58 protein-coding genes (2 of these 58 only partly in view) are annotated in these 56034 nt (G+C 71.0%); 23 read left to right on the forward strand and 35 right to left on the reverse strand.

The features are described from left to right. From FY549_RS02885 to FY549_RS02895, 3 genes are all read right to left on the reverse strand, one after another. A protein-coding gene (locus tag FY549_RS02885) for an ABC transporter ATP-binding protein (protein ID WP_259614151.1) crosses the window boundary here: on the reverse strand, positions 1-1845 show its 5' portion. It extends 486 nt beyond the left edge of the window; the window shows 1845 of its 2331 coding nt (coding positions 1-1845); its start codon is at positions 1843-1845; its stop codon lies off the left edge, out of view. Then, positions 1842-3569 (reverse strand): ABC transporter ATP-binding protein, encoded by a 1728-nt coding sequence (locus FY549_RS02890; protein WP_149083749.1) that lies wholly within the window; start codon positions 3567-3569, stop codon positions 1842-1844. The genes FY549_RS02885 and FY549_RS02890 overlap by 4 nt, the downstream gene beginning before the upstream one ends. Before the next feature lie 215 nt (positions 3570-3784). Continuing rightward, positions 3785-4846: an enoyl-CoA hydratase/isomerase family protein gene (locus FY549_RS02895; protein ID WP_149083750.1), complete on the reverse strand. Its 1062-nt coding sequence runs from the start codon at positions 4844-4846 to the stop codon at positions 3785-3787. A gap of 110 nt (positions 4847-4956) precedes the next feature. Here FY549_RS02895 and FY549_RS16610 point away from each other — a divergent pair, with 110 nt between their 5' ends. Beyond that, positions 4957-6798, forward strand: coding sequence for an ATP-binding cassette domain-containing protein (locus FY549_RS16610; protein WP_200838628.1), 1842 nt, complete (start codon positions 4957-4959; stop codon positions 6796-6798). Positions 6799-6850: 52 nt separating this feature from the next. On the opposite strand, the gene FY549_RS02905 is transcribed toward FY549_RS16610, so the two are convergent. The 12 genes from FY549_RS02905 to hemE form a co-directional block, all read right to left on the reverse strand. Continuing rightward, a complete protein-coding gene (locus FY549_RS02905) occupies positions 6851-7300 on the reverse strand; it encodes a hypothetical protein (protein ID WP_149083751.1) in 450 nt (149 codons plus the stop codon). A gap of 196 nt (positions 7301-7496) precedes the next feature. Next, positions 7497-8819, reverse strand: a complete 1323-nt coding sequence (locus tag FY549_RS02910; protein WP_149083752.1) for a glutamate-1-semialdehyde 2,1-aminomutase — start codon at positions 8817-8819, stop codon at positions 7497-7499. Positions 8820-8927: 108 nt separating this feature from the next. Then, on the reverse strand, positions 8928-9905 hold the full coding sequence (hemB, locus tag FY549_RS02915) for a porphobilinogen synthase (RefSeq protein ID WP_149083753.1): 978 nt from the start codon (positions 9903-9905) through the stop codon (positions 8928-8930). Continuing rightward, the gene (locus tag FY549_RS02920; RefSeq protein WP_149083754.1) at positions 9902-10699 is read right to left on the reverse strand and encodes a uroporphyrinogen-III synthase; all 798 of its coding nucleotides are present in this window, start codon (positions 10697-10699) and stop codon (positions 9902-9904) included. Before FY549_RS02920 ends, hemB begins: the two co-directional genes overlap by 4 nt. Beyond that, positions 10696-11697, reverse strand: coding sequence for a hydroxymethylbilane synthase (gene hemC / locus FY549_RS02925; RefSeq protein ID WP_149083755.1), 1002 nt, complete (start codon positions 11695-11697; stop codon positions 10696-10698). The genes FY549_RS02920 and hemC overlap by 4 nt, the downstream gene beginning before the upstream one ends. A 5-nt stretch (positions 11698-11702) precedes the next feature. Further along, the gene (gene hemQ / locus FY549_RS02930; RefSeq protein ID WP_149083756.1) at positions 11703-12383 is read right to left on the reverse strand and encodes a hydrogen peroxide-dependent heme synthase; all 681 of its coding nucleotides are present in this window, start codon (positions 12381-12383) and stop codon (positions 11703-11705) included. Between the two features lie 76 nt (positions 12384-12459). Further along, complete coding sequence (locus tag FY549_RS02935) at positions 12460-12732, reverse strand: hypothetical protein (protein ID WP_149083757.1); 273 nt, start codon at positions 12730-12732, stop codon at positions 12460-12462. After that, positions 12719-13126 (reverse strand): phage holin family protein, encoded by a 408-nt coding sequence (locus tag FY549_RS02940; RefSeq protein ID WP_071329218.1) that lies wholly within the window; start codon positions 13124-13126, stop codon positions 12719-12721. The genes FY549_RS02935 and FY549_RS02940 overlap by 14 nt, the downstream gene beginning before the upstream one ends. Position 13127: 1 nt before the next feature. Then, entirely contained in the window at positions 13128-13541 is a 414-nt protein-coding gene (locus FY549_RS02945) for a hypothetical protein (RefSeq protein WP_149083758.1), read from the reverse strand. Between the two features lie 162 nt (positions 13542-13703). Continuing rightward, entirely contained in the window at positions 13704-15242 is a 1539-nt protein-coding gene (locus FY549_RS02950; protein ID WP_149083759.1) for a protoporphyrinogen/coproporphyrinogen oxidase, read from the reverse strand. Positions 15243-15334: 92 nt separating this feature from the next. Next, positions 15335-15598, reverse strand: a complete 264-nt coding sequence (locus tag FY549_RS02955; RefSeq protein ID WP_149083760.1) for a metalloregulator ArsR/SmtB family transcription factor — start codon at positions 15596-15598, stop codon at positions 15335-15337. Positions 15599-15646: 48 nt separating this feature from the next. Next, positions 15647-16669 carry a uroporphyrinogen decarboxylase gene (gene hemE, locus FY549_RS02960; protein ID WP_149083761.1) on the reverse strand — a complete coding sequence of 341 codons (1023 nt, stop codon included), beginning with the start codon at positions 16667-16669 and terminating at the stop codon, positions 15647-15649. A gap of 72 nt (positions 16670-16741) precedes the next feature. Between hemE and FY549_RS02965 the strand changes: the two genes are divergently transcribed. The 3 genes from FY549_RS02965 (at position 16742) to FY549_RS02975 (ending at position 19295) form a co-directional block, all read left to right on the forward strand. Further along, positions 16742-18043, forward strand: a complete 1302-nt coding sequence (locus FY549_RS02965) for a glutamyl-tRNA reductase (protein ID WP_187614911.1) — start codon at positions 16742-16744, stop codon at positions 18041-18043. 236 nt (positions 18044-18279) lie between these two features. Further along, on the forward strand, positions 18280-18870 hold the full coding sequence (locus FY549_RS02970; RefSeq protein WP_149083762.1) for an HhH-GPD-type base excision DNA repair protein: 591 nt from the start codon (positions 18280-18282) through the stop codon (positions 18868-18870). Continuing rightward, positions 18870-19295 (forward strand): DUF1801 domain-containing protein, encoded by a 426-nt coding sequence (locus FY549_RS02975; RefSeq protein ID WP_149083763.1) that lies wholly within the window; start codon positions 18870-18872, stop codon positions 19293-19295. Before FY549_RS02970 ends, FY549_RS02975 begins: the two co-directional genes overlap by 1 nt. A 97-nt stretch (positions 19296-19392) precedes the next feature. Here FY549_RS02975 and FY549_RS02980 read toward each other — a convergent pair whose 3' ends face one another. Continuing rightward, on the reverse strand, positions 19393-20085 hold the full coding sequence (locus FY549_RS02980; RefSeq protein ID WP_149083764.1) for a hypothetical protein: 693 nt from the start codon (positions 20083-20085) through the stop codon (positions 19393-19395). Between the two features lie 46 nt (positions 20086-20131). After that, positions 20132-21517: a glycine--tRNA ligase gene (locus tag FY549_RS02985; protein ID WP_025104883.1), complete on the reverse strand. Its 1386-nt coding sequence runs from the start codon at positions 21515-21517 to the stop codon at positions 20132-20134. Between the two features lie 115 nt (positions 21518-21632). Between FY549_RS02985 and FY549_RS02990 the strand changes: the two genes are divergently transcribed. Continuing rightward, positions 21633-23102, forward strand: a complete 1470-nt coding sequence (locus FY549_RS02990; protein ID WP_149083765.1) for a peptide MFS transporter — start codon at positions 21633-21635, stop codon at positions 23100-23102. Between the two features lie 12 nt (positions 23103-23114). On the opposite strand, the gene FY549_RS02995 is transcribed toward FY549_RS02990, so the two are convergent. Next, complete coding sequence (locus FY549_RS02995) at positions 23115-23804, reverse strand: GNAT family N-acetyltransferase (protein ID WP_149083766.1); 690 nt, start codon at positions 23802-23804, stop codon at positions 23115-23117. 48 nt (positions 23805-23852) lie between these two features. After that, positions 23853-24473, reverse strand: coding sequence for a hypothetical protein (locus FY549_RS03000; RefSeq protein ID WP_149083767.1), 621 nt, complete (start codon positions 24471-24473; stop codon positions 23853-23855). Between the two features lie 55 nt (positions 24474-24528). Between FY549_RS03000 and FY549_RS03005 the strand changes: the two genes are divergently transcribed. Next, entirely contained in the window at positions 24529-25971 is a 1443-nt protein-coding gene (locus FY549_RS03005) for an MFS transporter (protein ID WP_149083768.1), read from the forward strand. 93 nt (positions 25972-26064) lie between these two features. On the opposite strand, the gene FY549_RS03010 is transcribed toward FY549_RS03005, so the two are convergent. The 5 genes from FY549_RS03010 to FY549_RS03030 form a co-directional block, all read right to left on the reverse strand. Beyond that, positions 26065-26463, reverse strand: coding sequence for a hypothetical protein (locus FY549_RS03010; RefSeq protein ID WP_149083769.1), 399 nt, complete (start codon positions 26461-26463; stop codon positions 26065-26067). Positions 26464-26697: 234 nt separating this feature from the next. Continuing rightward, a complete protein-coding gene (locus FY549_RS03015) occupies positions 26698-27663 on the reverse strand; it encodes a serine hydrolase (RefSeq protein WP_149083770.1) in 966 nt (321 codons plus the stop codon). Positions 27664-27775: 112 nt separating this feature from the next. After that, complete coding sequence (locus tag FY549_RS03020) at positions 27776-29761, reverse strand: M13 family metallopeptidase (RefSeq protein WP_149083771.1); 1986 nt, start codon at positions 29759-29761, stop codon at positions 27776-27778. 45 nt (positions 29762-29806) lie between these two features. Beyond that, positions 29807-30964, reverse strand: a complete 1158-nt coding sequence (locus FY549_RS03025; RefSeq protein ID WP_149083772.1) for a sensor histidine kinase — start codon at positions 30962-30964, stop codon at positions 29807-29809. Next, the gene (locus FY549_RS03030) at positions 30961-31659 is read right to left on the reverse strand and encodes a response regulator transcription factor (protein WP_149083773.1); all 699 of its coding nucleotides are present in this window, start codon (positions 31657-31659) and stop codon (positions 30961-30963) included. Before FY549_RS03030 ends, FY549_RS03025 begins: the two co-directional genes overlap by 4 nt. 158 nt (positions 31660-31817) lie before the next feature. Between FY549_RS03030 and FY549_RS03035 the strand changes: the two genes are divergently transcribed. Continuing rightward, the gene (locus tag FY549_RS03035; protein WP_149083774.1) at positions 31818-32270 is read left to right on the forward strand and encodes a DM13 domain-containing protein; all 453 of its coding nucleotides are present in this window, start codon (positions 31818-31820) and stop codon (positions 32268-32270) included. Continuing rightward, positions 32267-32746 carry a DoxX family membrane protein gene (locus FY549_RS03040; RefSeq protein ID WP_149083775.1) on the forward strand — a complete coding sequence of 160 codons (480 nt, stop codon included), beginning with the start codon at positions 32267-32269 and terminating at the stop codon, positions 32744-32746. Before FY549_RS03035 ends, FY549_RS03040 begins: the two co-directional genes overlap by 4 nt. Position 32747: 1 nt before the next feature. Here FY549_RS03040 and FY549_RS03045 read toward each other — a convergent pair whose 3' ends face one another. After that, positions 32748-33296, reverse strand: coding sequence for a DUF1992 domain-containing protein (locus FY549_RS03045; protein ID WP_149083776.1), 549 nt, complete (start codon positions 33294-33296; stop codon positions 32748-32750). A 94-nt stretch (positions 33297-33390) separates the two neighbouring features. On the opposite strand from FY549_RS03045, the gene FY549_RS03050 reads away from it, so the two are divergent. Next, entirely contained in the window at positions 33391-34710 is a 1320-nt protein-coding gene (locus FY549_RS03050) for an MATE family efflux transporter (RefSeq protein WP_149083777.1), read from the forward strand. Positions 34711-34810: 100 nt separating this feature from the next. On the opposite strand, the gene FY549_RS03055 is transcribed toward FY549_RS03050, so the two are convergent. Next, positions 34811-35476: a TrmH family RNA methyltransferase gene (locus tag FY549_RS03055; RefSeq protein WP_149083778.1), complete on the reverse strand. Its 666-nt coding sequence runs from the start codon at positions 35474-35476 to the stop codon at positions 34811-34813. 81 nt (positions 35477-35557) lie between these two features. On the opposite strand from FY549_RS03055, the gene FY549_RS03060 reads away from it, so the two are divergent. The 6 genes from FY549_RS03060 to FY549_RS16425 all read left to right on the forward strand — a co-directional run bounded on the left by FY549_RS03060 (position 35558) and on the right by FY549_RS16425 (position 39518). Beyond that, positions 35558-36859 (forward strand): Nramp family divalent metal transporter, encoded by a 1302-nt coding sequence (locus FY549_RS03060; protein ID WP_200838632.1) that lies wholly within the window; start codon positions 35558-35560, stop codon positions 36857-36859. A gap of 20 nt (positions 36860-36879) precedes the next feature. Continuing rightward, the gene (locus tag FY549_RS03065; RefSeq protein WP_149083780.1) at positions 36880-37179 is read left to right on the forward strand and encodes a hypothetical protein; all 300 of its coding nucleotides are present in this window, start codon (positions 36880-36882) and stop codon (positions 37177-37179) included. 71 nt (positions 37180-37250) lie between these two features. Continuing rightward, positions 37251-37883 (forward strand): metal-dependent transcriptional regulator, encoded by a 633-nt coding sequence (locus FY549_RS03070; protein WP_149083781.1) that lies wholly within the window; start codon positions 37251-37253, stop codon positions 37881-37883. Positions 37884-37976: 93 nt separating this feature from the next. Further along, entirely contained in the window at positions 37977-38786 is an 810-nt protein-coding gene (locus FY549_RS03075; protein ID WP_025104898.1) for an HAD-IIA family hydrolase, read from the forward strand. Between the two features lies 1 nt (position 38787). After that, complete coding sequence (locus FY549_RS03080; protein ID WP_149083782.1) at positions 38788-39357, forward strand: YdeI/OmpD-associated family protein; 570 nt, start codon at positions 38788-38790, stop codon at positions 39355-39357. Further along, positions 39354-39518, forward strand: coding sequence for a hypothetical protein (locus FY549_RS16425; protein WP_187614912.1), 165 nt, complete (start codon positions 39354-39356; stop codon positions 39516-39518). The genes FY549_RS03080 and FY549_RS16425 overlap by 4 nt, the downstream gene beginning before the upstream one ends. A gap of 22 nt (positions 39519-39540) precedes the next feature. Here FY549_RS16425 and FY549_RS03085 read toward each other — a convergent pair whose 3' ends face one another. From FY549_RS03085 to FY549_RS03115, 7 genes are all read right to left on the reverse strand, one after another. Next, entirely contained in the window at positions 39541-41172 is a 1632-nt protein-coding gene (locus FY549_RS03085) for an ABC transporter ATP-binding protein (RefSeq protein ID WP_149083783.1), read from the reverse strand. Continuing rightward, positions 41169-42248: a serine hydrolase domain-containing protein gene (locus tag FY549_RS03090; RefSeq protein ID WP_159463154.1), complete on the reverse strand. Its 1080-nt coding sequence runs from the start codon at positions 42246-42248 to the stop codon at positions 41169-41171. The genes FY549_RS03085 and FY549_RS03090 overlap by 4 nt, the downstream gene beginning before the upstream one ends. Before the next feature lie 28 nt (positions 42249-42276). Next, positions 42277-43467: an anhydro-N-acetylmuramic acid kinase gene (locus FY549_RS03095; protein WP_149083785.1), complete on the reverse strand. Its 1191-nt coding sequence runs from the start codon at positions 43465-43467 to the stop codon at positions 42277-42279. Then, complete coding sequence (gene murQ, locus FY549_RS03100; RefSeq protein ID WP_149083786.1) at positions 43467-44372, reverse strand: N-acetylmuramic acid 6-phosphate etherase; 906 nt, start codon at positions 44370-44372, stop codon at positions 43467-43469. The genes FY549_RS03095 and murQ overlap by 1 nt, the downstream gene beginning before the upstream one ends. Then, positions 44369-45256: an ABC transporter permease gene (locus FY549_RS03105; protein ID WP_149083787.1), complete on the reverse strand. Its 888-nt coding sequence runs from the start codon at positions 45254-45256 to the stop codon at positions 44369-44371. The genes murQ and FY549_RS03105 overlap by 4 nt, the downstream gene beginning before the upstream one ends. Continuing rightward, positions 45253-46224, reverse strand: a complete 972-nt coding sequence (locus FY549_RS03110; RefSeq protein WP_149083788.1) for an ABC transporter permease — start codon at positions 46222-46224, stop codon at positions 45253-45255. The genes FY549_RS03105 and FY549_RS03110 overlap by 4 nt, the downstream gene beginning before the upstream one ends. Before the next feature lie 67 nt (positions 46225-46291). Then, positions 46292-47842 carry an ABC transporter substrate-binding protein gene (locus FY549_RS03115; RefSeq protein ID WP_149083789.1) on the reverse strand — a complete coding sequence of 517 codons (1551 nt, stop codon included), beginning with the start codon at positions 47840-47842 and terminating at the stop codon, positions 46292-46294. Between the two features lie 165 nt (positions 47843-48007). Between FY549_RS03115 and FY549_RS03120 the strand changes: the two genes are divergently transcribed. The 3 genes from FY549_RS03120 to FY549_RS16430 are packed head-to-tail and all read left to right on the forward strand — an operon-like array spanning position 48008 to position 50611. Beyond that, complete coding sequence (locus FY549_RS03120) at positions 48008-48910, forward strand: MurR/RpiR family transcriptional regulator (RefSeq protein WP_149083790.1); 903 nt, start codon at positions 48008-48010, stop codon at positions 48908-48910. A gap of 1 nt (position 48911) precedes the next feature. Continuing rightward, positions 48912-50054, forward strand: a complete 1143-nt coding sequence (locus FY549_RS03125) for an MFS transporter (protein WP_149083791.1) — start codon at positions 48912-48914, stop codon at positions 50052-50054. Then, positions 50051-50611, forward strand: a complete 561-nt coding sequence (locus FY549_RS16430; RefSeq protein WP_200838633.1) for an apolipoprotein A1/A4/E family protein — start codon at positions 50051-50053, stop codon at positions 50609-50611. The genes FY549_RS03125 and FY549_RS16430 overlap by 4 nt, the downstream gene beginning before the upstream one ends. 8 nt (positions 50612-50619) lie before the next feature. Here FY549_RS16430 and FY549_RS03135 read toward each other — a convergent pair whose 3' ends face one another. Beyond that, positions 50620-51522 carry an ROK family protein gene (locus tag FY549_RS03135; protein WP_149083792.1) on the reverse strand — a complete coding sequence of 301 codons (903 nt, stop codon included), beginning with the start codon at positions 51520-51522 and terminating at the stop codon, positions 50620-50622. Further along, entirely contained in the window at positions 51519-52079 is a 561-nt protein-coding gene (pyrE, locus tag FY549_RS03140; protein WP_149083793.1) for an orotate phosphoribosyltransferase, read from the reverse strand. Before pyrE ends, FY549_RS03135 begins: the two co-directional genes overlap by 4 nt. A 37-nt stretch (positions 52080-52116) precedes the next feature. Here pyrE and FY549_RS03145 point away from each other — a divergent pair, with 37 nt between their 5' ends. The 5 genes from FY549_RS03145 to FY549_RS03165 form a co-directional block, all read left to right on the forward strand. Further along, entirely contained in the window at positions 52117-52962 is an 846-nt protein-coding gene (locus tag FY549_RS03145) for an exodeoxyribonuclease III (RefSeq protein WP_149083794.1), read from the forward strand. Between the two features lie 28 nt (positions 52963-52990). Beyond that, positions 52991-53797: a Cof-type HAD-IIB family hydrolase gene (locus tag FY549_RS03150; RefSeq protein WP_149083795.1), complete on the forward strand. Its 807-nt coding sequence runs from the start codon at positions 52991-52993 to the stop codon at positions 53795-53797. 205 nt (positions 53798-54002) lie between these two features. Beyond that, on the forward strand, positions 54003-55256 hold the full coding sequence (locus FY549_RS03155; RefSeq protein ID WP_149083796.1) for a sensor histidine kinase: 1254 nt from the start codon (positions 54003-54005) through the stop codon (positions 55254-55256). Next, positions 55253-55957 carry a response regulator gene (locus FY549_RS03160; protein WP_149083797.1) on the forward strand — a complete coding sequence of 235 codons (705 nt, stop codon included), beginning with the start codon at positions 55253-55255 and terminating at the stop codon, positions 55955-55957. The genes FY549_RS03155 and FY549_RS03160 overlap by 4 nt, the downstream gene beginning before the upstream one ends. A 38-nt stretch (positions 55958-55995) precedes the next feature. Continuing rightward, positions 55996-56034: the beginning of a benzoate/H(+) symporter BenE family transporter gene (locus FY549_RS03165; protein ID WP_149083798.1), read on the forward strand. The gene runs 1143 nt beyond the window's last position; the window shows 39 of its 1182 coding nt (coding positions 1-39); the start codon lies at positions 55996-55998; its stop codon lies beyond the right edge, outside the window.

The raw sequence follows: 56034 nt of genomic DNA on the forward strand, positions 1-56034 counted from the left end.
GGTGATGAGCTGGCGCTCGCCGGCCGACACGTTCGAGGCGTCCTCGTCGAGCACGGTGTCGTACCCCTCGGGAAGCGCGTGCACGAAGCGGTCGACGTAGGTCGCCTTCGCCGCGGCCAACACCTCCTCGTCCGTCGCGGTCGAGCGGCCGTAGCGGATGTTCTCGCGGATGCTCCCCGCGAACAGCCAGGGGTCCTGCAGCACCATGCCGGTCCGGGACCGCAGCTCGTCCCGCGTGATGGTCGAGATGTCCTGACCGTCGAGCGTGATCCGTCCGCCGCTGAGCTCGTAGAACCGCATGATGAGGTTGACGAGCGTCGTCTTGCCGGCGCCCGTGGGGCCGACGATCGCCACCGTCTGCCCCGGCTCCACCCGGAACGACAGATCCGTGATGAGCGGACGCTCCGGCGAGTACGAGAAGGAGACGTTCTCGAACTCGATCACACCCTCTCCCTCGCGGAGCGCGGGGGCATGCGCGTCGTCGGCTTCCTGCTCGTCGGCGTCGAGCAGGTCGAACACCCGCTCTGCCGACGCCGTACCGGACTGCACGACCGCGGCCATGCCGCCCAGCTCGGAGAGCGGCTGCGTGAACTGCTGCGAGTACTGGATGAACGCCTGCACGTCGCCGAGTCGCAGCTGCCCATTCGCGACCATGAGGCCGCCGAGCACCGCGATGCCCACGTAGGTGAGGCTGCCGACGAAGGTCATCGCGGGCATGATGATGCCGGAGAGGAACTGCGCCTTGAAGCTCGCCTGGAACAGCTCCTCGTTCTCGGCCTTGAACTTCTCCAAGGCGTCCTGCTCGCGTCCGAACACCTTCACGAGCGCGTGGCCCGAGAACGCCTCCTCGACGCGTGCGTTGAGGCGGCCGACCTTGCGCCACTGCGTTCCGAAGGCCTTCTGCGAGCGCGGCCCGATGACGCCGAAGATGACGGCCATGAGCGGCAGCGCGATGAGAGCGACGAGGGCGAGCTGCCAGGAGATCGAGAACATCATGACCAGCACGCCGATCACCGTCAGCACGGCGGTCAGGGCACCCGACAGCGACTGCTGCATGGTCTGCGTGATGTTGTCGATGTCGTTCGTCACGCGAGAGATCAGCTCGCCGCGCTGCACCTTGTCGAAGTAGGACAGCGGCAGCCGGTTGATCTTCGCCTCGACGGCCTCACGGAGGCGCCACATCGTGCGGACCATGATGACGTTGATGACGTAGCCCTGCAGCCAACTCAGGAACGCGGCCAGCACATAGATCGCGAGGACCGCGGCGATCACCCAGCGCAGGGCGTCGAAGTCGATGCCGTCGCCGACCCGGAAGTCGCCGAGAGCTCCGACCTGGTTGGCGAAGTCGGTCTGCCCGGCGTCGCGCAGCGCGTCGACGACGACATCCTGCGGCGTTCCCGCCGGGAAGCCGGGGAAGTCGCCGTTGGGCTGACCCAGCTGGATCGAGATGAAGCCGCGGTAGACGATGTTCGTCGCCTCGGCGAGCACCTTCGGTGCGGCCACGGTCAGCACGACACCGATGGCCCCCAGGATCGACACGAAGACGAACCAGACCGCGGACGGCTTGAGCAGCCCGATCATGCGGGCGAAACTCTTGCCGAAGTTGTCGGCCTTGCCCGGTGCGACGCTGTCCCAGTCGCCGGAGTTCTGCCGAGCCTGCTCGGCGAGCTCCGCCTCGTACTGCTCTTCCGCGGTGAGCTCGCGCTCGACCGTGGGAGCGGCGGCCGTGCCCCGTCCGTGTCGCCGCGGGCTCTTCGGCCCCTGGGCCCCCAGCCCCGGGGCGCTTGCGCCCTGGTTCTCTGAGCCCTGGTTCCCTGAGCTTGTCGAAGGGTTCTGCTCGCTCATGCGTCCACCCCCAGCTGCGACTCGACGATCTCTCGGTAGGTGGCGCTGGTCTCCAACAGTTCCTCGTGCGTGCCGACACCCACCATCGTGCCGCCCTCGAGCACCACGATGCGGTCGGCATCGGTGATCGTGGAGACGCGCTGCGCGACCACGATCTTCGTCACGTGCGGGAGTTCCCGCCAGAGCGCCTGACGCAGACGCGCGTCCGTCGTGAGGTCGAGCGCCGAGAAGGAGTCGTCGAACACGAGCACCTGCGGCCGATGCACGATGGCCCTCGCGATGGCGAGGCGCTGTCGTTGACCACCCGACACGTTGGTGCCGCCCTGCGCGATGCGGGAGTCGAGTCCGTCCGGCATCTCCTCCACGAAGTCGCGGCCCTGGGCGATCTCCAGCGCGTGCCAGAGCTCCTCATCAGTGGCATCCTCACGGCCGTAGCGCAGGTTGGACGCGACGGTACCGGTGAAGAGGAACGGACGCTGCGGCACGAGTCCGATGCTGTCCCACAGCGCCTCGACATCGGCCTCGCGCACGTCCGTGCCGCCGACGTGCACCGAGCCGCCTGACACGTCGAACAGACGAGGGATGAGCGAGACGAGAGTGGTTTTGCCCGACCCGGTGGAGCCGACGATCGCGACGGTCTCGCCCGGTTCCGCGGCGAAGCTGATGCCGGTGAGGACGGGGGCGTCGGCGCCGGGATAGGTGAACGCCACGTCATCGAACGCGACCGCGCCGGGCGTCGGGAAGACGGTGACGCCGTCCGCCGGGCGGGTCATCGTCGACTCCGTGTTCAGCACCTCGCCGATGCGCTCGGCCGAGACCGCGGCGCGCGGGATCATCATCGCCATGAAGCTCGCCATGATGACGCCGCCCATGATCTGACCGATGTACTGCATGAAGGCGAAGAGCGTGCCCACCTGCACGGTGCCGTTGTTGACCTCGATGCCGCCGAACCAGATGACGGCCACCACGGTCACGTTGAGGATGAGCATGAAGAGCGGGAAGAGCAGCACGAACAGGGAGCCGACCTTACGGCCGACGACCATGATGTCCGTGTTCGCGCCACGGAACCGCTCCTCTTCGATGCGCTCGCGGACGAAGGCGCGGACCACGCGCACGCCCGTGAGCTGCTCGCGCATCACGCGGTTCACGGCGTCGAGTTTCCCCTGGTAGCTGCGGAACAGCGGCACCATGCGACCGATCACGAGCGCCGCGAGGAGGAGGAGCACCGGTACGGAGACGGCGATCAGCCAGCTCAGCCCGGCATTGGTCTGCACGGCGAAGATGATGCCGCCGATCGCGAGCAGCGGTGCGGTGACGAGCATCGTCGCGCCCATCATCGCAAGCATCTGCACCTGCTGCACGTCGTTGGTGTTGCGGGTGATGAGGGATCCCGCACCGAATTGCGAGACCTCGCGCTCGGAGAAGCCGCTGACCTTGCCGAACACGTCGGCACGGATGTCGCGCCCTGCACCCATCGCGGCGCGGGCGGCGAAGAAGGTCGCGATGACCGAGGCGACGATCTGGCCGAGCGACACGGCCAGCATGAACAGGCCGGTGCGCCAGATGTAGGCGGTGTCGCCCTGCGCGACGCCCTTGTCGATGATGTCGGCGTTCAGGCGGGGCAGGTAGAGGGTGGCTGCCGCGCTGGCGAACTGGAAGACCAGCACGGCGACGAGGAGCCACTTGTAGCGAGACAGATATCGGAGGAGGAGTTTTCCCAGCACAGGCGGACTTTCTAGGAAGGAGGAGGCGGCGGGTCTCCCGGCAGACGGATGCCGACCGAGGACCGGCCATACGACAGGGTGCCACGAAGCGGCGACATTCGGATCCCCCTCCGGGAGGACCTTCGCTCACAGCGAACCACTCACCTCACGACCGGCGGTTTTCTGCACGCGGGCGAAGAACGCGCTCCGTGCCCGGGGAGAGCTGAGCGCCCCCGTCAGAACAGTGCCGGCCGCGGCACGTACACGCGGGCCGGCGCCCCCGCATCCGCCTCGAGCTCGGCGAGAGAGGCGGGCTGCCACTTCGGATTGCGGTCCTTGTCGACGAGCTGTGCACGGATCCCCTCCACGAGATCGGGATGCTCGTTCACGAACCACATCACCCGGCGGTACTCGCCCTCGAGCGCGGCGCGCAGGCCAGCCATCCCGCGAGCCTCCCGTACCGCGTCGAGTGTGACGACGAGGCCGGTCGGTGCCAGCCCGTCGAGGAGCTCGGCGACGGCAGCCGCTTCGTCGGTACCGACACCGCGCAGCCGCTCCAGGATCTCGGGCACGGTCGGGGCCGCGAACGCCTCGTCGATCCAGGCCCGCGCGACGGGGAGGGCCGACGGTTCCGGCGTCTCGTCGAACAGCAGCACGATCTCGCTGGGACTCGTCGGATCGGCGCGGTACGCCAGGGCCTCCCGCAGTGCATCGAGGCGATCGGACGGGACGAAGTGGTCGGCGAAGCCGGTGTAGACCGCGTCCGCGCCGTTCATCGTCGCACCCGTGAGGCCGAAGTACTCGCCGAGCCGTCCCGGCGCCCGCCCCAGCAGCCAGGTACCGCCGACGTCGGGGGTGAAGCCGATCCGGGTTTCCGGCATGGCGAGTTTCGAGCGCTCGGTGACGACGCGGATCGCGGCATGCCCGGCGAGACCGATGCCGCCACCCATGGTGATGCCGTCGGCGAGCGCGACGACAGGCTTCGGATGCTCCGCGATCATGGCGTTCATCGCGTACTCCGCACGGAAGAACTCAGCGGACTGCTCCGGGTGGCCGGACGTGATCTGGGCGTGCAGGCGGCGGACGTCTCCTCCCGCGCACAGACCGCGTTCCCCTTCGCCGTCGATCAGGACGATCTGCACGTCGGAGTCGTCACGCCAGGCGGTGAGCGCCTGCGTGATCTCCGCGATCATGTCCTCGTCGAGGGCGTTGATCGCCTCCGGACGGTTGAGCGTGAGCCGCCCGAGCGCTCCTTCGGTGCGGATGAGGACACGGGACGCGGCGGGGGTATCGGTCACGGGTGCCAGGCTACCCCGTCGCGCGAGGCCCGATTCCGCACGAAATGCGGGTTCTGGGGCGGTTTTCCGGCAGGATAGGGGGAACTGTTCACCGCAACGAGAGGTCCCGGATGCCCGAAGGACAGGTGCTCGAGTTCACGAATGTGACGAAGCGCTTCAACGAGGTGACGGCCGTCTCGGACTTCTCCGCACGCGTCGAGCCCGGTGCGGTCACCGCTTTCCTCGGACCCAACGGCGCGGGCAAGACGACGACCCTGCGCATCCTGCTCGGTCAGGTGCGCGCCACGTCCGGCACCGCCACCATCGGCGGGGTCGCCTATCCCGAACTGCGTCAGCCGCTGCGCACGATCGGCTCGGTGTTGGAGGAGACGGCCTACCGCCCGCGCCGCACCGCGAGCCGGCAGCTCACCATCGCCGCCAAGGCCAACGGCATCCGTCTGGCGCGGGTCGACGAAGTGATCTCCCTGGTCGGCCTGGAAGGGCAGGCGGACTCGCGTATCGGCGGATTCTCGCTCGGCATGCGCCAGCGGCTCAGCGTCGCCCACGCTCTTCTCGGTGACCCGGGGGCCCTGGTGTTCGACGAGCCGGCGAACGGTCTCGACCCCGAAGGCATCCGCTGGATGCGCCTGCTGATGCGTCGTCTCGCCGACGAAGGCCGCACCGTGCTGGTGTCGTCGCACGTGCTCAGCGAGATCGAGCAGGTCGCCGACCACGTCCTCGTGCTCTCCAAGGGACGCCTCGTACTGTCAAGCGGCATCGAGACCCTGGCCGATCCGTCCGGCGGCTCGGTGGTGGTCGACTCCGTCGACCGGCCGGGACTCACGACGGCCCTCGTCGCCGCCGGGTTCGATATCGAGGTGCTCCGTTCCGGTCTGACCGTCCGCGGGACGGATGCGAGCAAGGTGGGCGCCGTCGCAGCGGACGCCGGAATCGCCCTGAGCACCCTCGTGCAGCGAGGCCCGACGCTGGAGGACGTCTTCATCGATCTGATGCGCGGCGGCCGGTTCGACACGGCCCCCGCACTCGAGGAGGCCGAGGGCGTCTCGACCGAGACCGACACGACGACGGACGACGCGGCCGCCGGCGCTGCCGTCTCCGTTCTCGCAGCCGGCGGTGCGGCGGCCCTCGCCGACGACCTGAGCGCAGAGACCGCGGGCGACGCGGCGGCCGGGGAGGCGCGGAGCGATGCGGAGACGGCGGCGGACGACTCGGCGACAGAAGACGACGCGACGCGGGTCGTGCCCGTGATCGACGACACCGTCGCGCCGGCATCGCCGGATGCCCAGGGGTCTGCGAGCGTGGAGGCCGACGCTCAGGGCGATCCCGACACGGACGCTGCGCAGTCGTTCGACGACATCCTCTCGGGCGCGTCCATGCCCGCGACCGAGTCCCCGCGACGGTCCTTCGCCGCTCTGTTCGCGGCGTCGTCCGCCGACGCGCCGGCCCCGGAGGCGAGCGCCTCCCCCGAGCAGTCGGCCATCGACGACGGCGACGCTGCGGCCGCAACGGACTCGGCCGACGGCGAAGACACCGAGCCGGCCGGCGTGGAGTTCTTCTCCGAGATCGATGCGCCCGGCGAGGACACGGCCGGGCCGGTCGCGGAGCCGGCGGAGACGACCGACCGGACGGCGGACGACGAGGACCCGCGATCAGCGGCCGTGAGCTCCATGCTCGCCGCCGCGGCGCGCGCCTACTACGAGGACGAGCCCCGCGACTACCCGCTCTCCTCCGCCGAGTCGCAGACTCCGGCCGAGGAGAGCGCCGCCTGGAGCGTCGCCTCGACCGGCGTCATCGACACCGTTCCCCTCGGGAGTGATGCGTCCCCCGGCACGGACGGGTCGTCCGACCCCATCGACGCGGCCTCCGCCGAGGATGTGGCGGAGCGGAAGACGGACGATGAGCAGTCCGCCGACGAGCCGCACGAGCACCGCGAGGACACGCAGCACGACTGAGCCGCCCGGACGGACGCCCTGCCGGATGCGCGGGGCGTCCCCGCCGGAACGGTCAGGCCGGGCGTGGCCGGATGACGGGACGGCGGCTGCCCTTCGAGACGGGAGTCGGCGCCGTGGCGACGATCTCCTCGACCGTCGCGGGCTCGTCCGAGACGGGGAGGCGGAGGGCCTGCGTCAGCGCGAGGCCGTGGCGCGTCGTGAGGATCAGCCGGTTGTACTGGGGGTCGCCCTCGAGGTCGACGACCACGCTCGGGCGACGGCGGCGGATCAGCACGAAGTCGAGGCTGCCCGCCGCCTTCCAGCTCCCTGCCGCCAGCACCCCGGGGATGTGCGTACCCGGGTTCGGAACGCCGCGCAGCCAGGTCCAGGCGTCGTCGGTGAGTTGCACCTTGGTGATCGTCTCGCGGACGATGCGGACGTTCTCGCGGTGGAAGGTGGCGGCCCGCTCGATGGGCGAGAGCACGACTTCGAGTTGCGTCTGGTCCAGCAGCAACGTCACCATGTCCCCAGTCTGCCAGCGCTGCCCTCCCGGTTGGCTGGAAGTTGCTCACAGGAACGCAACGATCGCCGGGCGGCTCCCGACACCGCGCGCCTGTTCAGGCACCCGCGCGCCGTCAGGCACTCACGTACCCCCGCGCCTGAACCCGCGCGGTCGCCTGATCCTGAGACAGGAAGTCGTGCGGCGCTACGCGCTCCGGTCAGGCGGCTGCCTGCGCGGCGGCCGCCGCCGCGTGCGGCAGGGCGGCCTCGATGCGCTGCAGCTCCTCCTCGCCGTGCGCGGCCGTGAGGAACCAGGCCTCGAACACGCTCGGCGGCAGCGCGACGCCGTGCTCGCGCATCGTGTGGAAGAAGGCCGCGTAGCGGAACGACTCCTGCGCCTGGGCCTCCGCGTAGTCGCGGGGGGCGCTCGCCCGGAACGACGCACTGAAGAGGTTGCCGGCGGACGCGAGAGCGTGAACGACCCCGGCCTCGGACAGCGCGGTGTCGAGCGCCGACGCCACTCGGGCGGCAGCGGCGTCGACCGTGGCGTAGACCTCCGGCGTCGCGAGACGGAGCGTGGCGAGGCCCGCGGCGACGGAGAGCGGGTTCCCGGAGAGTGTGCCCGCCTGATAGACCGGTCCGAGCGGCGCAAGGAGATCCATGACCTCAGCGCGGCCTCCGAGCGCCGCGAGCGGCATACCGCCGCCGACGACCTTGCCGAACGTGAGGATGTCGGGCACGTAGTCCTCGCCGGCCTCCGCCTGCAGTCCCCAGAAACCGGCCGGATGCACCCGGAACCCCGTGAGCACCTCGTCGAGGATCATGAGGGCGCCGTGGGCGTGAGCGGTCTCCGCGATGAGTCGGTTGAAGCCGGGCAGCGGCGGGACGACCCCCATGTTCGCCGCCGAGGCCTCAACGATCACGGCGGCGATGCGCGGGCCGTGCTCGGCGAACACCGCGGCGAGAGCCTCCGGGTCGTTGTAACGGATCACGAGGGTCTGGGCCGCGATCGGTGCGGGCACGCCGGCCGAGCCGGGCAGCGCGAGGGTGGCGACCCCCGAGCCGGCCTCGGCGAGCAGACCGTCGGAATGGCCGTGGTAGTGACCGGCGAACTTCACGAGCAGATCACGGCCGGTCGCACCCCGGGCGAGACGGATGGCCGTCATGGTGGCCTCGGTGCCGGTCGACACCAGACGGACGCGCTCGACGGGACGAACCTCCCCCACGCGGACGCGGTCGGCGATGAGAGCCGCGAGTTCGACCTCGCCCTCGGTCGGGGCGCCGAAGGACAGGCCGCGGGTGGCGGCCTCCTGCACCGCCGCGACGACCTCGGGCTGCGCGTGCCCGAGGAGGGCGGGGCCCCACGACGCCACCAGGTCGACATACTCGCGGCCGGCGGCGTCGGTCACGGTCGCTCCGCGGGCCGAAGCCAGGAACCGCGGCGTCCCGCCGACCGATCCGTAGGCGCGCACCGGGGAGTTCACCCCACCGGGGATCACCGCACGGGCGGCAGAGAACAGGTCGTCATTACGGTCGGTCATCGAGGCTCCTCCGAGCTGCACGGAACTCTCCCGGGCATCCCTTCCAGGCTAACCCGCGGTTCGCCCCGGAAATGCCGGGCACCGGTATGCAGGCCGGCCGCGCGCGGATCAGCCGCGCAGCCAGCGGGCCGCTTCGGTGGCCCAGTACGTCAGCACCGCATCGGCCCCCGCCCGCCGGATGGAGAGCAGCGACTCCAGAACGGCGGCACGCCGATCGATCCACCCGTTCGCGGCGGCGGCTTCGATCATCGCGTACTCGCCGGACACCTGGTACGCCCACACGGGGACGGTCACCGCATCGCGCACCTCGCGGAGCACGTCGAGGAAGGCCATCGCCGGCTTCACCATCACGATGTCCGCACCCTCGTCCTCGTCGACCAGCGCTTCCCGCACGCCTTCGCGACGATTGCCGGGGTCGAGCTGATAGGTGCGGCGGTCGCCCTGGAGTTGTGAGTCCACGGCCTCGCGGAACGGTCCGTAGAACGCGCTCGCGTACTTCGCGGCGTACGCCAGGATCAGGGTGTCGGTGAAGCCTTCGGCGTCGAGTGCCTGTCGGATCACCGCGACCTGACCGTCCATCATCCCGGACAGCCCGAGCAGCTGCGACCCGGCACGCGCCTGGCCCAGCGCCATCGACGCGTACCGCTCGAGGGTCGCGTCATTGTCGACCGAGCCGTCGGCGGCGAGCACACCGCAATGGCCGTGGTCGGTGAACTCATCCAGGCACAGGTCGGTCTGGACGACGAGCGCATCGCCGACCTCGGCGGCCAGCGCCTCGGTGGCCACGTTGAGGATGCCGCGGGGATCGTCGGCACCGGAGCCGCGGGCGTCGCGAACCGCCGGAACGCCGAACAGCATGACCCCGCCGACCCCGGCCTCCGCGGCCTCCACCGCCGCACCACGCAGCGAGTCGATCGAGTGCTGGGCGACCCCGGGCATCGATCCGATGGCGACCGGCTCGCTCAGACCCTCGCGGACGAAGAGCGGAAGGACGAGCTGACGCGGCTCGAGGGATGTCTCGCGCACGAGGTCGCGGACGGCACGGGATCGGCGCAGCCGGCGCAGGCGGATGTCGGGGAAGCTCACGGTGCGAACTCGTCGGCCGCGTGCGGAAGGGTGAACTGCGAGACGGCGTCGATCAGCGCATCGATCGTCTGCCGATCCGCGACCACCGACACCGGGAGCCCGGCGCGCTCGGCGTCCTTGGCTGTGCGTGGGCCGATGGCCGCGAGCAGCGTCTCATCCGGGATCTCCGGGAACTGCTCCCTGACCTGCTCGGCGACCGAGCCGCTGGTGATGAGGATGGCGTTGATGCGTCCGTTCTCGACGTCGCGGCGGATGCGCTCCGTCACCGGCACGCCGACCGTGCGGTAGGCGACCACGCCGTGGACATCGTGTCCCGCCTCGGACAGCAGGATGCTGAGGACGGGCTTGGCGATCTCGCTGCGCAGCGCCAGGATGCGGCGGGGCTCGTGCTCCAGGGCGATGAGCTGCTGCGCCATGCCCTGCGCGGAGTTGTCCTGCGCCGGAACGAGAGCGACCTCGTAGCCCACGGCCTGCAGCGCCGCGGCGGTGGTCTCGCCGACCGCCGCGATCTTCGTGGTCTTCGGCACGACCGCGCGATGGGCGAACAGCACGTCGACCGTCGTGGCGCTCGTGACGGTCAGCCAGTCGAACTCGCCGGCCGCCAGCTGCTCCAGAGCGCGGTCGAGCGTCGCCTGATCGGTCGTCGGGGCGAAGTTGATCAGCGGGGCGACCACCGGCACCGCGCCGAGAGCACGGAGGCTCGCGGCGACGCTGTCACCCCAGGGGCCGCCGCGGGGCACGAGGATGCGCCAGCCGTCCAGCGGTCGGTCCTGCTTGCTTTCGGAAGTGGTCATGACAATTCGGATTGCTCTTGAGGGACGAGATCAGCCGCCCCTTGATCGAGCAGCCGACGGGCAACAGCGAGCCCGAGCTCACGCGCTGCGTGCATCGGGTCTGCACCATCGGCAGCATCCGCACCATTGCCACTGCCGTTCCGATGAATATACTCCCCGTTCAGGGCTTCCGTGACGTCGAGACCGATTCGTCGAGTGCCGTCCGGGGCGTACACCACCGTCCTGACGCGGATCTCGGAGCCCTGGACGACGGCGTGCGCCGCCATGGGGGCTTGACAACCGGCGTCCAACCCCTCCAAGATGGCCCGCTCGACGGTGATGGCCAGCCGCGTCTCCGCGTGATCCAACGCCGACAGTGCCGTCCGCAGTTCCTGCGGCGCATCCGCACGGGTCTCGACCGCGAGCGAGCCCTGGCCCGGAGCGGTCGGCCACTCCGCGAGACCGAGTTCCTCCCGGTGCAGGGGAGAATCCGTGCCGAGGCGCGACAGCCCGGCGGCGGCGAGGATCACGGCGTCCAGCTGTCCGGACGCGACCCGCGCGAGGCGGGAGTCGACGTTGCCGCGGATGTCCACGACGTGTGCGCGGGGTGCCCGCCGATGGACCTGGGCGATGCGCCGCGGGGAACCGGTGCCCACGGAAGCCCCCGCCGGCAGCTCGTGCAACGGGACACCGTGCCGGGTGAGCACGACGTCGCGTGCGTCCTCGCGTCGGGGAGTGGCGGCGATCACGAGCGAGTCGGGGACCGCGGTCGGCAGATCCTTGAGGGAGTGCACGAGAAAGTCGCACTCGCCGGCGAGGAGCGCCTCGCGGAGCCGGGTGGCGAAGATGCCGAGTCCGCCGATCTCGGACAGGGAAGCGCGGTTGGTGTCGCCCTCGCTCGTGATGGGCACGAGCTCGACGCGACGACCGGTGACCTTCTCGAGAGCGGCGGCGACGTGGCCGGACTGCGCCTGGGCGAGGGCGCTGCGGCGGGTGCCGAGACGGATGGGGGTGCTCATGGCGTCTACTGCAGCACGTCCGCGATCTCGTCGAACCGCAGGCGGCGCCCGGTGTAGAAAGGCACCTCCTCCTTCACGAACATGCGGGCGTCGGTGTAGCGGAGATCGCGCATCATGTCGACGAGATCGGTGAGCTCATCTGCCTCCATCGGCAGCAGCCACTCGTAGTCGCCCAGCGCGAAGGCGGCGACGGTGTTCGCGATGACGCCCGTGAAGGCGGCACCCTTGCGGCCGTGGTCGGCGAGCATCGCGCGGCGCTCGCCCTCCGGGGCGAGGTACCACTCCGGCGTGCGGACGAACGGATAGAGCACCAGCCAGTCCTTCGGCTCGACGCCGCGGAGGAAGCCGGGGACGTGCGCACGGTTGAACTCCGCGTCGCGGTGGACGCCCATGGCGTTCCATACGGGGAGGAGCGAGCGCAGCATCTCGGTACGGCGCAGCCGGCGGAGCGCCTTCTGCAGTTCCTCGGCGGTGTCGCCGTGCAGCCACACCATGAGGTCGGCGTCTGCCTTGAGTCCCGAGACGTCGTAGAAGCCACGGACGGTGACGCCCGAATCCTCGATGTGCGAGACGATCGACTCGAGCTCGGTCGCGTCGTTCTCGGTGACAGGGACGTCGGGATTGCGTCGCCAGACGGCCCAGAGGGTGTAACCGGACGGGTTCTCTTCGCGCAGGTCGGACATGATCCCAGTCTGCCCCCTTTGCGGAGGAGCCGCTAATCAGGGGAATACTGCCCCCGCCCGAGGGCGGCGCGGTGGCGGATCAGCGGGCGATCGCGCGGGCGATGGCCCACACGGTGCCGCCCACGGCGGCCGCGATTCCGATGGTCGCGGCGATCGCGGCCACGGGGTTGCGGTCCGCGAACGCGCGCGCCTTCACGGCGGCGCGCGCCGACGCCTTCTCCACGCGTCGCGGGATGTTCCCCTTGACCTCGATGGCGGCGAGCGCCGCTTTCAGCTCCGCCCGCGCCGAAGCGACGGGGTCGACGATGCCCGCGGGGACCGCGGTGCGCGGCAGCGACTCAGGGGTGCTCATCGCCGGCCTCCTTCACGATTCGGATGTCCTCGGCCACGGCCTGTGCCGGATTCTGGCGCCGGAGCACCTTGCGGAACTTCAGGATGCCGAGCAGGGCGAACAGCAGCACGGCGACGATGAGGATGCCGAACACCGCCAGCGCAGACAGCCACACCGGCCACCACGACGACAGTCCGGCGATCGCGAACACGAGGATCACCGGCACGGCCCAGAACAGGAAGAACAGCGCGACGAGGAACCAGACCGAGCCGACTCCGGCGTCCTTCGCCGTACGGGAGACCCACGCCTTGGCCGCGTCGATCTCGGCCTTGACGAGGTTGGTCACCAACTCGGGCAGATCGCCGAGCAGGGTGAGCAGGCTGTCGTCGGCGCGGTCCCGGTATCCGCGGGGCATCTCAGTCCCCGGACTTCTGCGCCGTCGGCTTCGGTGCGGCGGTCTTCGCCGCCCCCGGCTTCTGCGCCGCGGCCGCGCGCTCCTTCACCTCGTCGACCGCGTCCTCCGCGGCGTCCGAGATCTCTTCCGCCGCGTCCTTGCCGGAGGCGATGACCGCGTCGAGCTTCTGCCCGGGGGTCCCGTCGCCCTTGACCGACTTGACGATCTTGACGGCGCCGGTCCAGACCGCACCGGGGACCGCGGCGGCCTTGTCGCCGACGAAGTCCTTGACCTTGCCCACCTGCTCCTGCACCGGGTCCGTGTTCCAGACCTTCAGCCACTGCGTCTTGATCTGCTCGTAACGCTCGCGTCCTGCGCGGGTGCCGAGCACATAGCCGACGCCGAGTCCGACGACGAGTCCGATCTTCCCCTTCATGGGGTCTCCTCACGTTGTTCCGGCCGTGGTCCGTCCGCGTGGGACGCCGATCGTCGCGTCTCCGCCGCGATCAGGTACCCAGCGTATCGCCGTATGCCGATTTCGGCATCAATCGATGAGAGGGTTGACACGGAGCCTCCCAGCGCACTCGCCGGGCGCCGATCAGTCCCAAAGCAGCGCGCGCCGCAGCCGATCCGCTTCCTCCACGGCATCCGGGACGACCTGGGCGAGGCCCGTCCCGGCGAGCCAGGCGCCCACCGCCGCCAGGCCGGGGACGGCACGCACGGCCGCGCGGGCCGCCGCGCGCCGCTCACCGGAACCGATGAGGGATGCCGGCTGCGCCTGCACGAAGCGTCCACGGTGTCCGGCCAGCACCTGCTCCGGCGTCAAGGGGACGCCGAGGAGCGTCGCGGCCTCCCGGCGGGCGAGATCGATCGCTGCCTCATCGTCCATTGCTGCGGTCGCGGCCGGTTCACCCTGGGCACCGAAGGAGACGCGGACGACCTCCCGGTCTGCGGCGGCTTCCCGCACCCACGACCACTTCGCCGTGGAGTGCGTCAGCGCCTTCGCCGTGTGGCTGTGCGGCACCGTGAGCACGCCGGTGCCGCGGGGCGGAGTCCGCAGTGCGGGGGCGTCGAGCAGCAGGGTCACGATCTCGATCTCGGGAGAGGGGGCCGGCTCCGCGGATGCGAGAGCGGGCGCAGCATCCGCCAGCAGCGCCCGAGCCACGTGCTCGGACGTCGCGATGATCACCGCGTCGGCGTCGATCATCGCTTCCTGTCGCGCGGCCTCGATCGCGGCACCGTCGTCCGGACGCAGCGGGTCCTGCTCCGCGGGCTCCTCGACGCAGACGCGCCAGGTGGTGCCGTCGGTCGTGAGGCTCCGAACCTCGACGTTGGTGCGCACGGTCGCGCTGAGCTCACCGAGGTCGGCGGCGAGCGCGTCGACGAGCGCGCTCATCCCGCCGACGAGTCCCTCGACGGCCGCGCCCGGCGTCTTCGCGCCGCGCGACGCGGTGTCGCCACGGAGGGCCAGGACCGCCCCGGACAGGGAGCCGACGCGGGTGAGGGCGGCGTTGAGCCCGGGGGCGGCGACGTCGATGTCCACGTCGTCGGGCGAGGCCGAGTAGACGCCCGTCGTCACCGGGGCGACGAGCCGGTCGCGCACCTTCTCCCCCATGCGGGAGGCGACGAGCCGGCCGAGGCTGAGCTGATGCCCGATCGTGAGCGGTGGACGGACGCGGTCGAGGTACGCCCGCCAGGCGCCGGACCAGCCGATGATCCGGCGGACGTCGTCCTGGAAGGGGTTACCGGGGATGCCCAGAATGCCTCCGGCGGGGAGCGGCGCCGCGCCGCCGCCCGGGAGCCCGGCGAGCCAGGCCCCTCCGGCCTGCGGCGTCACGACGCGCTCCGTGAGTCCGAGGTCGTCCACGAGCGCACGGACGTGTCCGCCCTTCGTCGCGTAGCTCTCTGCCCCGGCATCCAGGGCGACACCGTCCAGGTCGACCCGCCGGATCACGCCGCCCAGGTCGTCCGCCGCCTCGAGCAGAGTCACCTGCATGCCGACCTTCGCGCACTCGCGCGCCGCGACGAGCCCGCCGACGCCGCCGCCGACCACGACCACATGCGTCCGGGCGGCGCGCGCGGCCAGGTCCGCCGGTTCGGCGGAGGACGATGCAGGACCGGGGCGCTCGGAGCTCATGCCCCCATCCTTCCACCGCCACCTGTGCACGGATCGCGCGAACGGCCGGGTAATCGCCGCGGATGGGACACAGGCCACACCTCGAACGGAGGTCAGGCCCGACCGCGCCTGCGCACCTCGCGGAGGACGATCTGCTCCGGGCAGACCGTGGAGAGGAAGTCGCCGACGGAGAGGGCGAGACGTTCGCCGACGAGCGAGTAGTAGATGCGGTTGGCGTCGCGGCGCTCGGTGACGAGGCCCGCCTGCCGCAGCACACTCAGGTGCCGGGAGATGGTGGGCCCGCTCGAAGAGAAGCGGGACGCGATCTCCCCTGCCGCGAGCTCCCCCTCCTTGAGGTCCTGCAGGATCTGTCTCAACGGCTGCCTTCGGTCCGCGGCTGGGGCGAGGTAGCGCTCGAACGGAGGTCAGCCGGCGTGCACCAGCTCGACGATGCGGGTGAGCTGGTCGGGGTCGGTCTCCGGGGGCACCCCGTGACCGAGGTTGAGGATGTGGCCGCGCGCCGCCCGGCCGCGCTCGAGCACGTCCCGGACATGCGCCTCCAGCACCGGCCACGGCGCCCCGAGGAACGCAGGGTCGATGTTGCCCTGCACCGACACCTCCGGGCCGAGGATCGCGGCGGCCTCATCGAGCGGCAGCCTCCAGTCGACGCCCACGCCGTCGGCGATGCCGTCCAGCCGCATGTCGCCGAGGAAGGGACCGGTGCCGACGCCGAAGTGGATCGTCGGGACGCCGATACCCTCCAGCGCCGTGCGGGAGTGCGGCGCCACGAAGGTGCGGTAGTCGGCGGGGCTGAGCGAACCAGCCCAGCTGTCGAAGAGCTGCACGACCGAAGCTCCGGCGTCGCGCTGCGTCTCGAGGAACCGTCGCGAGATCTGCGCCAGCCAGCCCGCGAGACGGTGCCACGCCTCAGGCTCCGCGTGCATCATGCCGCGGGCGCGCAGGTGCTCCTTGGACGGGCCGCCCTCGACGAGATACGCCGCGAGGGTGAAGGGCGCCCCCGCGAAGCCGATCACCGGAGTGTCGCCGAGCTCGGCGGCGACGATGCCGACCGCCTCCGCGATGGCGGCGCCGTCCAGGCTCTCCGGGGCGATCGCGGTGATGCGGTCGACGTCGGCCACCGTCCGCACGGGGTTGGCGAAGACCGGGCCGCGGCCGGGCTCGATCTCCACGTCGACGCCGGCGAGACGCAGCGGGATGACGATGTCGCTGAAGAACACCGCTGCGTCGACGCCGTGCCGTCGCACCGGCTGCAGGGTGATCTCGGCGGCGAGGTCGGGGGTGAGGCAGGCGTCGAGCATCCGCGTGCCGACCCGCAGCTCCCGGTACTCGGGCAGGGACCGGCCCGCCTGGCGCATGAACCAGACGGGGGCGGTGGCGGGGCGGTCGCCGGTGAGGGCGCGCAGCAGCGGGGCGTCGGAGAGTGCCATGCCCCCATCCTCCCATCCGGCGCATATGCGGCCGCCGAGTCCCGGCTTCGGACGCTCGGGTACAATCGAAGGGTGCTGCTGTGTGTGACGGCGAGTCACAAGACCGCCTCCTTCGAACTGCTCGAACGCCTGAGCCGCACCCCCGACGACGTCGCTCCCACCATCGTGGGCATGGCGCCGTGCGTGCAGGGTGCCGTGGTCCTGGCGACGTGCAACCGCTTCGAGGCGTACGTCGAGATGGACGAGCCCGTGACCGCAGCCGGCGCCATCGGCGTCGAGGCCGTGATCGAGGCCGTCGAGTCCGCCACCGGCATCCCCGCTGCCGACCTCGACGGCGCATACGCCGTCCACTCCGGCCGCCGCGTCGCGGAGCACCTCTTCTCCGTCGCCTCCGGCCTCGAGTCGGTCGTCTCCGGTGAGGGCGAGATCGCCGGCCAGGTGCGCCGCGCCCTCAAGTCCGCCCGCAAGGACGGCACCACCTCCCCCGAGCTCGAGCGCCTGTTCCAGCGCGCGAGCCAGGCGCAGCGCAAGGTCAAGAACGTCACCGCCCTCGGCCGCGCCGGCCGCTCACTCGTGCGCCTCGCACTGGAGCTCGCCGACAGCCGCATCGCCGACTGGTCCGCCGAGCGCGTGCTTCTGGTGGGCACCGGCGCGTACGCCGCCGTCACCCTCGCCACCCTGCGTGAGCGCGGCGCCGTCGACATCTCCGTCTACTCCCCCTCCGGCCGCGCCGAGATCTTCGCCGCGAAGCACGACATCCGCCCGGTGCCTGCCGAGGAGTACGTGCGCACGGCGGCGCACTCCACGCTGCTGATCACCTGCACCTCGGCGACCGAGCCCGTGCTGGGCCCCGAGCACCTGCAGCTGCCGGTCGGCCTCGCCGCCGCGGGCTGCCCTGTCACCACCGGTGCGCCGAGCCGACTGGTGGTCGACCTCGGAATGCCGCGGAACGTCGACCCGGCTGTGGCCGCCCTGGAGGGCGTCGCGCTGCTCGACCTGGAGACCATCCGCCTGCACGCCCCACTCGAGGAGCTGCAGGCGACGGACGCCGCCCGCAGCGTCGTGCGCGAAGCCGCGGAGACCTTCCACGTCGTCGGCGCCCGCCAGAGCGTGACCCCCTCGGTCGTGGCCTTCCGGTCGCACATCTTCGAGCTGCTGGAGCGCGAGATCGCCCGGGCACGCGCCCGCGGCGACGAAGACGGCAAGGTCGAGCAGGCGCTGCGGCACCTTTCGGGTGTGCTGTTGCACACGCCGACCGTGCGGGCTCATGAGCTCGCCGCCGCCGGCCGTGCGGACGAGTTCGCCGCCGCGCTGTCGACGCTGTACGGGATCACCCCCGCGGCGGACGCCGTCGAGGACGCCGCCACAGCCTGACGCGCTCAGGTGCATCGACGCCACCGCCGACAGGCGAGAGCCGGGTGAGGACCGCCGTGTGACGCCAGAGTGCCCTCCTCCGTCCGCACACGGTCACGTCATGAGCGCGCAGTCTGAGGCCGAAGCCGCATCGAATTCGCGGAAAGCCCGCAGTGCTTGCTCATCGGTCATCTGCCGACTGCATTACTCATGCAATGCGGGGGAGGCGAGAACCGCGCCGGTGCGAGACTGGAGGCATGGCCCTTCACATCACCGGAGACACCGCCGCCGACGCCCTGCTGACCGAGAACCCGCTGGCGTTGCTGGTGGGCATGCTCCTCGATCAGCAGATCCCCATGGAGACCGCATTCACCGGTCCCCTCAAGATCGAGCAGCGGACGGGAGCCGCGGATGCCGCGGCGATCGCCAGCATGGATCCCGAGGAGTTCCTGGAGGCCTTCCGCCAGACGCCCGCGGTTCATCGGTTCCCCGGGTCGATGGCCACGCGCGTGCAGACGCTGTGCCGGGCGATCGTGGACGAGTGGGACGGTGACGCCGCCGCCCTGTGGACGCGTCCTTCGACAGACTCAGGGACCGGGCCGACCGGGCCCGAGGTACTCAAGAGACTCACGGCGCTGCCCGGCTTCGGTGAGCAGAAGGCGAAGATCTTCCTCGCCCTCCTCGGCAAGCAGTACGGCTTCACCGGCGAGGGCTGGCGTGAGGCTTCGGCGCCCTACGGCGAGGACGGTTCGTACCGGAGCGTCGCCGACATCGTCTCGCCGGAGTCGCTGACGAAGGTGCGCGAGCACAAGAAGGCGATGAAGGCCGCGGCGAAGGCGGCGAAGTAGTGCAGCCGACCGGGGACGACGTCGCGGGACTGATCGCCCGCTCGTCTCCGGCCGTGCGCCGTCGGGATGCCGAGACGCTGACCGCCCTCCTGCAGGACCTCACCGGGCGCGAACCGCGGACGTGGGGTTCGATCATCGGGTTCGGCTCCTGCCACTACCGCTACCCCACCGGAACGGAGGGCGACAGTGGCATCCTGAGCTTCGCGCCCCGGAAGTCCGCGACCACGATCTACCTCCTGGACGGCATCCACGCCCACGCCGACGCTTTGGACGCCCTCGGCCCCCACACGACCGGCGCAGGCTGCCTGTACCTCAAGGACCTCGACCAGGTCGACCTCGACGTCCTGCGCAGCATCCTCGCGCGTTCGCTCGCCTGGGTGGAGTCCGGCGGCGACGAGGGAATGCGGCTGACCGTCACGTCGTAACCCCATCAGCTGTCGCCGAGACCCCGTCTTGCCGTCGAGACCCCGGCTTGCACACGTCGACGAGACGGGGGCTCGGCAGGAAGACGGGGTCTCGGCGTCAAGAAGGGGAAGAAGGACGGCGCGCGCGGAGGCGGGACTGGGCGGCGGGGACGGCGAAGAGGAGGACGATCGCGAGGACGATGCCCCGGACGATCCAGAGGCCGGGCTCCCAGATCACCTCGTAGTTCCCGGGGAGACCGAGGAACGCGGCGATGATCGACCCCCACGACGCGCGACCGCTGCTGTCCGTGTCGATCGAGAGTCCGCCGACGATGGAGAGCACCCCGAGGCTCAGCAGCACGAGCGGCATGATCAGCGCGCCGCCCTTCGCCTCTCCCCGCGCGATCAGGCGGATCACCGTCACGAGCGAGACGAGCGGGAACACGAAGAAGAACCACACGAGGGCTCCCAGCAGCAAGCCCACGACGATGAAGATCGGCACCCAGATCAGCATCCAGGGGCCTTCGTCCGCGATGAAGTAGTCCGGGTCGCGGAGGATCGCGACGACGAAGCCCGCCAGGGTCCCCAGCGGGAGCACCGCGAGCACCCACCAGAACACGGCCTTCGGCACGCGTTTCCGGTCCCCCAGCCGCGTCATCACGATCTGGATGATGACCGCGGCGGCGAGCGCCGGGAGGCCGAACATCGCGATGATGGGCCCGGCACCGTCGTTCTCCCTCAGGTCGAGCACCGTGAGGATCATCCACGACACGGCGAGCGCCCCGAGCACGATGGCCGCGACCGGACGCACGGGCGAGGCTTCTCCCCGTGCGCCGGCTCCCCCCGGTACCGTCACGTCAAGCGCCGCGGAGACGCTCCGCCAGGTAGGCGTGCAGCTCGTCGATCGGGACGCGCTCCTGCGCCATCGTGTCGCGGTCGCGCACGGTCACGGCACGGTCGTCGAGCGAGTCGAAGTCGACGGTGACGCAGAACGGCGTGCCGATCTCGTCCTGACGGCGGTAACGACGACCGATCGCACCGGCGTCGTCGAAGTCGACAGCCCACGAGCCGCGGAGCGTGTCGGCCACCTCGCGGGCGAGCGGCGACAGGTTCTCGTTGCGCGACAGCGGGAGCACCGCCGCCTTCACCGGAGCCAGGCGCGGGTCGAGCTTGAGCACGGTGCGGGTGTCGGTGCCGCCCTTGGCGTTGGGCACCTGCTCCTCGACGTACGCGTCGACGAGGAAGGCCATCATGGCGCGGGTCAGGCCGAACGACGGCTCGATCACGTACGGCGTGTAGCGCTCGCCCGTGGCCTGGTCGAAGTACGTCAGGCTCTGGCCGGAGGCCTCGCTGTGGCTGGAGAGGTCGTAGTCGGTGCGGTTGGCGACGCCCATGAGCTCGCCCCACTCCTTGCCCGCGAAGCCGAAGCGGTACTCGACGTCGATGGTGCCGGCGGAGTAGTGCGCGCGGTCCTCCTCCGGCACGTCGAACTGCCGCATGTTCTCCGGGTCGATGCCGAGGTCGATGAACCAGTTCCAGCACGCCTCGACCCAGTGGTCGAACCACTGCGGCGCCTCGGCGGGCGGCGTGAAGAACTCGATCTCCATCTGCTCGAACTCGCGGGTGCGGAAGATGAAGTTGCCGGGAGTGATCTCGTTGCGGAACGCCTTGCCGACCTGGCCGATGCCGAAGGGCGGCTTCTTCCGGCTCGCGGTGAGCACGTTGGAGAAGTTCACGAAGATGCCCTGCGCGGTCTCGGGGCGCAGATAGTAGAGGCCGGATTCGTCGTCGACGACGCCGAGGTACGTCTTCACGAGACCGGAGAAGGCCTTGGGTTCGGTGTACTGACCCTTGGTGCCGCAGTTCGGGCAGGGGATGTCGGCGAGGCCGTTCTCGGCCTTCCGGCCCTTGCGCGCCTCGAAGTCTTCGATGAGGTTGTCCGCGCGGAAGCGCTTGTGGCACTGCAGGCACTCCACCAGCGGGTCGGTGAAGGTCGCCACGTGGCCCGAAGCCTCCCACACCCGCTTCGGCAGGATGATGCTGGAGTCGAGCCCGACCATGTCGCCGCGGCCGCGCACGAACGTCTGCCACCACTGACGCCGGATGTTCTCCTTCAGCTCCGTGCCGAGGGGTCCGTAGTCCCAGGCCGACCGGGAGCCGCCGTAGATCTCACCCGCCTGGAACACGAACCCGCGGTGGCGGGCGAGGGCGATGACCTTGTCAAGACGGGACTGTTCGGCCACGGTGGCTCCAATGGTCGGATGCGGAGAACGCCCGTGAGCACGGGCACCGCCATTCTATCGGTGGTCGCAGCGCGCCCCCTGGCCGGAAGGAGCGCCGGAGAGTACCGTCCCACGCATGAGTACCACCGCGCAGCCGCCCGCCTCCCGCGACGAGGACACCCGCTTCTTCGGGCAGCCGTGGTCGCTCGTGCACATCTTCGGCGTGGAGATGTGGGAGCGCTTCAGCTTCTACGGCATGCAGGGGATCCTCCTCATCTACCTGTACTTCTCGGTGACCCAGGGCGGCCTGGGCATCCCCGAGGCGGTGGCGGGCGGGATCGTCGGCGCATACGGGGGATCGGTGTACCTGTCCACCATCCTCGGCGCCTGGATCGCAGACCGCCTGTTCGGCGCCGAACGAGTCCTCTTCGTCAGCGCCATGGTGATCGTCGCGGGGCATCTCGCGCTCGCCCTGCTCCCCGGTGCGGTCGGAGTCGGCGTGGGCCTCGTCCTCGTCGCGCTCGGGTCGGGCGGTCTCAAGGCGAACGCCACCTCGGTGGTGGGCAGCCTGTACCGCGCCGACGACCCCCGGCGCGACGCCGGCTTCTCGCTCTTCTACCTGGGCATCAACCTGGGGGCGTTCCTCGGCCCGCTCCTCACCGGCCTGCTGCAGTCGACGCTCGGCTTCCACTGGGGCTTCGGGCTCGCGGCGCTCGGCATGACGCTGGGCCTCATCCAGTACGCGTTCGGGCGCAAGGCCCTGCCCGCCACGGCGCGCGAGGTGCCGAATCCGCTCCCGCGGGCCCGCTATGCACTGGTCGGTCTCCTCGCCGGTGCCGCGGTCGTGCTCATCGCCGTACTGGTGCTCACCGGCGTCATCCGTGCCGACAACCTGGCAGCGCTGGTGATCGGGGTCACGGTCGTCGCCACGGTCGTCTACTTCTCGGTGATCCTCAGCAGCCGCCGGATCGACAGCACCGAGCGATCCCGCGTCTGGGGCTTCGTTCCGCTCTTCATCACCAGCGTCGCGTTCTGGTCGCTCTACCAGCAGCAGTTCACCGTGCTGACGATCTACTCCGACCAGCGCCTGGATCGCAGCCTGTTCGGCTGGGAGATGCCGGTGTCCTGGGTGCAGTCGATCAACCCGGTCTTCATCATCATCCTCTCCGGCGTCTTCGCGGCGATCTGGACCCGCCTCGGGACGCGTCAGCCCTCCACGCCGGTGAAATTCGCCCTGGCGGCGATCATCATGGGATCCGCGTTCCTGCTCTTCCTGCCCTTCGCCGGCGGCGGGGCGAACTCCACGCCGCTGCTCGCGATCGTCGGCATCCTCTTCGTATTCACCGTCGCGGAGCTGCTGATCTCGCCGGTGGGTCTGTCGGCGGCGACCAAGCTGGCGCCGTCCGTCTTCCGGACCCAGATGGTCGCCCTGTTCTTCCTCTCGATCGCGCTCGGAACCGCGATCTCGGGAGAGCTGGTGCGGTTCTACGACCCGGAGAACGAGGTGCCCTTCTTCTCGATCCTCGGCGGCATCGCGATCGTCGTCGGCATCGGCCTGCTGCTGAGCGTGAAGCCGGTGCTGCGACTCATGCGCGGGGTGCGGTGACCGCGCGGATGCTCACGCCGTGAAGAGGTAGCCCCGACCGGTCTCGAAACCCGCGATCGTGAGACCGCTGCCGAGCAGCCCCTCCATCTGCGCGCGCAGGCGCAGTCGCCACTCGTGCGCGGCCGCCGGGTCGGACTCCCGCATCGACTCGATGTCGTCCGGGATCTCCAGCGTCTCCACGACGGCGTCCACCGCCGGGGGCTTGGCGATGTCGGCGAGCGCCCATTCGACGTCGAGGCGGTCGCTCTCGTCTCCCGCGTCGCCGCCGCCGAAGATGCCGTAGCGGTTGACGGAGTAGCCCGTGGCGCGCGCACCGAGCACGGTCAGGAAGAAGTGCGCGTTGCGGGCGACCAGCGGATCGAAGGTCCACGTGATGCGGCCGACGTCGCGGGAGAACGCCCACTGCCGCTGGTGCTCCTTGAGCTCACGGCCCCACCCGCGGCCCCGGTACTCCGGCAGCAGCGCGGTGATGTGCGAGTGCATGGCGCGGCGAGCCGGTTCGCCGAAGAAGGCGATCGAGGCGCCCACCATGCGCTCCTCGTCGCCCTCGCCATCGAAGAAGCCGACGACGTAGTTGCCCGACTGCTGCAGCGCGCGGAGGGTCCCGGCGTCCACCACACGCTGGGGACCCCGGATGGAGTCCAGCAGGCTCTGGGCGTCGAGGATGAGTTCAACGGTGTCGAGATCGCGGATGGTTCGCACGGACCCAGTCTGCCCCTCCTCCGCCCTTTCGCGGAAACCGACTCCGGCTCAGCGGTGTGGGAAGGCCTCGCCTCCACCCGCGGCCAGCGCCTCCGCGACGATGCGGAGGTGGTCCTCGGCCATGTCCGCCGGCAGCGGCGGCAGGATCCCATCCCAGAGCGCGAGCACCGCGCCGCGGCCCTGCATCATGCCGGCAGGGCGGGCCAGCGCCCACAGGTGCATGTGCGCGGAGCCGTCGTTCCAGCGCCCGAAATGACAGCGGGCGACGCCCGGGATGCTCTTGACCGCCTCCGACACGCGCTGCATCAGTGGTCCGAGAGCGGCGAGCACGTCCTGTGGGGCATTCTCGAGGAGCCAGTGCTCGCGTGGCGCGACGCCGCCGATGAACGGCAGGCCGCCGATATCCCACCCCGCACGCACCTGCCAGAGGTCGTCGTGCCAGATGGTGTGCGCGCTCGGGGCGCAGTGACCGCACGCCTCGGGGTCCTCCTCACCGGCGCGAGGCCTCTCCGGCACGAGCATCGGCTCGAGCGGCCGCATCGTGACGCTCTCGAACGCCCACGGCAGGCCCTCACCGAGCACCGAGGCGTCGAGCACCTCGCCGATCGGGAGCCGGCGGTGGTAGGCGGAGTCAGCGGGGTGCTGCGCGGGCGCGATGTCGTCGGTCATCCGGCCATGCAACCACATCGGCCCCGGGCCCCGGGAACGCCGATAGCCTGAGCCGGTGGGTGCGAACGACGACAGAGCCAGGAAACGCCTCTCCCGTACCCCTCCGCGGTGGGCGATCATCGCGGTGCTGGCGTTCGCGGGTCTGTGTTCGTCGTTCATGTTCACTCTCGTCGTGCCGCTGCAGGCCGAGCTGCCCCAGCTGCTGAACGCCGCCCGCGAGGACACCACCTGGGTGGTCACGATCACGCTGCTCGTGGCCGCCGTCGCGACGCCGATCTCCGGCCGCCTCGGCGACATGTACGGCAAGCGCCGGGTCGTCATCGCGCTCCTCGCCATCCTCATCGTGGGGTCGGTCATCGCCGCGGTGTCCGGCTCGATCGTCGGGGTCATCATCGGCCGCGCGCTCCAGGGGGCCGTGACCGGCGTCGTCCCCCTCGGCATCGCGATCATGCGCGACGTGCTGCCGCCCGAGCGTCTCGGCACCGCGGTCGCCCTGATGAGCGCGACCATGGGGGTCGGCGGAGCGATCGGCATGCCGGTGGCCGCGCTGCTCGCCGAGAACGCCGACTGGCACATGCTGTTCTGGCTCGCCGCCGCCCTCGGGGTGCTCGGGCTGCTCCTGGTGCTCGCCGTGGTGCCCGAGGACGTGCTCCGCTCCCCCGGACGCCTCGACGTGCCCGGCGCGATCGGACTCGCGATCGGACTCACGGGTCTCCTGCTGTTCGTGTCCCGTGGCGCCGAGTGGGGGTGGACGGCGCCCCTCACCCTCGTGTGCGTGATCGGTGGTGTCGCGGTGCTCCTGGTGTGGGGCTGGTATCAACTGCGCACGAAGGACCCGCTGCTCGACCTGCGGGTCGCTGCCCGGCCCGCGGTCCTCTTCACGAACATCGCCGCCATCGGCATGGGCTTCGCCCTGTTCGCCTCGAACGTCACGTTCCCGCAGATGCTGGAGATGCCGACGGTGGGCGGCGCCGGCTTCGGACTCGACATGGTGGCGGCCTCGCTCGTCATCATGCCGGCGGGGCTGGTGATGATGGTGATCTCGCCGCTGTCCGGGTGGCTGGAGCGCACCGTGGGGCCGCGCCCGCTGTTCACGGTCGGCGCCATCGCGATCGTGCTCGCCTATGTCTTCGTGCTGCTGTGGTCGACCGAGGTATGGCACATCTTCGTCGCCAACATCTTCATCGGCGTCGGCATCGGGTTCACCTTCGCCGCGATGCCCATGATCATCATGCGCTCCGTCCCGGCGAACGAGACCGGGGCCTCGAACGGGCTCAACGCGCTGTTCCGCTCCGTCGGCACCTCGACGGCCTCGGCCGTGATGGGCGGCGTGCTCGCGGCGATGAGCGTCGACGTCGGCGGCGTGGCCGTACCGACGAGGGCCGCGTTCGAGGTGTGCTTCTGGCTCGCGATCGCCGCCGGCATCGTGGCCGTGGTGCTGTCGCTGTTCATCCCCCGGCGCCGCGCCACCGAACAGCATCCCTCGCTGCCGGGCTGACTCCTGTCGCGTGTTGCAGATTCGCGTCGCGGTCGCAGGGATTCCAGGACAGCGTGCGCCACGCGGCGAGTCTGCGACATCCGGCGGCCGGTCTCACCGGGAGATCGTGCGCGGATCCGGGTCGTCGGCACGCGGCGGCCGCAGCTGGTCCGGAAGCGGCCACGGCAGAGTGAACTGTGCGGTCGCGGGTCGGGTCATGTCCCCGAAGTCGTCGATCTTCACGACGATGCGCCCCGGAGCTCCGTCTTCGTCCGGTGTGACTTCGACGATGCGCACCCGGAGCGGGAGGTCATCCACTCCCTCGAGCATCCACGGATCGGCGAGCCACGCGATACCGTGCTCCTCCAGCGCGGCCTCCGCGTCCAGCCACTCGCCCGGACCGGAGACCCTGCGCCCGAGCACGTCGACGGCGACCCAGTCCGCGCCCTCCGGATGGATCCAGCCGAGCAGCTCGCCGTCATCCCGGCGGTGCGGCGTCCCCGTATGAAGCATCCCCCGATGCTAGCCTCCCGCGGGGTCCGGTGCTCGCGCGAGAACAGGCGAGCGCGGGGCATCAGGCTCATGGCCATCCTGGACGCCTTATGCCACGCGGATGCCTGTGTTCCCGCGCGGGGTCCAGGGGACGCGCGAACAGCGGAACGCGCGAGTACAGGCGAGCGCGGGACATCAGGCTCCTGGCCACCCTGGACGCCTGGTGCCGCGCGGATGCCTGTGTTCCCGCGCGGGTCAGTGCGTGTATTCCATGAGCTCCACGCCGAGCACGCGGAAGGCGTCGTGGGCGCGGAGGCGGTGACTGATCGACAGGTCGTCGAAGCACACGATCAGGGAGTAGGCGACACCGGCCCGCGGTCCCGCGAGCACACCGGCCTCGGCGCGCACGCCCCGGTCCCGGCCGGTCTTGTTCACGAAGAGCAGGCCGTGAGCGTCGTGCTCATGGGCGAAGGGGTCGAGTCCGGTCGAGGCGGCCACGAGACTGAGGTCCTGGTTCAGGCTGAGCCACTCCGACACCTGCGCGCTGACGGCGGCGTCCACGACCTGGGAGTTGACGAGGGCGGAGAACAGACCCGCGAGCTCGCGCGCCGACCCCACCGCGACCTGCGGGGCGTCGTCGGGACCGCGGCGATCACGGAACCGGTCGAGCAGGGCGGTGCGCCGCAACCCCAGTCCCTCGATGCGCTCGCGCACCCGGTCGTGCCCCACCTTCTGCAGCAGGATGTTCACGGCGATCGGGTCGCCGGCGGTCGCGGCCAGCACGGCGAGGTCTTCCAAGGGCAGCGCCGGGGCCCGCAGATGCCGCCACAGGCCGGAGCTCTCGACGGCCTCGACGCTCGAGCGCTCGACGATCTCCAGCGGGTCGAGGGCGCCCGACTCGAACGCCGCCGCGACCTCGATCAGCAGCGGGACAACGCCGAGCCCCGCGACGGGCATCGTGACGTGGTCGTCCCCCGCCAGGACATGCACGTGGGAGTCGAGGTCGACCACGTGCACCGACACTTGCGCCCCCGCGTTCGCGAGCCCTTCGAGAGCCTTCAGCGTCGACGTGAACGACCGGCGTCCCACCGCGACGCGACGGGGCAGACGGCGGGCTCCGGGACGGTGCGATCGGCGTCCGCTCGACGACTCGGGCGCACCCCCGGACGCTCCGGGAGCCGCAGGGTTCCGGAACGCGTCACCAGGGTCGATCGCACCCACGCGTGGTCCTTCAGGAGGGGGAGGGAGGCAGCACATCCGGGGAGGAGCTCCCCGGCGGCAGGGCTATCGTAACCCCACCGCCGGGATGCACCTCACAGAGTCCGAAGGATGGTCACCAGATGGTCACCCGGGAGGACTCCGGGAGCCACAGCGCGTCCTTCTCCGTCACGCCGAAGGCCTCGTAGAACGCGTCGATGTTGCGGACGATCTGGTTGCAACGGAACTCGTTGGGCGAGTGCGGGTCGATCGTCAGGAGGCGCAGGGTCTCTGCCTCCCGGCTCTTCTGTTGCCAGACCTGCGCCCAGGAGAGGAGCAGCCGCTGCACGCCCGTATACCCGTCGATGACCGGCGCTTCGACAGGTTCCGGGACCGACGGATCCGTGCGCAGCGACAGCTCGTACGCCTTCAGAGCGATGCCGAGTCCGCCCAGGTCGCCGATGTTCTCGCCGATGGTGAGGGCGCCGTTCACATGATGCTCGGCGTCGAGACCCTCCGGCACGAGGGCGTCGTACTGCGCGATCAGCTCCTTGGTGCGCTCCTCGAAGGCGGCGCGGTCGGCGTCGGTCCACCAGTCCTGCAGGCGGCCCTCACCGTCGTACCGGCTGCCCTGGTCGTCGAAGCCGTGCCCGATCTCATGTCCGATCACCGCCCCGATCCCGCCGTAGTTCGCTGCGGCGTCGCGCCCGGCGTCGAAGAACGGGTACTGGAGGATGGCCGCGGGGAACACGATCTCGTTCATCGAGGGGTTGTAGTAGGCGTTCACCATCTGCGGCGGCATGTGCCACTCGGTGCGGTCGATCGGTTTCCCGACCTTGTCGATGTTGCGGTCGTGCTCGAAGATCGCCGCGCGGCGGACGTTGCCGAGAAGGTCGGCGCGGTCGATCTCGAGCGCCGAGTAGTCGCGCCACACCTCGGGGTGCCCGATCTTCGGGGTGAAGGCGTCGAGCTTCGCGAGCGCCCGCTCCCGGGTCTCGGCGGTCATCCACTCCAGCGTCTCGATGCTCTGCCGGTAGGCCTCGACGAGGTTGGCGACGAGTTCGTCCATCGCGGCCTTGGCCGTCGGCGGATAGTGCCGCTCGACGTAGACCTTGCCGATCGCCTCGCCCAGTGCACCCTCGGTGACCGAGACGCCCCGCTTCCAGCGCTCGCGGATCGTGGGCACCCCGGTGAGCTGGGTGCCGTAGAACGAGAAGTTCTCCTGGACGAGGTCGTCGGTGAGGTACGGCGCCGCCGCGTGCACGACCTTCGCGCGCAGCCAGGCCTTCCAGTCGTCCAGGCGCTCGGCGGTGAGAAGACCGCCGAGTCCTTCGAAGAAGCTCGGCTGCGAGACGACGACCTCGTCGAACGCCCGCGGATTGCTCGGTGTCACGGCCTCGCGCCACGGGGTGAGGTCGACGCCGGCGAGGGTCTGGAGCTCGTCCCAGGTCTTGAGGTTGTAGGTGGCGACCGCGTCGCGGCTGCGCACGTTGTCCCAGTGATGCCCCGCGAGCTCGGTCTCCAGCGCGATGGCACGCTCGGCCTGCGCCGCGGCGTCGGCGACTCCGGCCAGCCGGAGCAGGCGCTCGAGGTGCTCCCGGTACGCCGCTCGCGTCTCCGCGAACGTGTCGAGGCGGAAGTAGCTCTCGTCCGGCAGGGAGAGCCCGGCCTGCACGAGCACCGGGAGGTAGCGCTCCGGGTCGCCCGGGTCGCCGTCGACATAGAGACCGATCACGGCCGCGCGGCCTTCCCGGTCGTACGCGCCTACGGTGCGCAGGAACGCCGGGATGCCGTCGATCGCGTCGATCTCGGCGAAGGTCTCGGCCAGCGGGGTCACACCGGCGGCGGCGATGCGCTCGGTGTCCATGAAACTCGCGAACAGGTCGCCGATCTTGCGGGCGAGGGTCCCCTCCGCTGCCTCCTGCGACTCCTCGACGATCGCGCGCACGTCCTTCTCCGCCTGCTCGGCCAGCAGGTGGAAGGAGCCCCAACGGGCCTTGTCGCCGGGGATCTCGGTGCGAGCGATCCACGCGCCGTTCACGTGACGATACAGATCGTCCTGCGGGCGGATGTCGGGGCTGAGGTCGTCGAGCGCGAGGCCCGCGGGAAGCACGTCGGTCATGCGCTCCAGCCTATGGCCGGGGTCCCCCACGGTGTCCAGAAGACCTCACTCCGCGCGTCCGGGAACGCCCACCGGGAGGGACACGTTCATGCGGAAGCCTGCGGCGGTGTGCTCGGCGAAGACATCACCGCCGTGCGCGCGCGCCAGTCCCCTGGCGATGGACAGCCCGAGTCCCGCCCCCGAGGCGACCCCGTCGTCGCCTGCCGTCGCGCGCGCCGTGTCCTCACGCCAGCCGACGTCGAACATCCGGTCCAGGTCTTCGACCGCCACGCCGGCCCCCTGATCCAGCACGCCCAGCACGAGACGATCCCGGTCGATCATCGAGGCGGACAGGACGATCTCCGTCCCCGGCGGCGCGTGCCGGACGGCGTTCGTGAGCAGGTTCACCACGATCCTGCCGAGCTGGTGAGGATCGGCCCACAGCACCGGTCCCGCGATCCCCCGCTCCACGATCCGGACGTCGCGCTTCGCCGCGGCGGCAGCGACATCCGCGACCGCGTCGGACACGACGTCCCGCAGGATCACCTGTTCCGTCTGGAGTTGCACTGCGCCGGACGTGAGGCGCGAGAGCTCGAAGAGGTCGTCGACCATCCGGCTCATCGTCTCCACCTGCCCCCGCACCTGGCCGGCGAAGCGCTCTGGCGCGACCGCGGCCCCCTCCTCCATGCCCTCGGCGAGCACGCGCAGGGCCGTGAGCGGGGTGCGCAGATCGTGGGAGATCCAGGCGAAGAATCGCCGGCGGGCGGAGTCCAGCCGCACGAGCTCTGCCCTGGCCGCGTCCACCTCGGCCGAGACGGCTGTCAGCTGCGCCGAGAGATCGGCGAGTTCGCGGGAGGCAGCGGCTCCGCCCACGGGGGCGTCCGTCCGGCCGATCCTCCCGAGCGACGCCGAGAAGTGCGCGATCCAGGCTCGCACCGTTCGTGCCATGCACCAGGCCATCCCCAGGCCGAGCACCAGCGACACCACGATCACGGTGAGCAGGATCGTCAGGTCATGCGACGAAAGGTACATCTGGAGCGCGATGGCGACCACGGCGCCCGCCATGGCGACCGTGCCCGCGCTCGCCACGACCATCAACTGTGCGCGCAGCCCGCGGCCGCGCAGGGCTCTCAGCAGCAACAGGGCGACGGCGGCGACGCCGATCGCGACCAGCAGACTCGTCCCGACGATCTGCAGGATGACCGCACCGGACAGCACCGTCATCGGCTCTCCCCCGTCGCTCGGAAACGGTAGCCGACGCCCCACTCGGTGAGCAGGTGGCGAGGATCCTGCGGGTCCTCCTCGATCTTCTCGCGGAGACGCCGCACGTGCACGGTCACGGTCGAGCGCTCCCCGACGCTCCACCCCCAGACCTCGCGCAGGATCTCCTCGCGGCCCAGCGCCCGGTCGTCATTGCGCACGAGGAAGAGGAGCAGGTCGTACTCCCTTCCCGTCAGCGCGATCTCCTGTCCGCGCACCCACGCACGCCGACGCAGCAGGTCGATCACGAACGCGCCGCTCCGGAGCTCCCCAGACGACGCCTGCGCGGCCCTCGATCGACGGACGAGCGCCGCGACCCGCATCGACAGCTCCCGCATCGAGAACGGCTTGGCGAGATAGTCGTCGAGGCCGAACGCGAAGCCATCGATGCGGTCCTCCACCTCGCCGAGTGCCGTGAGCATCATGATCGGAACGGCGGACGCGGCGCGCAGCTCGCGGCAGAGCTCGTCACCGCTGATCCCGGGGAGCATGCGGTCCACGATCACGACGTCGGGCACGGCGTCTCGCAGGGCTCTGCGCGCCGAGACGCCGTCGCCGAAGCTCGACACCGCATAGCCCTGCGCCCGCAGGTACTCTCCGACGGCCTCGCGGACCGTGGGGTCGTCCTCCACGACCGCGACGCTGACCTCGCTCTCCATGCGGACGAGAGTAGCCCGCACGGCGGGAGGTCTTCCGCGATTCTTACGGTTCTGAAAGGACCCCCCCGCCGTGCTCGACCGCTTCGTAGCGTGCTCTGCAGCACGCCCGACCGGCACCTGCCGCTGCGGGCTCGTCTCTCACCGAACAGGAGATCCTCATGCGCAAGATCCTTCTCACCACGACCGCTGCGGTCGGGCTCGCCCTCTCCCTCGCCGCCTGCAGCCCGCAGGACTCGGGTACCTCGTCCGCGCCGTCCTCCTCCGCATCGCAGAGCACGGCGGACAACAAGGCGGCTACCGAAGACACGACCGCCAAGACCGGGGAGTTCGCCGGGCTCAACGGCAAGAAAGTGGCCGGGACGGTCTCGGTGTCCGATGCCGAGGTCATGCTCTCGGAGTTCTCCTCGGACGAGGGACCCGACCTGCACGTGTACCTCACCACCGGGACGGACGAGGCCGCGATCGCCGACGGGATGCTCGTCGACGCGGTCTCCTACGACACCGCCACGCAGTCCTTCGCACTGGACGGGGTGAAGACCGGGGAGTACTCGCACGTCGTGATCTACTGCGACAAGGCGAAGGCGGTCTTCGGAGCAGCCGAGCTGTCATGACCGCGCCACGATCCGCCCGCCTCCTGGTCGGCTCGCTGCTGGGAGCAGCCGCCCGGGTGGCGGTCGGCGTCCTGTGGCTCGTCGAGGGGACGCTGAAGTACCGCGCGGGGTTCGGCGCGGCCGACATCGAGCTCGTGGCGCAGAGCGCGCAGGGGAACACGAGGGTGCCGGACTTCTTCGCCCCGATCGGGACGGCGATGTCCTCGGCGTCGGCATTCTTCGGGGCCGCGGTCCCGGCACTGGAGGTCGGGTTGGGCGTCCTCCTCGTGTCGGGGCTGCTCACCCGGATGGCCGCGTTCGTGTCGGTCGGAACCCTGGCGCTCTACTGGAGCGCGGATCAGCTGATCACGCAGTACCCCGTGATGGTGGTGCTGTCCGCGATGGTGCTGCTGGTCGCCGCCTCCGGGCGGTTCGGGGTGGACGGCGCGATACGGGCGCGTCGGGCGAGGCGTCCGGTGGAGGGACCGGGCGTCTGAGTCACCCCCGGTGCCGGCGCCCGAACCGTCGGCGCCGGGGAGGGCTCTCGGGAGGAGACGGCCGCACCGCCCGGCGCTCCCGCCACGCGGCGACCTCCGCCTCGACATCGCGCAGGGGCGTCACGACGGGAGGCCCGCCCTGCAGCTGCCGCCGCGCCTCCCGCACGCGGCGGTTGAAGTCGTCGAGCACGTCGCGCACGTCGGACTCCCGGCCCAGGAGGTCGAGCTGGCCGTCCAGCTCGCGGTCCTCGGTCCGCAGCAGGATGGCCGGCGGCCCGAGCCCGGTCAAACCCTCGGTCTCGATCTTGCGGCGGATCCACCAGTCCGGGTCGTGGTGGTCCCCGAGCCCTTCGAGCGGCTTCCCCGCCCCGGGCAGATCGTCGAAGTCGCCGCGACGAATGGCGACCTGGATGGCGGACTCGACGAACGCGGCCCGATCCACCGCCGCCGCGGCGCCCGGAGGCGCGCCCGCTTCGGCGTCGTCCGCGTCGCTGCCGCCCTGTTGCTGTCGCGCCCGATAGCGCGCAGCGGCTTCGCGGGGATCGGTCATGATGCGCCTCCGTCCGCTCGGAGCTCCTCCTCCACTGTACGTCCGGTGGGGGGCAGCGGCCTCGAAGGCCGGCAGCACGTCCTAGGCTCGGAGGATGGCCGCCCGCTCCCTGAACCGCGAGATCCTGCGTCTGGCGGTCCCCGCTCTCGGCGCGCTCATCGCGGAACCGGCCTTCCTCATCGTCGACGCGGCCCTCGTCGGACACCTCGGCACCGTGCCGCTCGCCGGCCTCGGCATCGCCGGTGCGGTGCTGCAGACGATCGTCGGGCTCATGGTGTTCCTCGCGTACTCCACCACCCCCGCTGTGGCGCGGCGGTTCGGGGCCGGCCGGCCGGGAGAGGCGGTCTCGGTGGGGATCAACGGCATGTGGCTCGCACTCGGCCTCGGCGCCGTGCTCGCGGTCGTCGGGGCCGTGTCCTCCCCCTGGCTCGTCTCCCTGTTCGGGGCGAGCGCCGAGGTCGCCGCACAGGCCAACGAGTACCTCGTGATCTCGATGTGGGGTCTGCCGGCGATGCTGATCGTGTTCGCCGCCACCGGACTCCTGCGCGGAATGCAGGACACCATGACGCCCCTGTGGATCGCGGGCCTCGGCTTCGGCGCGAACGCGGTGCTGAACGGGCTCTTCATCTATGGCCTCGGCTGGGGCATCGCAGGCTCTGCGGCGGGGACGGTGACGGCCCAATGGGGCATGGTCGCCGCGTACGCGTTGGTCGTCCGGCGCCTCGCGTCTCGGCATAGCGCGTCACTGCGCGCCCGGCGTGACGGTCTGCGCCAGACGGCGACGTCGGGCGGGTGGCTGCTCCTGCGTACGGTGAGCCTCCGCGTCGCGCTGCTCGCCACCGTGGGCGTCGCGACCGGGATCGGCACGGAGGAGCTCGCCGGGTGGCAGATCGTGTTCACCATCTTCTCGGCGGCGGCCTTCGCGCTGGACGCGCTCGCGATCGCCGCGCAGGCGCTCATCGGCAAGGAGCTGGGCGCCGGAGACGAGCAGCAGGTGCGGCGCGTCCTGGCGCGGACGGTCGCATGGGGGGCCTGGTTCGGCGTGCTGGTCGGGGCGCTCATCGCGGCATCGTCCGGGGTGCTCGGCATCGTCTTCACGGGCGACCGGGCTGTGGCGGAGGTGGTGCAGCCCGCTCTCCTCGTCCTCGCGGTGGCGCAGCCGATCGCCGGCGTGGTGTTCGTTCTCGACGGGGTGCTCATGGGGGCGAACGACGCCCGCTACCTGGCGATCGCTGGCGGTCTGAACCTCGTGCCCTTCCTGCCTGCGCTCGGCATCATCGCCGCGACAGGCGTCGACGGCACCGCGGGGCTCGTGTGGCTGGCCGTCGCCTTCTTCGGCGTGTACCTGCTCGCGCGGCTGGCGACGCTCGGTTGGCGGGTGCGGTCGGGACGGTGGCTCGCCGTCTCGGCGTGACTCCTCCACGGCCGACGGAAGAGACGACCTCTTCTCGGTCGGCAGCGGGCAGCCGCGACCTGCTCGGCATCGATCCCGTCTGAGCGAGCACGCCTCCCGGTCACGACGCGTGGCGGCGGCACCACTCGTACATGATGACCGCGGCGGCGGCGCTCGCGTTGATCGAGCGGGTCGAGCCGTACTGCGTGATCTCGATGTGACCGGAGGCCGCGGCCAGGGCCTCCGGCGACAGCCCCGGCCCTTCCTGACCGAAGAGGAGGACGCAGGAGCGCGGCAGGTCGGCGCGGTCGACCGGCAGGGCACCGTCGACGTTGTCGATCGCGATGATCGGCAGGCCCTTCGCGCCGGCCCAGGCGGCGAAAGCGGCGATGTCCTCGTGATGCACGACGTGCTGGTACCGGTCGGTCACCATCGCCCCCCGCTTGTTCCAGCGGCGGCGACCGATGATGTGGACCGTGTCCGCGAGGAACGCGTTGGCGCTGCGCACGATCGATCCGATGTTCATGTCGTGCTGCCAGTTCTCGATCGCGACGTGGAAGGGGTGCCGGCGGGTGTCCAGGTCGGCGATGATCGCCTCCATGCGCCAGTACCGGTATCGGTCGATCACGTTGCGGGTGTCGCCCTGCGCGAGGAGCTCGGGATCGTATTGGTCCCCTTCGGGCCAGGACGCGGGGCCGCCCGGCCACGGACCGACTCCGTATCCGGGCTGCGCCAGCGACCCGCCGGGTGCGGTCAGATCCGTGCTCTCGGGGTGCTGCGCATCCATCCCGCCAGGCTATCGCCGTCGCGGAGGGCTCCCGGTGCGACCCCGCCGAGAGCTCTCCGATTTCTTTAGGCACACCGAAAAATGCGCTACGGTTTCGGTGTGCCTAAAAGTTCTCTCGTGACGGCGGCTCCGGCCCGGACCGCTCCGCCGCGCCTGCTGTGGCTGCTCGGGCCGGCACTGGTGGCCGGCGTGGCCTATCTCGACCCGGGCAACGTCGCGAGCAACATGACGGCCGGAGCGCAGTACGGCTATCTGCTCGTCTGGGTGGTCGTCGCCGGCAACGTCATGGCCTGGTTGATCCAGTACCTCTCCGCGAAACTCGGGGTCGTCACCGGTCAGAGCCTCCCCGAAGTCCTGGGCCAGCGGCTGCGGCGGCCGTGGGCGCGCCGCGCGTACTGGATGCAGGCGGAACTGGTGGCGATGGCGACGGACCTCGCCGAGGTCATCGGCGGCGCCGTCGCTCTGAACCTGCTCTTCGGCATCCCGCTGTTGTGGGGCGGCCTCCTCACCGGGGCGGTGTCGATGGCCCTGCTCGCGGTGCAGAGCCGTCGCGGCGCCCGACCGTTCGAGTTCGTCATCATCGGGCTCATGCTCGTCATCACGGTCGGCTTCCTGGCCGGCCTGTTCTTCGCGCCGCCGGATCCGGCCGGCATCGTGAGCGGCCTCGTCCCGCGCTTCCAGGACACGGGCTCCGTGCTGCTGGCCGCCTCGATCCTCGGGGCGACGATCATGCCCCATGCGATCTACGCGCACTCGTCACTCGCCCGCGACCGGTTCGGCGCAGCCACCGCGGCGACCACGCAGGAGGCTGCCCGCACGAAGACCTCCCGGATCCGGCGGCTGCTCACGGCGACGCGCTGGGATGTGACGATCGCGATGGTCATCGCGGGCTCCGTGAACCTCGGTATCCTCCTGCTCGCGGCCGCGAACCTCGCGGGCGTCCCGGGCACCGACTCACTGGAGGGCGCGCACGCCGCCCTCGCCACCGGCCTCGGTCCGGCCGTGGCCACGTTCTTCGCCGTCGGGCTGCTCGCCTCCGGCCTCGCTTCGACCTCCGTAGGCGCCTACGCGGGCGCGGAGATCATGCACGGACTACTGCACGTGCGCATCCCGCTCCTGGCCCGCCGACTGGTGACCCTGATCCCCGCGCTCGTGATCCTCGGCATCGGGGTGGACCCTACGCTCGCGCTCGTCCTCAGCCAGGTCGTGCTGTCGTTCGGGATTCCGTTCGCGCTCATCCCCCTGGTCGTCCTCACGGCGCAGCGCCGCACGCTCGGAGTCTGGGTCAACCGGGTGTGGACGACGGTCGCCGGTGTCGTCGCCTCGGTGCTCCTCATCGCCCTGAACGCGGCCCTGCTGTGGCTGGTGCTGACGGGGGCGTGACGGCGGATAGGCTCGACAGCATGTCTGCCGAATCCGCCCGCCGTACCGTCCGTCTCCTCACCTGGAGCGGCTTCGCGACCGGCGTGATCGGTGGCCTGCTCATCGCCTTCCCGAAGGTGATCGGCCCCGGCAGCCCCTGGGTGCAGCTCGCCCTCGGCGTCGCCACACTGATCCTCGCCTTCCGCGCCCGCAAGGTCGGCATCGCCGAGGTGGAGGGCTTCGACGGGCGCCTGTCGCTCGCCGCCGCCCTCCTCGGATTCCTCGTCCTGTTCTTCGCGGGGCAGGCGACGGTGATCCTGCTCGGCTCCTCGGGCGCCTGACTCGGGCCGCGAGCCCCCGGCGCGACGCGGTCCGCGAAGGCCGAGACCGGACCGCGCCGTAAAGTGGTGGGGTGGCATCCCCGGCAGCTGACGACTACCTGAAGACCGTCTACGCGCACACCGAGTGGCAGGATGCGCCGATCACCCCCTCGGTCCTGGCGGCCAAGCTCGGCATCGCCCCGTCGTCGGTCACGGAGATGGTGAAGAAGCTCGCCGCAGCGGGGCTCGTGTCGCACGTGCCCTACGGCGCAGTGCGGTTGACGGAGGCCGGGACGGCCCGCGCCCTCGCGATGGTGCGCCGCCACCGCCTCATCGAGACCTGGCTCGTGCAGGAGTTCGGGTACGGGTGGGACGAGGTGCACGACGAGGCCGAGGTCCTGGAACACACCATCAGCGATCGCCTGCTCGAGGGCATCGACGAGCGCCTGGGACGACCGCGCTTCGACCCGCACGGGGACGCCATCCCGGACGCGGAGGGCCGCATCGAACGGGAGCCCTTCGTGCTGCTCGCGGATGCCCCGGACGGGCACACCGGACGCGTGCTCCGGGTCGACGACCGCGACCCGGAGCTGCTGCGGATCCTCGAGGCCCAGGGCCTCGCCGTCGGCACGACCGTGACGGTGACGCTCTCCGGCATCTCCGTCGACGGCGCTGCGTCCCCGCTGCCCCCCGCCGCCCGCGACGTGGTGTGGTTGTCGGCCTGACCCCGGTTCGAATCGCGCACTCTGCGGCAGATCGTCCCGGGAGGGGGTCGATCAGGCGATTCGAAAGGAAACGCAGGCCTCTAGGCTGAGCACATGGCACACCGCGACGACATCGAATGCTGGCTCACCGACATGGACGGCGTGCTCGTCCACGAGAACGATGCCATCCCCGGGGCATCCGAACTCCTCGCCGGGTGGGAGCGCAATGAGATCCCCTACCTCGTTCTCACCAACAACTCGATCTTCACCGCGCGCGACCTCTCGGCCCGCCTCCGCGCGAGCGGCCTGATCGTGCCGGAGGAGCGCATCTGGACCTCGGCACTCGCGACCGCCGACTTCCTCGCCCAGCAGCTCCCGGGAGGCTCTGCGTTCGTCATCGGCGAGGCCGGCATCCTCACCGCGCTGCACGAGGCCGGCTTCATCATGACGGAGACGAATCCCGACTTCGTCGTCGTCGGCGAGACCCGCAACTACTCGTTCGAAGCCATCACGAAGGCCATCCGCCACATCATCAACGGCTCGCGCTTCATCGTGACGAACCCGGATGCCACCGGACCGAGCGCCGACGGGGTGCTGCCTGCCACGGGTGCGATCGCCGCCCTCATCACGAAGGCCACGGGCAAGGAGCCGTACGTGGTCGGCAAGCCCAACCCGATGATGTTCCGCTCCGCCCTGAACAAGATCGGCGCACACTCGAAGAAGACCGGCATGATCGGCGACCGGATGGACACGGACATCGTCGCCGGCATCGAGGCGGGCCTGCACACGGTGCTCGTCCTCACCGGTATCAGCGACCAGCGGATCATCGAGCAGTATCCCTTCCGCCCGGACGAGATCGTCGACTCGGTCGCCGATCTCCTGCCGACGATCACCGACTCGATCCCGACCCTCGACGAGGACTGACGTGGGCGCCCTCGACGACGGCGAGCGCGTCACCGCTGCGGATGCCGCGGAATGGCGCGCCTGGCTCGAGGCGAACCACGAACGCACGGCGGGCGTCTGGCTGCTGAGCGTGCGAGGGCGCTCCGCCACCGGCGTCGGCTACGAGGACGCCGTGCGGCAAGCGCTGTGCTTCGGGTGGATCGACGGCCCCGTACGCACATTCGACGAGGACACGAACGGGCAGTGGTTCTCGCCGCGACGGCCGGGGAGCGGCTGGGCGGCGACGAACAAGGCGCGCATCGCGGAGCTCGAGGCGGCGGGGCTCCTCGCTCCCGCCGGCATCAGGGCACTGGAGAGGGCGAAGGCGAACGGCTCGTGGACCGTGCTCGACGGCCCGGAAGCGGGCATCGAACCCCCCGAGCTGACGGCCGCCCTCGACGCCGTGCCCGTAGCGAGGGCGAACTGGGACGCGTTCCCGAAGTCGGTCAAGAAGTTCGGACTCACGCACATCGCGATGGCGAAGCGCCCGGAAACGAAGGCCGCCCGCATCGCGAAACTCGTGGCGGATGCCGCGGAGGGGAGACGCCCGTGAACCAGAGCGACCTGCTGTTCCTCGTCCTGATCCTCATCACGCTCACGTCACTGACGGTCTTCGTCGTGCAGTTCGTGCGCTCCCGCCGCCGCGGCGGCGAGGAGGACGGCCGGGCCGGCTGGTGGGAGGGCCCCTGGGACGACGACGACCGCCGACGCTGAGGCCGGCAGTCGTCCGGAGTCGTCAGGAAGCCAGCGAGGCCCCGGGGATCGCCGCGAGCAGCTCCCGCGTGTAGGGGTGCTGCGGGGCGTCGAAGATGCTCTCCGGCGTGCCGCTCTCGACGACGACACCGCGCTGCATGACGTGCACCTCGTCGGAGATCATCCGCACCACTGCGAGGTCGTGGCTGATGAAGAGATAGCTGAGTCCGAGGCGCTTCTGCAGGTCGGCGAGGAGGTCGAGGATCTGCGCCTGCACCAGCACGTCGAGCGCGGAGACCGCCTCGTCCAGCACCACGAGCTCCGGCTCCAGCGCCAGAGCGCGCGCGATCGCCACGCGCTGCCGCTGCCCGCCGGAGAGTTCATGCGGCAGCCGCTCGGCCATCGCCCCCGGGAGTGCGACCTGCTCCAGAAGCTCCTGGACACGGGCGTGCCGGGAGGACGCGGTGCCGATCCGGTGCACGCGCAGCGGCTCGGCGATCGACTGCTCCACCGTGTAACGCGGGTCGAGCGACGCGTAGGGGTTCTGGAAGACGGGCTGTACGCGGCGGCGCAGGGCGAAGAGCTCCTTGCGACGGAGGGTCGTGAGGTCGGTGCCGTCGAAGAGGATCGACCCCGCGGTCGCGTCCTCCAGGCCGAGCACCATGTTCGCCGTGGTGGACTTTCCCGAGCCGGACTCGCCGACGATGGACACGGTCGTGCCGCGGCGGATCGTGAAGCTGACCCCGTCGACGGCCGTGAAGCTCTGCGGCTCACCCGCCTTCGCGTTGCGGAGCGGGAACTCCTTGCGCAGGTCGCGGATCTCGACGAAGGGCACCGCATCGGAGGCGACCCCGCGCGACGGCACCAGGTCACGGCGGGACGCGAGACTCGGCGCGGCGGCGAGCAGCTGACGGGTGTACTCGTGCTGCGGGTTCCCGAGGACCTCCGACGAGGTGCCCTCCTCCACGACACGGCCGCGGAACATCACGACGATCCGGTCGGCACGCTCGGCCGCGAGGGCGAGGTCGTGCGTGATGAGGAACACCGCGGTGCCGAGCTCGTCGGTCAGCCGGTCGAGCTGATCGAGGATCCGGCGCTGCACCGTGACGTCGAGCGCGGAGGTGGGCTCGTCGGCGATGAGCAGCCGCGGCTTGCACGCGAGCCCCATCGCGATGAGCACCCGCTGGCGCATCCCGCCGGAGAACTCGTGCGGATACTGCGTGGCCCGTCGGGCGGCGTCGGCGATCCCCACCATCTCCAGCAGCTCGACCACCCGGGCTTTCGTCGCGTCTCCGCTGGTGTGGCCGTGCACCTCGAGCGCCTCCCCGATCTGCTCCCCGACGCGCATGAGCGGGTTGAGGTTCGACATCGGATCCTGCGGGACGAGGCCGATGCCGGCCCCGCGGAGGGAGACCATCGCGTTCTCGGGGAGGTCACTGAGCTCGCGGCCGTCGAAGCGGATGCTGCCCGCCGTGATGACGCCGTTCTCGGGCAGCAGGCGGTTGACCGCGGCCGCCGTGGTGGACTTCCCCGAGCCGGATTCGACGACCACGGCGACCGTCTCGCCGGCTGCGATCTCGATCGAGACGTCGCTGATCGCGGTGACCAGTTCCGAGCCGGTCCGGAAGGCGACCGCGAGGCCGTCGATGCTCAGCACGGGCGGGGTGGTGCTCATGGGGTACTCGTTCCTTCATGGTCCAGGAGTGCGGGCAGCGCTGCGCGCCAGAGGGTCTCGGTCGGGGCGATCTCGGCGGCCAGCAGGCGGGTGCTCAGCAGCACGGCTGCGGTGCCGGTGCCGGGGAACAGGCCGAGCGCGCAGCCGGTGTAGCCGGGGTGCCACAGCATCCGGGTGGGCTGCCCGGCGAGCGCGACCGTGTCGCTACGCCAGCCGAGGGCCTGCCCGGGGTCGGGGCCGTCGCGGAACACGTCGGCGACCGCGTCCGGGTGCCACAGGTCGGTGTGCTGCTCGGCGTCGGCCAGGGCGGAGCCGAGCGTGAGCAGGTCGTCGACCGTGCCGAACAGCCCCGCGTGACCGGAGACGCCGCCCAGCGCGTGGAAGCAGTTGCCGTCGTTCACGGCGCCGGCGATCTCGTGCTCGCGCCACGGGAAGTGCCGCCGCGACGTGAGGATCGGGTAGGGCTCGCCGGTCGCGACCATGCGCCGCTCCGCCGCGTCCCCGATGCCGGACGAGGCCACGGGCGCGCCGACCGGACCGTAGCCCGTGTGGTCGAGACCGAGCGGTGCGGTCACGAGCTCGCGCACGGCGGCGTCGAGCGGCACCCCGGTCACCTGGGCGATGAGGCGTCCGAGCAGGATGAAGCCGAGGTCGGAGTAGTGCCGACCCTCGTCGAGGCCGTAGCGCAGCGGCAGCGCGTCGACGGTCGCCGCGGCATCCGCGTGGGTCGGGTCGAGGTACAGCGGCTGCCACTCCCACAGCCCGGCGCGGTGTTGCAGCAGGTGGCGCACGGTGGTGCCCGGCGGGCACGCGGTGCCCGGGAGGAAGCGGTCGACCGGGTCGTCGACGCGGAGGTCGCCCCTGCTCACCAGGCGCAACAGGGCCGTGGTGGTCGCGGCGACCTTCGACACCGACGCCAGGTCGAACGCGGTGTCGCGCCTGACCGGGGTGCCGGCGAGGTCCGCGAATCCGCCCACCGCGACGTCGCGGCCGTCCCGGGTCGTGACACCCGCGGCGACGGCGCGCGGCGCGGTCGCTCCGGAGAGGACCGCGGCGACGGCCTGCGCGGCGCTCACACCCCGGCCCTCCGTGCTCCGTGACCGCTCACGATCCCGCCGCCTCCGTGAGCGTGAGGGTATCGATGGCCGCGACCGGCTCCGGCATCTGCAGCGGGCCGACGCCGGGGGTGATCGTGCCGAGGATCCGCGGTTCGCGCGCGCCCGTCCCGCCGGGGACGATGGCGGGGACCCCGTGCAGGGTCGACCAGCCGATGAGGGCGAGGAGGATGGCCTCCTTGCTGTCGGCGGGGGCGCCGAGCTCGTCGGCCAGGACGACCTCGGTCTGCGGCAGTGCTGCGCGGAGACCGTCCAGGAGCAGCGGGTTGCGGCAACCGCCGCCGGACACCGCGAGGAAGCCGATCCCGGCGGCCTCGACGTCGCGGGCGACCGTGCGGACGGTGAGTTCCGTGAGCGTGCGCACGACGTCGGCGACCGGGATCTCGCGCCCCTGCGCCGCCAGGTGCTCTTGCACGTAGGCGAGGTGGAAGTGCTCCTTGCCCGTGCTCTTCGGTGGGGTGAGCGCGTAGTAGGGGTCGGCGAGCATGGCGTCGAGCAGCTCCTCGTCGACCCGTCCGGTACGGGCGATCGCCGCATCCTCGTCATAGCCCAGGGGGTTGAGGCCATGCTCGACGATGACCGCGTCGACCAGGGCGTTCGCGGGGCCGATGTCGTACGCGACGAGGCCGTCCGGGCGCACGACGGTCATGTTCGAGATGCCGCCGAGGTTCAGGGCCGCCGAGACACCGGCGCGACCCCGGAGCAGCAGCTCGTCGAGGAACGACACGAGCGGCGCGCCGTGTCCGCCCGCGGTGATGTCGCGGATGCGGATGTCCGAGACGACGGGGACACCGACCTTCTCTGCGATCCACGCCGGCTGCCCGATCTGCAGGGTTCCGAGCGCGTGGGCGCCGTCGACCCAGTGGTAGACGGTCTGGCCGTGCGAGCACACGGCGTCGACGCCGCCCACCTCCGCCGCGATGCCCGCCGCGACGTCCGCGAACGCCTGACCGATGAGGGTGTCGAGCTCGGCCACCTCGGCCAGGGTGGTCTGCGCCGGCGGGAGCGCGGCGATGAGGCGCGCCCGCAGCTCGGGGGCGTACGGGACGCTCGTGGACGCGAGCACCGTGCCACGGAGATCGACGCCGTGAGCCGTGAAGCCGCCGTTCGTGGCGAAGTCGACGACGGCCGCGTCGATGCCGTCGTGCGAGGTGCCGGAGATCAGTCCCAGGACGCGCATCAGTTCTCCTCCAGTGCGGTACGCAGACGGCCGTCGGCCGCCGCGAGTCGGTCGGTGGCCGCGGCGAAGTCCTCCCCGCGGCGGATCATGATCGTGGCGAGCTTCACGTCCCACCCGGCGCTCTCCAGCGCGGCGGCCGCCGTGTCGCGATCGACGTCGGCGATCGTCCGCACCATGCGGATCGCGCGCTCGCGGAGCTTGTGGTTCGTGGCCTTCACGTCGACCATCAGGTTGCCGTAGGCCTTGCCGTTCCTCACCATCGCGATGGTCGAGAACATGTTCAGGACGAGCTTCTGCGCCGTGCCGGACTTGAGGCGCGTGGAGCCGGCGAGCACCTCGGGGCCGACCTCGACCTCGATGCCGTGCTCCGCGGTCTCGCTGAGCACGGTGCCCGTGTTGCAGGACAGGCCGATGCTGAGCGCCCCGCGCTCGCGCGCCCTGCGCACCGCCGCCACCACATACGGCGTACGGCCGCTGGACGCGATGCCGATCACGGTGTCGAGCGGACCGATGCCGGCCTCGTCGATCGCGGCGGCTCCGGCCGCAGCGTCGTCCTCCGCACCCTCGACCGGGTTCACGATCGCGCCGGGCCCCCCGGCCATGATCGCGAACACGAGCTCCGGCGGAGTGCTGAAGGTCGGCGGGCACTCGGAGGCGTCGAGCACGCCGATGCGACCAGGGGTGCCGGCGCCCACGTAGACGAGGCGGCCGCCCTGAGCCATGCGTTCCGCGGTCTGCTCGATCGCCGGGACGATCTGCGGCAGCGCGCGCTGCACGGCCGCGGGCACGGTGGCGTCTGCCTCGTTCATGGTCTGCGCGAGTTCCGCCACACTCATCCGGTCGAGCCGGGCGTACCGGGGGTCGCTCGCCTCGGTGGCGAGGGAGCCCAGGTCCTCCGCGATCATCGCTTGCCCCGGTTTCGCGGGTCGAGGCTGTCACGCAGTCCGTCGCCGAGGAGGTTGAGCCCGACGACGAGCAGCACGACGATCACCCCGGGCGCGATCATCGTCCACGGGGCGATGGTCACGAGGGTGCGCGCCTCGAAGATCATCGACCCGAGCGACGGCGCGGGCGGCGGGGTGCCGAGTCCGAGGAAGCTCAGCGAGGCCTCCGTGAGCACCGCCCACGAGAGCGACAGGGTGACCTGCACGATGATGATCGACGTGATGTTCGGCAGCACATGGCGGAACATGGTCGCCATCCGCGCCTGACCGGTGCTCTTGGCCGCCTTGACGTACTCCACCTCCCGGAGCGAGAGCACGGGGCCACGGGTCACGCGGATGAAGATCGGCACGTAGACGATCGCGATGGCCACCGCGATGGTGAACCAGTTGCGGTCGAACACCGACGCGAGCGACAGGGCGAGCAGCAGCGGCGGGAACGCGAAGAGCACGTTCGTCACGGCCGTGATCGCTCCGTCGGAGATGCCGCGGTAGAACCCCGCGATCAGTCCGCACACGGTGCCGACCACGGTCGCGAACGCCACGGCGACGACGGAGATGAGGGCCGAGTTGGCGACACCGGCGGCCACACGGGAGAACACGTCACGACCGAACTGGTCGGTCCCGAACCAGTGCATCGCGGACGGCGGCTGCAGGCGCGAGGGCGGATCCTGGGCGAGCGGGTCGAACGGGAGGAGGCCGAACGCCGAGACGAGGCTGAGCACCGCGAGCAGCGCGACGATGACGATGCCCGCGAGTCCGCTGCGGCTGCGCAGCAGAAGCCGCACGCGCTCCATGGTGCGCCCACTGCCGGGGGCGAGGGCCGGGGTCTGAGAGATGTCGGTCATGCGGCACGCACCCGGGGGTCGATGACCCGGTAGAGCAGGTCGGTGAGCAGGTTGACGATGACGAAGGCGAGGGCGATCACCAGGACGGTGCTCTGCACGAGCGCATACTCCTTCTGCTGGATGCCGAGCAGCACCTGGCGGCCGATGCCGGGCAGGGAGAAGATCTGCTCCACCACGACCGCGCCACCCAGCAGGTAGCCGAACTGCAGACCGGTCATGGTGACGATCGGCACGAGGGCGTTGCCCAGCACGTGGCGCACCTGGAGGCGGCGAGGCGGCACGCCCTTGGCCTTCGCGGTGCGGATGAAATCGTTCGCTCGGATCTCCAGCACCGCCGTGCGGGTGGTGCGCATGATCGGCGCGGCGATGCCGAAGCCGAGGACGATCGACGGCAGGAGCATCTGCTGGAGGTTCAGCAACGGGTCGTCGAAGAGCCGCGCGTAGCCCTGACCGTTGGGGTTGAAGCCGAGCGACTGCGCGAGGATCGCGAGCAGCGCCGTGCCGAGCAGGAACGCGGGGATGGAGAGGCCGGCGAGGCCGACGACCTGACCGACGCCGTCACGGAAAGAGTCGGGCTTCGAGGCGGACAGCATGCCGAGCGGGATGCCGATGGCGAGCGCGATGACGATCGAGAAGATCGCGAGCTCGAAGGTGACGGGCAGCGCGGCCGCGGTGAGGTCGAGCACGCTGGTCTGCGCCCGGGAGGAGAAGCCGAGGTTGCCGGTGAAGATGTTGCCCAGCCACGAGAAGAACTGCACGACGAGCGGCTGGTCGAGGCCGTAGTAGGCCTCCAGCGCCTCGCGCTGCGCCGGCGTGAGGGCGGCCGCCTCGGTGCCGAGACCGGAGCTGATCTGGTCGCCGGGGATGGCGCGGAGCATCAGGAAGACGAAGACGGCGACGCCGAAGAGGGTGCCGAGGGCTGCGAGGATGCGTCGCAGCACGCTGTTGCGGAGGAGCTGTCTGAACATGCGCGTGGGAGAGGTGCCTGTCGTCGGGGAGCCGAGGGGGCGCGGGCGTCCGCGCCCCCTCGTTCCGCTACTGGAGGGAGGTGGTTCGCAGGTACTGCAGCGAGCCGTTCGCCATCGGGGTGAAGCCGTCGACGGTCGAGGCCGTGGCGGTGTAGGTGTAGCTGGTGAAGAGCCAGATCCAGGCGGCGTTGTCCTCGAGGTTCTCGGAGACCTGCGCGTAGATCTCCTTGCGCTTCTCGGGGTCGGCCGTCTCGCGACCCTCGGCGAACAGCGCATCGAGCTCGGGCGAGGAGTACCCCGCGACCTGGTTCAGGTTGCCTGTGCTGGTGAAGTAGCGGCCGTACATGCCGTCGGGGTCGGGGCGTCCGCCGTTGAGGGCGACTGCCGCGTCGAAGTCGGCCGCGATCCAGCGATCCACGAACGCGCCGGACTCGAGCACTTCGAGGTCGAGGGTGATGTTCGCGTCGGCGAGCTGCGCCTTGAGGTTCTGCGCCTCGTTGACGGAGGTGGCGTACTCGCCCTGCGACACGATCGTCTTGACGGTGACGCCGTCCTCCTTGCCGGCCTTCTTCAGGTACTCGGCGGCCTTGTCGAGGTCGCGCTCCGGGCACGGACGCGCCTCGGGGTCCGACTTGAACGCGGGAGAGGTGATCGGACCGGTGACCTCGCCCTCGCCCAGCGCGGCGGTGTCGAGCACTTCCTGGCGGTCGATCGCGCACTGCATCGCGAGGCGCACGTTCACGTCGGCGAGATCGCCGCGCGTGGCGTTGAGCTGCAGGGCGTGGTAGCTGAGCTGCGGCGTGGTCGCGACCTCGACGTTGGCGCCCTCGGCGGTCTGCGCGACGAGCGGGTCGTCGAACACGGCGAGCTGCACGTTGCCGGACTGCATCGCCGAGACGATGGAGGACTCGTCCGGGATCACGCGGAACTCGACGGAGTCGAGCAGGGCGGTGTCTCCCCAGTAGTCGTCGTTCTTGGCCAGCGTGAGCGACTGGCTCGGCGAGCGGTCCTCCAGCACGAACGGTCCGGTACCGTTCGGGGTGGTGTTGAGCGCCTCCTCGGTGTCGTCCGACGAGAGCATCGCCATGTTGATGACGGCGAGGTTCGCGGGCAGCGCGGCGTCGGGGGCGCTGAGGGTGAGGGTGACGGTGCTCTCGTCGGTGGCCTCGACCGCGGCGACCGAGGCGAGCGAGCTCGCGGCCACGGCGGCGGTCGCCTCGTCGGCGATCGCGTCGAGCGAGTACTTCACGTCGGCCGAGTCGAAGGCGCTGCCGTCCGCGAACGTCACCCCCTCGCGGAGGTGGAAGGTGACCGTGAGGCCGTCATCCGAGACGTCCCAGGATTCGGCGAGGCCGGGGACGACGTTGAGCTCCTCGTCGAACTCCGTCAGCGTGCCGTACAGGTTCTGCAGGACGTTGACCGCCTGGAACTGCGTGGCCTTCCACGGGAAGAGCGTGTCGGGATCGCTGGTGACGCCGATGACGAGGTCGCCGCCGGAGGCATTCGATCCCCCCTCGGACGGGTTCGATGCCGGCGCGGAACACCCGGTGATGACGAGCGCCGCGGCGACGCCCGTGGCGGTGAGGGCGCCGAGAGACGCCCACCGTGCTGTGCTCATTGCTGTTTCCTCCTGGCTGGGACCGCGTCGCCCTGGCTCGGATCAGGCGGTGCTGCCTGATGCCCCGCGAACACCGTCGGTCTGGGTGAGTACCAAAAGTACACGAAAGCACCTGCGCATGTAACAGAAGTTCCTCTAGTGTTATGAACACCGATCGGAGACCCCATGCCCCACGACGCCGCCCGCGACGACGCCGGCGCCCACCCCGTGCTGGTGCGCATGCGCGCCCTGCGCCCCGAGCTCCGCCCGAGCGAGCAGCGCATCGCCGATCTCTTCCTCGCCGATCCCGCCGGGACCGCCGGACTCTCGGTCGCCGAACTCGCGCACCGCTGCGACACGTCGACCACCTCCGTCGTCCGGTTCTGCAAGCGCCTCGGCTACGAGCACGTGCGCGAGCTGCGCAACCACGTGCTGCGCGAGGTCGAGCGCGAGACGTTCGACACCGCCGCCCTCCCGGCGGTCTCCGGCGACATCGACCGCAACGACACGCTGGCCGACATCGTCGCGAAGGTGTCCCTCGCGGAGACGCTCTCGCTCGCCGACACCGCCAAGGTGCTCGACACCGAGTCGCTGCGTGCCACCGTCGAGGCGATCACCTCCTCGACCCGCGTCGACATCTTCGGCGTGGGGGCGAGCTCCATCGTCGGACTCGATCTGCAGCGCAAGCTCACCCGCATCGGGCGGACGGCGCTGGAGTGGTCCGATCCGCACGCGGCCTGGACCTCGGCGGCCACCCTCGGGCCGGGGAACGTCGCCATCGCCGTCTCGCACACGGGCGCCACGACCGACACCATCGAGTTCCTCCTGCTCGCGCGCCGGGCCGGCGCGACGACCATCGCCATCACCAACCACGCCGGATCCCCTCTCGCCGGACAGGCCGACATCGTGCTGACGACCGCGGCGCGCGAGACGGGCTTCCGTTCCGGCGCGCTGGGCAGCCGGATCGCGCAGCTCATGGTCGTCGACTGCATCTTCATCGGGGTCGCGCAGTCCAATTACGACCGTTCGATGGAAGCGCTGCGTGACACCTTCGCCGCCGTGCACCACGTGCGCGCGGGCGGGGCGTGAGATGACCGCGGGCCGGCTCCGCGTCGGGCTGTTCACGGCGTTCGGCGGCCTCGGCGTCACCGCAGCGTTCATCCCCGCTGTCCTCCCCTCCGCGGAGCGGGCGACCGGCTCCGACCTGAGCGCCGCCGTTCCCGCCCTCTTCGCCGGTCTCCTCGTCGGGGTCCTCCTGTCGGGTCCGTTGCTGGTGCGCCGCCCGCCTCGGACGACGCTCGTGCTGGGCAGCAGCCTGCAGGCGGCGGCCGTGGTCGGCGTCGCGCTCGCCGCGGATCCCGGCGTCTTCCTCGCGGCCGCCGCGCTCGCGGGGCTCGGGTTCGGTCTCGTCGAGGCCGCCGGCTCCGTGGCAGCCAAGGCCGCCAGCACCGGGAGCGCGACCGGCGTGCTGAGCGCGCTGATGGGCACGGTCGCCGTGTGCGCCGCCGTCACACCGCTCGTGGTGGCGCTCGGGGCCGGCGCCCGTCCAGCTCTGGCGCTGCTCGCGACCGTCCCCCTGGCGACCGTCGTGGTGCTCGCCGGCGATCCCGCTCTCGCCCGTCCGACCGAGGCCCCGGCGCGACGGGACGCACGCTCCCTGCTCGTCCTCCTCCCCTTCGCGCTGGCTCTGCCCCTCTACGTCGGCGTGGAGACCGTCCTGTCGGGCTGGTCGGCCGTGATCCCGGAGCGGGCGCTCGCGATCGAACCCGCCACCGCCGCCCTCGGCACCTCCGCCTTCTGGGCGCTGATGGCCGTCGGCCGCTTCGGTGCCGCCGCGCTCCGGCGCGCGGGAGTTCCGCCGCTCGCCCTGCTGGCGACCGCGACGGGGGCTGCCGCCGTCCTCCTGGTGCTCGCCGGCGTGCTCCTCGGCGAGCAGCCGGTCGCGGCGCTGATCATCCTCGCCATGGTGGTCGTCCTGCTGGCCCCGAGCTACGGACTCATCCTCGGACTCGCGCTCGACCGTCTCGATCCGGCCCGCAGCGCCGCGGTCACCGGGGCGCTCGTGGCCTGCGGCGCGGTCGGCGGCACGTTCGTGCCCACGCTCGCCCTGCTGATCGGGCGCGACCCGGCGTCGAGCGTCACCTTCCTCGTGTCCGCCGGTCTGTGCGCGGTCATCCCCGTGCTGATGCTCGTGGCGTCGCGCTCCGGGCGCCCCGTCCCGGCGCTGGGGTGACCGACTCTTCCTCCCCCATCGAGCCGGAACGCAACCTCTTCACAGATGCCGGAATTCCGACCGGCGCCCGCACGGCGACCACGTATCGTCGAAGCCACACCCGCACCGAGGAAGGGAGCACCGTGTCGGCGGACACCCTCACGATCATCGTCAGCGCGATCGGCGTCGTGCTCACCCTCGGCGCGAGCCTGTTCGCGGCAGGGGCGTGGATGATCCGTCGCATCGACGAGCGTCTCGGCGCCGTCGACCACCGGCTCGGCGCCCGCATCGACACGGTCGAAGAGAAGCTCGGCGCCCGCATCGACACCGTCGAAGAGAAACTCGGCGCCCGCATCGACACCGTCGAAGAGAAACTCGGCGCCCGCATCGACACCGTCGAAGAGAAACTCGGCGCCCGCATCGACTCCGTCGAAGAGAAGCTCGGCGCCCGCATCGACTCCGTCGAAGAGAAGCTCGGCGCCCGCATCGATGCGGTGGCGGCGGACGTCACCGATCTGAAGATCGCCGTGGCCCGGCTCGAAGGGCCTCCGCGACACCTGCTCGTGTCAGGGAGCTGACACTCCCGTCAGCGCAGGACGAGGGCGGCGGCGCCGATCAACGGCCCCTCATCGCCCAGACCCGAGCGGACGACGCGGGTGCGACGCGAGTACTCGTGCACGGCGCTGGCGGTGAGAGCCTGCTGGACGAGATCGATGTAGTCCGACGACACCCGCGAGAAGCCGCCGCCGATGGCGACGACATCGAGGTCGACGAGGGTGGCGGCATCGGCCAGCGCCTCCCCGACCGCGCGGGCCGAGCGCTCGATCGCCGCGCGGGCGACGGCGACACCGGCCGCGGCATCCCGGGCCAGGTCCTCCCCGGTCGCGCCGGACCAGCCCTGCTCCCGCGCCCAGGCGGCGCTGGCGGGCCCGGAGGCGATCTCCTCGAGGGTGAGCCCGCCCTCGCGGCGGACTTGTCCGAGGTGCCCGGCGTTGCCGCTCGCCCCGGGCACATACGCACCGCCCACGACGAACCCGCCGCCGACGCCGGTGGACACGACGATCGACAGGGAGGCCCCCGCCTCCTGCGTCGCCCCGAGCCACGACTCCGCGAGCGCGAGCGCGCCGCCGTCGTGACCCAGGACCGCCGGGACGTCCCGTCCGAGTGCGGTCGAGGCCGCACGGGCGACCGCATCGACGAGGCCGAACCCCCGCGCGAGGGGCATGTTCACCGGCAGGATCTCCCCGCGGGTCCGATCCACGGGACCCGCACTGCCGATCCCGGCGCCGACGAGCTCCGCGTCGGCGGGCAGGGCCGCGAGCGCATGCCGCACGATCGCGTCGACCGCCGCCGTCAACGACGCGGACGTCGCCTCCCGACCGGTGGGCTGCCGGCCGCGGCTGCCGGGGACGAGCGTGCCGTCGTCGGCGACGAGGGCGGCCTCCATCTTCGTGCCGCCCACGTCGACGGCCAGCGCGTAGCGGGTCACTGCGGGTCGAGTCCGAGGTCGTCGAGGTCGAAGGCCGCGCGCCACTCCAGGCCCTCGGCCTCGATGGCGTCCTGCGCGCCGGTCTTGCGGTCGACGATCACCGCGACCGCCACGACCTCCGCGCCTTCCTTGCGCAGCGCCTCGACGGCCTTGAGTGCGGACTGCCCGGTGGTCGAGGTGTCCTCCAGCACGACGACGCGCTTGCCCTTCACGTCGGCACCCTCGATCTGGCGGCCGCGGCCGTGGTCCTTCGGCTCCTTGCGCACGACGAACGCGTCGAGCGGACGGTCGGTGCCGACCGAGGCGTGCAGGACGGCGTTCGCGATCGGGTCGGCGCCGAGCGTCAGGCCGCCGACGGCGACGACGTCGAGATCGGCGATCAGGTCGCGCATGATGCGGCCGATCGCCGGGGCGGCGCGGTGGTCGAGGGTGAGCTTGCGCATGTCGACGTAGTACGTCGCCTTCTTGCCGCTGGAGAGGGTGAAGTCGCCGTGGAACACCGCCTCGTCCGTGATGAGGGCGAGGAGGGTCTGGCGGTCTGCGTCGAGTGCGGTCACGGCATCCAGTGTAGGAGGCACACCCTAGGCTGGACGCATGCGCTTGGCCACCTGGAACGTCAACTCCATCCGCACCCGCGTCGCCCGCACCGTCGAGTTCGCCGTCCGTGAAGATGTCGACGTGCTCGCGATGCAGGAGGTGAAGTGCAAGCCGGAGCAGTTCCCGTACGCGCCGTTCGAGGAGGCCGGCTACCACGTCGAGGTCCACGGCCTGAATCAGTGGAACGGCGTCGCGATCGCGAGCAGACTCCCCATCACGGACGTCCGGACGGCGTTCGACGGCATGCCGGGGTTCGCGAAGGGCCACGAGGGCCCCGACGCCCCGCAGGAGGCTCGCGCTCTGGGCGTCATGGTTGACGGTGTGCGCGTGTGGAGCCTCTACGTGCCCAACGGCCGCTCGCTGGACGACCCGCACTACGTCTACAAGCTGCACTGGCTCGAACAGCTCAAGCGGTCCACGGCGGCCGAGCTGTCGGCGAACCCGGATCTTCCGCTCGCCCTCGTCGGCGACTTCAACATCATCCCGTTCGATCACGACAACGGCGACCCCGACATCGTCGTCGGCCGCTCCACGCACGTCTCCCCCGCGGAGCGCGACGCGTTCTTCGCCCTGACCGACGCGGGCGTGACCGACGTGGTGCGTCCGCTGCTGCCGGAGGGCTACACGTACTGGGACTACCAGCGGTTGAAGTTCCCGCGCAACGAGGGCATCCGCATCGACTTCATCCTCGGCTCGAAGACGTTCGCCGATGCCGTCACCGGCGCGTCCATCCACCGCAACGAGCGCAAGGGCGAGCAGCCCAGCGACCACGTACCCGTGGTGGTCGATCTGGACTTCGGCGGCGACGACGCCGACGACGACCTGCCGATGATCTTCTCCTGACCCTTCGACAGGCTCAGGGACCCACCCCGTGCGGCTGATCGCGACCGACCTCGACGGCACCCTGCTCGACAGCTCGTCCGCGGTGTCGCCGCGCACCCGCGCGGCGCTCGATGCTGCGCGGGACGCGGGCGTCGCGGTGGTGCCCGTCACCGCCCGCCAGCCGATCGGCCTGCGCGTGATCGCCGCCGACGCCGGCTTCGACGGGTGGGCGCTGTGCGGCAACGGCGCGTACGCGACGCATCTCACCGACGGCCGCCTGCTGTTCGCCGAGGAGCTGCCGCCCGCGACGCTCCGCACGCTCGCCGAGGCGCTGCGCGCCAGCGTGCCCGGTCTGCTGTTCGCGAGCGTGCGGGAGGCCGGCGAGACGTTCGTCGCACAGCACGGGTACGCGGCGATCGCGCAGCTGTCCGACCACAAGCGCGACCCCGCGACGATGGGCGGCGTGCCGCTGGACGAGGTGCTCGCCGCGCCGACGCTCAAGCTCGTGATCCGGCACCCCGAGCTCGCGCCCGCCGCACTCTTCGAGACCCTGCGGTCCCTCGGGCTCACCGGCTTCGAGGCCACGCTGTCCGGCGCCCCGTTCGTCGAGGTCATGGCGCAGGGCGTCACGAAGGCCACGGGACTCGCGCGCCTCTGCACGCACCTCGGCATCGAGCGTTCCGACGTCGTGGCGTTCGGAGACGCCCTCAACGACGTCGAGATGCTCCGCTGGGCCGGTCACGGCGTGGCCATGGCACACGCGGAACCCGTCGTGCAGCAGGCCGCCGACGAGACCACCGCGACCAACGACGACGACGGCGTGGCCCGCGTGATCGAGCGCCTGCTCGCGCGCTGATCGGAGGCGGTCCCTCAGTCGGCCGCGCTCGGCGGCACCAGAGCGGCCGCAATGCCGTGAGCGCCGAATGCGGTGCTGAGGCCGGCGAGGGAGCGCGGTGCCAGGCGCGGGCGCGGCGACGAGGCACCTGATCCTGGCAGCCGCTCCCGCCCACGTCCGTCGCACGGGGGATGCCGCGCGACGGCCCCCGCCCTACGGTGGAGGGATGGCCTTCACCCGGACGCCGACCCTGCGCGACCAGCGCGGCGATCTCCTCCTCGCGCTCGTCCTCTTCGTCGGCGCGATCCTCAGCGCGGCGCTCTCCTCCATCGCCCAGGTCTACGGCGATGAGCAGGCGCCCCTCTGGACCGCCCTCGTCTACGCCGTGGTGGTGGCGGCGCCGCTCGGGTTCCGTCGGCGATGGCCCGGCACTGTGGCGGTCGTGGTGTCGCTGGCCTACTTCACGGCGGTGACGATCCGCGTCCCGGAGATCTACGTCGGCAACATCGCGATGTTCATCGCCCTTTATACGGTCGGCGCCTGGATGAGCGACCGTCGCAAGGCGCTCATCGTCCGGGTCGCGATCATCGTCGGCATGTTCGTGTGGCTCCTCATCACCATGTACCGTGACGCCATCAGCGAGGCGGACAAGGCGGAGGTCGTCGCCGGTGCCATGTCGCCGTACGTCGCCTTCATGCTCATCCAGATCCTCCTCAACGTGCTGTACTTCGGAGGGGCGTACTACTTCGGCGAGCGCTCCTGGGCGGCAGCCGAGCAGCGCGCCGTGCTGGAGGAGCGCACGCGCGAGCTGGAGCGGGAGCGCGAGGTCACGGCAGCGCAGGCGGTGGCGCTCGACCGGGTGCGGATCGCCAGGGAGCTGCACGACGTCGTCGCCCACCACGTGTCGGTCATGGGCGTTCAGGCGGGTGCCGCGCGACTCGTGCTCGAGAGCGATCCGGCCCAGGCGGCACGCATCCTCTCCGGAGTCGAGTCGTCGGCGCGTGATGCGATCCAGGAGCTCCGTCAGCTGCTGGAGACCCTGCGCACTCCCGGTGGCGACACGACCGAGTCGGCGTCGACCGTCTCCCTCGACGACATCGGCGCGCTCGCGGAGGCATCGACGGAGGCCGGCCTCCCCACCGCGTACACCGTGATCGGCGATCCGGTGCCGGTACCCTCGCTCGTCGCCGTGAACCTCTACCGCATCGCGCAGGAGTCGCTGACCAACGCCCGTCGGCACGCCGGGCCGGGGGCGACCGCGGACGTCCGCGTGCGCTACGACGACGACGGCGTGGAGGTCGAGGTCGTGAACACCGGCCGTGCCATCGCGCAGCTGCGTCCCGGCCTCGGCCAGCTCGGGATGCGGGAGCGCGCGGCGGCCTCCGGCGGCACGTTCGAGATCGCTCCGCGCGTGCCCGGCGGGGTGCGGGTGCGGGCGCGAGTGCCGCTCGGCGCGCCCGTGACGGAGGCCGCACCGTGACCGCGCCGATCCGGGTGCTCCTCGTCGACGACCACGCCCTCCTCCGCGCCGGTTTCCGCACGATCCTTGACACGCAGCCGGACATCACCGTCGTCGGCGAGGCCTCGACCGGGGCGGAGGCCATCGCGCAGGCCGCCGACCTGCGCCCTGACGTCATCACGATGGACGTGCAGATGCCCGACATGGACGGGATCGAGGCGACGCGCCGCCTCGTCGCCGATGTCTCCATCGGTGCAGCGATCGCGATCGTGACCACGTTCGATCGTGACGATTACCTCTACCAGGCGCTCGAGGCGGGGGCGAGTGGCTTCCTGCTCAAGAACGCCGGCGCCGAGGACCTCATCTCCGCGGTGCGCGCTCTCGCGGCAGGGGACGGGATCCTGGCACCCGAGGTGACGCGCCGCGTCCTCACCCGCTTCGCCGGAGGCCCCTCGACGGCGGGCACCGCGCCGACCGGAACGCATCCCGCGCAAGCGGGTGGAAAGGCTCCGGAGGCACCCGTGCTCGCGGAGCCACTGACCGAGCGGGAGGCCGAGGTGCTGACCCTGCTCGCCGACGCCCGCAGCAACGCCGAGATCGCCCACGCCCTGTTCATCGGCGAGGCCACGGTGAAGACCCACGTCTCGCGCATCCTGCAGAAGCTCGGCGCCAGGGACCGCGTGCAGGCGGTCGTGCTCGCGCATCGGATGGGTCTGGCCTGACCGGAAGCGGGCGACTCCCCCGCGATACGCTCGGAGCCATGCCCGCCGCCGTCCCCGTGTCCCGTCCGATCGTCGCC

This window comes from Microbacterium sp. 1S1 (assembly GCF_008271365.1).
Lineage (GTDB): Bacteria > Actinomycetota > Actinomycetes > Actinomycetales > Microbacteriaceae > Microbacterium.

Excerpts from the sequence above, each read along its gene's own strand:
- FY549_RS03055 (WP_149083778.1), bottom strand. The coding sequence starts at position 35,476 with ATGGATGCGCAGCACCCCGAGAGCACGGATCTGACCGCACCCGGCGGG.
- FY549_RS03155 (WP_149083796.1), top strand. The coding sequence starts at position 54,003 with ATGGCCTTCACCCGGACGCCGACCCTGCGCGACCAGCGCGGCGATCTC.
- FY549_RS03095 (WP_149083785.1), bottom strand. The coding sequence starts at position 43,467 with ATGCGCGTCCTGGGACTGATCTCCGGCACCTCGCACGACGGCATCGAC.
- FY549_RS02990 (WP_149083765.1), top strand. The coding sequence starts at position 21,633 with ATGAGTACCACCGCGCAGCCGCCCGCCTCCCGCGACGAGGACACCCGC.
- FY549_RS03045 (WP_149083776.1), bottom strand. The coding sequence starts at position 33,296 with ATGACCGATCCCCGCGAAGCCGCTGCGCGCTATCGGGCGCGACAGCAA.
- FY549_RS03020 (WP_149083771.1), bottom strand. The coding sequence starts at position 29,761 with ATGACCGACGTGCTTCCCGCGGGCCTCGCGCTCGACGACCTCAGCCCC.
- FY549_RS03125 (WP_149083791.1), top strand. The coding sequence starts at position 48,912 with ATGACCGCGGGCCGGCTCCGCGTCGGGCTGTTCACGGCGTTCGGCGGC.
- FY549_RS03025 (WP_149083772.1), bottom strand. The coding sequence starts at position 30,964 with ATGACGGTGCTGTCCGGTGCGGTCATCCTGCAGATCGTCGGGACGAGT.
- murQ (WP_149083786.1), bottom strand. The coding sequence starts at position 44,372 with ATGATCGCGGAGGACCTGGGCTCCCTCGCCACCGAGGCGAGCGACCCC.
- FY549_RS02970 (WP_149083762.1), top strand. The coding sequence starts at position 18,280 with ATGGCCCTTCACATCACCGGAGACACCGCCGCCGACGCCCTGCTGACC.
- FY549_RS02950 (WP_149083759.1), bottom strand. The coding sequence starts at position 15,242 with ATGAGCTCCGAGCGCCCCGGTCCTGCATCGTCCTCCGCCGAACCGGCG.
- FY549_RS03010 (WP_149083769.1), bottom strand. The coding sequence starts at position 26,463 with ATGCTTCATACGGGGACGCCGCACCGCCGGGATGACGGCGAGCTGCTC.
- FY549_RS03050 (WP_149083777.1), top strand. The coding sequence starts at position 33,391 with ATGGCCGCCCGCTCCCTGAACCGCGAGATCCTGCGTCTGGCGGTCCCC.
- FY549_RS03040 (WP_149083775.1), top strand. The coding sequence starts at position 32,267 with ATGACCGCGCCACGATCCGCCCGCCTCCTGGTCGGCTCGCTGCTGGGA.
- FY549_RS03075 (WP_025104898.1), top strand. The coding sequence starts at position 37,977 with ATGGCACACCGCGACGACATCGAATGCTGGCTCACCGACATGGACGGC.
- FY549_RS03000 (WP_149083767.1), bottom strand. The coding sequence starts at position 24,473 with ATGACCGACGACATCGCGCCCGCGCAGCACCCCGCTGACTCCGCCTAC.
- FY549_RS02905 (WP_149083751.1), bottom strand. The coding sequence starts at position 7,300 with ATGGTGACGTTGCTGCTGGACCAGACGCAACTCGAAGTCGTGCTCTCG.
- FY549_RS03110 (WP_149083788.1), bottom strand. The coding sequence starts at position 46,224 with ATGTTCAGACAGCTCCTCCGCAACAGCGTGCTGCGACGCATCCTCGCA.
- FY549_RS02945 (WP_149083758.1), bottom strand. The coding sequence starts at position 13,541 with ATGAAGGGGAAGATCGGACTCGTCGTCGGACTCGGCGTCGGCTATGTG.
- FY549_RS03065 (WP_149083780.1), top strand. The coding sequence starts at position 36,880 with ATGTCTGCCGAATCCGCCCGCCGTACCGTCCGTCTCCTCACCTGGAGC.
- FY549_RS02940 (WP_071329218.1), bottom strand. The coding sequence starts at position 13,126 with ATGCCCCGCGGATACCGGGACCGCGCCGACGACAGCCTGCTCACCCTG.
- hemC (WP_149083755.1), bottom strand. The coding sequence starts at position 11,697 with ATGAGCACCCCCATCCGTCTCGGCACCCGCCGCAGCGCCCTCGCCCAG.
- FY549_RS03085 (WP_149083783.1), bottom strand. The coding sequence starts at position 41,172 with ATGAGCACCACCCCGCCCGTGCTGAGCATCGACGGCCTCGCGGTCGCC.
- FY549_RS03145 (WP_149083794.1), top strand. The coding sequence starts at position 52,117 with ATGCGCTTGGCCACCTGGAACGTCAACTCCATCCGCACCCGCGTCGCC.
- FY549_RS03120 (WP_149083790.1), top strand. The coding sequence starts at position 48,008 with ATGCCCCACGACGCCGCCCGCGACGACGCCGGCGCCCACCCCGTGCTG.
- FY549_RS02910 (WP_149083752.1), bottom strand. The coding sequence starts at position 8,819 with ATGACCGACCGTAATGACGACCTGTTCTCTGCCGCCCGTGCGGTGATC.
- FY549_RS03105 (WP_149083787.1), bottom strand. The coding sequence starts at position 45,256 with ATGACCGACATCTCTCAGACCCCGGCCCTCGCCCCCGGCAGTGGGCGC.
- FY549_RS16610 (WP_200838628.1), top strand. The coding sequence starts at position 4,957 with ATGCCCGAAGGACAGGTGCTCGAGTTCACGAATGTGACGAAGCGCTTC.
- hemE (WP_149083761.1), bottom strand. The coding sequence starts at position 16,669 with ATGGCACTCTCCGACGCCCCGCTGCTGCGCGCCCTCACCGGCGACCGC.
- FY549_RS03060 (WP_200838632.1), top strand. The coding sequence starts at position 35,558 with ATGCGCTACGGTTTCGGTGTGCCTAAAAGTTCTCTCGTGACGGCGGCT.
- FY549_RS03035 (WP_149083774.1), top strand. The coding sequence starts at position 31,818 with ATGCGCAAGATCCTTCTCACCACGACCGCTGCGGTCGGGCTCGCCCTC.
- FY549_RS03115 (WP_149083789.1), bottom strand. The coding sequence starts at position 47,842 with ATGAGCACAGCACGGTGGGCGTCTCTCGGCGCCCTCACCGCCACGGGC.
- FY549_RS02920 (WP_149083754.1), bottom strand. The coding sequence starts at position 10,699 with ATGACCACTTCCGAAAGCAAGCAGGACCGACCGCTGGACGGCTGGCGC.
- FY549_RS03030 (WP_149083773.1), bottom strand. The coding sequence starts at position 31,659 with ATGGAGAGCGAGGTCAGCGTCGCGGTCGTGGAGGACGACCCCACGGTC.
- FY549_RS02935 (WP_149083757.1), bottom strand. The coding sequence starts at position 12,732 with ATGAGCACCCCTGAGTCGCTGCCGCGCACCGCGGTCCCCGCGGGCATC.